The organism is Psychromonas sp. CD1, assembly GCF_002239585.1.
Lineage (GTDB): Bacteria > Pseudomonadota > Gammaproteobacteria > Enterobacterales > Psychromonadaceae > Psychromonas.
Genome location: NZ_NDFH01000003.1, coordinates 461,374 through 519,044 on the forward strand (window position 1 = coordinate 461,374; position 57,671 = coordinate 519,044).

A 57,671-nucleotide genomic window follows, 5' to 3' on the forward strand; every position below is an offset into this window, starting at 1 on the left:
GATGAAATTTTTTCGCTTGTTGCGGTGTGTCTAAAAAAATACAATGTTCACTAACACCTAGTGTATTAAAATCATTGCTCACACTGCCTAACGCCATAACTAAAATATCATAATTTAACTGACTTTCAGGCAAAATTATCTGACCGTCCTCTTCGTCAATTAATTCAGACAACTGAATTTTTTTATTCTGACGATCTATATTTTTAAGTTTTCCTAATTTAAAATTAAAATATTGATTTTTTGCATGAGCAGGATAGCTTAAAGCATCAATACCATCATCTAGAGATCCCGCTGCAACTTCATGTAATAAAGGTTTCCATAAATGTGTTCTATTCTTATCAACCAATGTGATCTTTGCTTTATTTTTTTTACCTAATTTATTACCTAACTTTGTTGCAAGTTCAAGTCCTCCTGCACCCCCACCAACTATCACAATTTTTATCATTTAACATCCTTAAATTAAATTTGCTTTCAGCAACGCGCCAAAAAAAAATTGCTGAAAACAAACTTTATAATAATACCTTAATCTAGATCATAAAATAATGGAATATAGCAGTGAAAGCAATGGTTTTTATTCGTTCAGAGCATATTAAATAACACTTATATTCAAATAATAAGTGCTTCGATTAAAACGGTATGGAAAGCGCTCAATTGAACATATATTCATCGGATTTCCGTCAGAAATATGACAATGGAAACGGAGAAAATCTAATAAAGTTGTTCAACTAAAGGCGCGTTACATCCCAAAATAACGTTATGATAAGTACCTAGTTCTCTAGACAGATCTCAAGTTCTCAAAGTACACTTTTTCAAATTCATGAGGACTTACACCATTATTAGTACCATGTTTTTAAGGGTAAAAAAATAATGTGTCGTACTTTATATGACAGACTATCAACAATCAACGAAATAGTGCGAGGCAACGGTAGAATAAACCTTTTGATGATTCATCTATATCGCCTTTTTGTAATAAATCGATACGGTGATTAATTAATGATAGCACGTCCTTAAAGTTACATTGTAAAGCATAGGGAAAAGCGTCTTCACAATGCGTAAGGGGGTAAATGTTAATTTTTTTCTGTTTAATTAGATGTAAAGTTTGCTTATCAAGTGTTAAGTTTATTTGATTTGCGCTTGGTATTAAAATAGAGACTGGAAAATCTAATAGACCTAATTCAAAAAGCCGAGTGACAGACTGTATTTTTTGATTTATTCCACCAATTGGTAGAATATTACCATGTTGATCCAATGCTCCCGTTACAAATAAATCCTGTCGGATAGGTTGTTGAGCATAACACGAGGTAACCGCAAGTAACGTGGCAAGAGATGCACTATCGCCATCACTTTCTTGATAGGATTGTTCAAATACAACATTACAGGAAAGAGGAAAATTATGCACATGTGTAAAAAAATGATTTAAATAACCTTGTACAACTAAGAAACTTTTAGCGTGAATATTACCTGCAAGCTCAACTTTACGTTCAACATCAATAATTTCTCCATCGCCAATCATTTCACTGGCAGATAGGCGAAATATTTCACCAAATTCAGTGGGATAGCCCATGAGTTCAACGACAGCCATGCCATTAACTTGTCCGATAACGCTATCGGAGAGTTGTATATGTACTTGTTTCTCAAGTAATGCTTGTTCACTGAAGTTTTGCGCTAAGGAGCGAGATTTCATTTGTATATCGAAAGCTTGCTGCAAATGCTTCGCATCTAAAACCGTATTTTTTTTGTTGAAAATTTGTGCATAACGGATCAGGTTTTCAATAAAATCAGGTGAAAACAATAATTTTTTCTGGTGCTCTGTTGCTTGAGCAAGGTAATCAAATAAAAGACAAAGAGCATCATCGGTTAAGGGCATTAATTTCAAATCTTTTAATAGTCCCTGACAATAGTGTTTTAGCGCGTGAATATTCGTAGAATTGGCCACCACCGATGAGGATAATTCGGTAAAAAGCGCGCTAACTTGATGATATTCAGGATCAAGAATTTGCAATTCATCTAGTTGATAACGTGTACAAATTAAAACTATTTTTGTATTAATTTTGTTTAAAGGAGTCTCGGGATAGCAACCTTTAAAATTATTGGCATTGACAGCTGATCTCGCAGATATGGTTCTATTTATTAAAAAAGATTTTAATAAATACCAAAGATCAGGGGATGCAAGTAGCGGGCTAATATGTAATGTTAAAACACCGTTATTCCATTTTTCTATTTCACCTGGCTGGAAATCAAAATTATGTTGTTTATTTAAATTTATACGGCCAAAAAGCTTTTCTTGGTCATAGTTTTGTAATGTGAGTGATTTTAACTCGTGCGGATAACTTGCATGGAGCACTGCTAGTGCAGCTTGCCAATGCGTTGCATTAAATAACAATAATGAATGAGGCAACTGTAAAAAATGTTTGATCGCCTGTGTCACAAGAGGAAAAAGAGATAGCCACGTCACATCTGAAGTGGGCGATTGAGAAAGCATTTCACTGAAGTCAACGCCGCACATAGACGCGTCAAGAGGTATAGATAAGGTAGCGTTTGGTTGCGTACGCTCAGAAATTAAATTTGTTGTCGGCAATGTAAGAACTCTAAAAGGCTGATTAAGTGAGTCATTATAAGGTTTGCAGGGAAGGATGCAATCAGTATGCTCTAAATACTGATCGTTATGTAGAGCGTATCGCCATTTATTGCGGGTTTTATCCGCTTATAAAAGATATTGATTCGTATGTTGTTTATTATATTTTTCAGTGCAACATTGGCAACGTTGCAGGGTTGCATCTTTTTTTAATCTTTCTAATTCAATGCTTTCTTCACAATCAGCACATAAACCAAACATTCCAATATTTAAATTACTGAGTGCAGCATCAATATTTTTTATGGTTTTTATTTTGTCTTTAAGTACTTTTATTTCAACATTTTTACTAATAATTATCAGTTCATCACAAGAAAATAAAGCCAGTTTTTTTTCTGGAGTGACACAATCTGAAGCCGGTAAGGTCTCTAACGTATCAATAATATTGATACGTTGTAAATTGAGTTGTTTTAATAAGCTATTTTGAAAATTAGCGAGTTGTTTCTCGGTAAGTAATGACATTTAATTGTCTCTATGGGAATAGTCTACTTATCATAGAGAGTCATTTGTGATGTTCTATGATTTAAGTCAAACACTAAGGACTATAACTGAGGGATAAGTAAAAAATTGACATAGATCAGAATTTATAGACGGTGCTTACCATTTTTTCTTCTCTTGAAAAATAAAATCAATATCATTTTTCTTTTCAGCTTCGCGCTCTTTGATCTCTTGTAATTTTTTATCATTTTTTTCGTGAAGTGCTTTTTTTATTTCAGATCTAAGTTTTATCAATTGAGTTTCTTTTGAGCTTAGATAACTATCTTTATCAGCCATAGAGCTCAATATAATGATTAATTTATTAATCATTTGATTGGCACTGCCATATTGATGACTATTTTTAGAATCATAAATCTTTTTTAAACTGTTTTCGATATTAATCTTTAGTTGCATCATTTCTAAACGACGATCTTCTACGACAAAATTTTGGGTAGAAACTTTACCTTTAGCATGTTCAGAGCGGAGCACTGCACGAATTTTCTTGGCAATTTGTAATAAGACTAGTGCTTCTCTATCACTTTGAGGTGTTTTAAAAATACTCTCGTCGGGAGGCGTATAACTCTTTTGTAATTCTTTAATTTGTAAATTGGTATTCGACAGATGATTTTGAATGGCCACACTAACACTACGCTCACTTGAAGTTTTTAGCATAAAGATTAATGCATTTTTGATTCGATGCTGCAAGATAAGTAATAACGATTGACTAAAAGGCATGTTGGTTGCTTGTAAGAGTAGCTCATCAACCTCTGCGATAATCGCGCGTTGTTTGCTCGTTGCAAGGCGTCGCTCGGTATCAATTTTTTGTCTATATTGTTGTATTATATTGTACCCAATTAAAACAAAAAGTAATAAACCCACTAATATAAAAATAATTGTATATAACATAAAATCTCAAAAAAAAGGGATAGAAAACTATAATAGATAACAAATCATTAAATGATATTTATCGCTCTAATATATCACGTACAATAAAACAATAGCAGTGAATATAAATCAATTGGGAAGAAATAAACTAAATATCCCGCCGGTTTCTTTTCCATTCATTAAGCTAATATACCCGCTTAATGTCTTGTTTTTATGTTTAGCCGCTATTGTTTTTGCAAACAAAAGGCCTAAACCACTATGGCCTTTACACGCATTAAAAGGCATGTTATCAAAGTTATTATGTAAAAGCATATGCTCTGGATAGCCCGGCCCATCATCTTCAACTTGAATAACAAGATAAGATTTTTTTATAAACGCGCGTAAGATAATATTACAATGACTATAACGTAATGCATTAATAAAAATATCACTGATTAAATATGTAATAAGATCGTTGTCGTAATACGCATTAAGATTCTCATCAACACTTAAAGTAACTTTTTTATGTTGGCTATTAATATACAGCTTATTTTTGTCCATGACATCTTCTAAAGTATCACGTACTGAGTGCTCTTCTATTGATATCGGCAATTGTTGTTCATTTCGATATAGTGCAAGTAATTGAATTAATGTGCTGTTAATACGCATTGTTTGATAATGTAAGCCTGCTAAATCTTGATGCTGTGTAACGGTTAGATTATTAGCTATGTTTAGATTCTCAATTGATTGTAGCAATATAAACAATGAGTTTTTCATATCATGTGCTGTTGTTGCCAAAATCATATTAAAATCAAGATCGTGTATATTATTCATTATACGGCCCATTAACATGCTTAAAGCGGTTCATAAGGATTGAATATTAAGTATATAGTTAAATATCCTTAATATTCAATAAATAATATAAAAAGAGGGGCTAGGTCACAAACTCGTCTTTTTAGGAGTTATAAAAAACAAAAGGGATAAATTACATATCGGTTAATATGGGCAATATTTTTGCCACTTTATCTAAGCATTCTTGATATTCATCAAGAGCTTGCGAATCGGCGACTAATCCTCCCCCCGCCCAACAATAAATAGATTTTTTATGACAAAGTAGGGTGCGGATAGCAATATTCATATCCATATCACCATTGGCATTAATGTAACCAATACTACCGCAATAAATATCACGTTGATTGGGCTCTAATTTTGCAATAATTTGCATTGCCCGAATTTTTGGGGCACCAGTAATGGAGCCACCAGGAAAACAGGAACGCAAAAGCTCTTCCGTACAATATTGTGCAGCAAGGGTTCCTTCAATCGTACTGACAAGATGATGCACCGCAGGAAAACTTTCAATATTGAATAATTTAGGTACATGAACGCTACCAGGTATTGCGACTTTACCGATGTCATTTCTCAGTAAGTCTACGATCATTAAATTTTCAGCGCGATCTTTACTGGCGTTTTGCAAAGCTTGGCGACTGGCTTTATCTTGAATCTCATCTTTAAAACGAGGACGTGTGCCTTTAATGGGTTTCGTTTGAATTTTATGATGATTTAAGCTTAAAAATCGTTCGGGTGATAGAGATAAAAGACAGTGGTTGGGGTAACGTAAGAACGCTGCAAAAGGGGGGGCATTTTGTATAAGTAGGGTCTCATAGGCTCGATACTCATCTCCAACATATATCGACTGGAAACGCTGAGCGAGGTTTACTTGATAACAGTCACCACTTAAAATATATTCGTGAATGGTATTAAATTTTTCAATATAAGATTTTTTGGTCATATTAGATGACCATTGCTTCGTTAATTTAAAGGGCTCGCTGAGTATTGCTTCTTGTGTTTTAGTGTTTAGCCACGCTTTTCGTAATTGCCACATTTCATCTAAAGGGAGATGACTAATATTATTATTAACCAGCAAAAAAATCTCGTTGGACTTTATGTTTTGTAAAAGGGCCCAATCATAAAAACCAAACTGCATGTCAGGAATATCTAATGTCTGCGCATTATCAACATCTATGCATGTTTCAATTTGATAACCTATCTCATAATTTATGACGCCTAATACTCCTCCTGAAAAAGGAATACTAGGGATCACTTCAGTATTTTTAAATAATTTTTTACGTAAGGATTTTAATAAATAAAAGGGATCTTTTTTGCTATATGTTTTCTCACCTGCTTGTACAATAGTACTTGTACCTCGCTTTGAACTGAGCGTTGCTACCGGATCTGTGCTGAAAATAGACCAATGACTATCGCAATGTTGTGTGTCCGCAGATTGCAAAAAAACAGTCCAAGGTAAGGCGCTTAAAGTCGCTTTTAAATTTTCAAACATCGCGCTGTTCGACGTAAGTGGTTTAATAAGTATATGTTGTGTCGTCTGGATCATAATATTCTGACTTTAGGCTCGCTTTTGCAATAAATGAGTGATACTTACTATTACAAGATTAACATTCTCTGTAGTAGATATCAGCTACATATGAGATTTTTTTAAATCTTAATTATGGGTGCCTGTATTAGGCGACAGAGGAGACAAATCAATATAAATTTTTATAACCATTGCAATCAGATAAAATTGCTACTTAATGATTGCATTATGTTTTTTAACCCTTATTTATATTTAACATAAAAAAACTGGAGTTTTTATGGCACTCATTAAAGAGCAAGATTTTGTAAATAGTATTGCCAACGCATTACAGTTTATTTCTTACTATCATCCCCTTGATTTTATTGATGCGATGAATAGCGCTTACATCAAAGAGAAAAATCCTGCAGCCAAAGATGCAATTGCCCAAATATTAATTAATTCACGTATGTCTGCAGAAGGAAAGCGTCCTCTTTGCCAAGACACCGGTATTGTTACTGTGTTTGTTAAAATTGGCATGCAAGCTTCTTTTGAGGGTGATTTAACGGTGCAGGAATTAGTGGATGCCGGAGTACGAAAAGCGTATTTAGATCCGAGCAACCCTCTTCGAGCCTCAATTGTTAGCGATCCTGCCGGAGCACGTATAAACACTAAAGATAATACACCTTCAGTTGTGCATATAGAAATGGTGCAGGGTGAATATGTTGAAATAATGATTGCAGCTAAAGGGGGCGGTTCAGAAAATAAAGCGAAAATGGTAATGTTAAACCCTTCTGATGATATTGCAGAGTGGGTTGAAAAAACAGTACCGAGTATGGGGGCTGGTTGGTGTCCCCCAGGCATGTTAGGTATTGGCATAGGGGGAACGGTAGAAAAAGCGGCAATTATGGCCAAAGAGTCGTTAATGGAGCCAGTAGATATTTATGCATTACAAGAAAAACAAAAACAAAAAGATGTAATATTAACAACGGATGAAAAATTACGTTTAGATATTTACTCAAGGGTGAATAATTTAGGTATTGGAGCGCAAGGATTAGGTGGGCTGACTACCGTATTAGATGTTAAAATCAAAAGTTGTCCAACACATGCTGCTTCTAAACCAGTGGTGATGATTCCAAATTGTGCGGCGACAAGGCACACTCATTTTATATTAGATGGACAAGGAGAGGCTCAATTTGATCCCCCTAAATTAAGTGATTGGCCGTCTGTAACACGGGAAGCAGGAGATAATGTTTTACGCGTTAATGTTAATAATTTACAAAAATCTGACATTGGAAAGTGGAAAAGTGGTGATACATTATTACTCTCAGGAAAAATTTTAACGGGTAGAGATGCAGCTCATAAACGTCTTCAAGAATTAATGGAGTCCGGTGAAGGTTTACCTGAAGGTGTTGATTTTAATGGTCGATTTATTTATTACGTCGGTCCTGTTGATGCCGTGGGAGATGAAGTTGTGGGACCTGCAGGCCCTACAACCGCAACGCGCATGGATAAATATACGGATTTCATGCTTGAAGAAATGGGGCTGTTAGGCATGATTGGAAAATCAGAGCGTGGTCAAAAGACGGTAGACTCGATTGAAAAAAACAAATCAGTTTATTTAATGGCTGTCGGTGGCGCTGCATTTTTAGTGGCTAAAGCTATTAAAAAAGCTCGTGTGGTCGCTTTTGCTGATTTAGGTATGGAAGCTATTTATGAATTTGAAATCGAAGATATGCCGGTTACAGTTGCGGTTGATAGCGACGGAAACAATGTGCATGCATTTGGACCGGCTATTTGGAAAGCTAAAATAGCCGAATTAAGTCAAAAAATGTCATAAAATGACATTTTTTATTACACACCTAAACGGTGATGATATAACAGATTTAAATCTTATCTGTTGCAGTGGAATAAGGAATTATTATGTTTGAGCAAGTAAGTATGGCACCTGCAGATCCTATTTTAGGTTTAACGGATGCGTTTAAAAAAGACAAACGTGCCAATAAAATTAATCTAGGCGTTGGTATCTATAAAAATGAAGAGGGTTTAACGCCTATTTTAAAAAGCGTAAAAGAAGCTGAAAAGCGTTTATTAGCCAATGAAACGACAAAAAGTTACTTAAGCATTGAAGGCCTTGCCGCTTATGGTGCTGCTGTGCAAAAATTATTATTCGGTAAAGATTCTGAAATTATCACATCAGGTCGAGCGCGTACTGCACAAGTGCCAGGTGGCACGGCAGCCCTTCGTACAGGGGCCGACTTTGCATTTAAAAAGTTAGGAATTAAACGTATTTGGGTTAGTAATCCAACATGGGCTAACCATGGTAATGTTTTTAAAACGGCTGGCTTACAAGTTATGCCATATGATTATTATAATGAAGAAAAGAAAGAGCTTAACTTTGATGGCATGATAGCATCATTACAAAAAGTGGATGCGGGTGATCTTGTTCTTTTTCATGCTTGTTGTCATAATCCTACAGGAATCGATCCGACTCTTGAGCAATGGGAAATTTTAGCGAAATTAATAGCCGATTTAGGTGCGATTCCTTTCTTTGACTTTGCATATCAAGGGTTTGCTAAAGGGATTCAGGAAGATGCACAAGGCTTGCGCATCTTTACTAAATATAATAAAGAATTATTGGTCGCGAATTCATTCTCTAAAAATTTCGGGTTATATAATGAGCGGGTTGGTGGTCTAACATTAGTTGCCGAAGATAAAACAATCGCAGATGCTTCTTTTAGTCAAATAAAAGCGGGAATTCGGTGTAATTATTCAAACCCACCTGCTCATGGCGGAGCCATTGTGACGACAGTTTTAGAAGATGAGAAACTTTATCAACAATGGGAGATGGAAGTAGCAGAAATGCGTGAGCGCATTAAAGAAATGCGCGAGTTATTTGTGATGACCTTAAAAGAAAAAGGTATTAAAAAAGATTATAGTTTTATTTCTCGTCAAAATGGAATGTTTTCTTTTTCTGGTTTATCAAAAGAACAGGTAAAACGTTTAAAGGATGAACTAGGCGTCTATATTGTTGGCTCTGGCCGGATTTCAGTTGCTGGAATGACAAAAAATAATATGCAACCTCTATGTGAGGCACTTGCTAAAGTACTGTAGAATGTAGTACAACTACAAACAAGGCGTATAGTCGCCTTGTTTTTTTTAATCAATAACATAATGAGATATATGAGTAGTCGTATTAAACAAAGTTTATCCTATTTAAACAACTTGAAAAAAATACCACTTGATGTGCAATCAGTCGAGTGCTTATTTTCTACTAAAGCATTTAAACATGAGCTATTAAATCAAATAGCAAAGGCTCAAACGCGTATCTATCTAGTGGCTTTATATCTTGAAGCCGATACAGCTGGTGCCGAAATATTATTGGCGCTCTATGACGCGAAACGGCGGATACCAACATTAGATATTGTTGTTTGTATTGATTATCATCGAGCACAACGTGGCTTGATTGGAGAAAAAAATGTCAAATCAACGAATGCATCTTGGTATCAAGAAGTAGAACGAATACATAATCTAGGTATTAAAATAGTAGGGATCCCCGTCAAGCGGAAAGAACTATTTGGTGTTCAACACTTGAAAGGGTTTATATTCGATGATTTCATCTTATATAGTGGTGCGAGTTTTAATGATATTTATCTTCATCAAAATGATCGCTATCGTTATGATCGTTATTGGCTTATCCAGAATAAGACATTATCCAATAGCATGGTTGCATTCTTACAAAAAGAAATATTGAGTAGTCCTGCGACGGCATTACTTAATGTGCCTCATATAAAACCCTTTTCAGAACTTAAAAAATCGCATAAGAAACTCGTACGTGATTTGCGGCGGAGTTATTTTCATTACCAAGGCGAATTACTCACACAAACGTTATCTATTGTGCCGTTATGTGGTCTCGGTGTGCGCCATAATAGTTTAAATCAAAGTATTCGAAAGCTATTACAAAGTACAGAACAAGAGTTGATTTTATTTACCCCTTATTTTAATTTCCCAGGAGCTATTTCGCGGGATATAGCGGCCCTATTAGGGCGGGGCGTTAAATTAACCATCGTAGTCGGTGATAAAAAGGCCAATGATTTTTATATTCCTGAAGATAAACCTTTCTCTACGATAGGTGGCTTACCTTATCTTTATGAGTGTAATTTAAAACGTTTTGCAAAGCGCCATCAAGCGCGTTTAAAAACACAGCAATTATCGATTAATTTATGGCGTCATGACAATAATAGTTTCCATTTGAAAGGATTATATTGTGATCAGCGTTTTATTCTGCTTACAGGACATAATTTAAACCCAAGAGCGTGGCGTCTTGACGTTGAAAATGGCTTGCTTATTGATGATCCAAAACAACAGTTAAAAAAACTAATGGATCAAGAGTTAGCACAAATAATGGCCCATACTCGACGTATTGAAGATGTTGAGGATATTGAGGGTCTGCAAGACTACCCTGAACATGTACGTAAGCTATTAGTACGTATGCGCCGTGTAAAAGCTGATAAATTGGTACAAGGTATCATCTAGTGTTGCTTTTGATAGGTTATATGTTGTTAGGCTCAGTTGCTGGTTTGATTGCAGGAATATTTGGTCTGGGCGGGGGGGTTATTATTGTACCTGCTTTGATAATGACCTTTAGTTACCTGCATTTCCCCGTTCAGGTATTAACCCATTTAGCTGTCGGCACCTCACTTGCCAGCATCGTATTTACATCGTTAAGTGCCATTTATGTACATCATAAAAAACAAGCAATAAATTGGCATCTCGCTTTAAAGTTAAGTTGTGGGATGTTTATCGGTGGTTTACTCGGTGCTTATTTTGCAGATTTCATGTCGGGGGAGTTATTACAGCGTATTTTTTCCTTATATGCACTTTGTGTGGCGCTACAAATGTGGTTTTCATGGAGACCTAAAGCGCAACTGCACTTACCTAAAGCATCTGGTTGTACTATTCTTGGCCTTGGTATCGGTTGTGTTTCCGGTTTGTTTGGCATTGCAGGGGGGTCGTTAGTCGTGCCTATTCTTGCCCTTTATGAAGTGCCTATCAAAAATGCGATTGCTACTTCAGCTGCTACCGGTTTTCCTATTGCTTTGGCGGGTGCATTAGGGTATTGCATTATGGGGATGAATAATAGTTTATTACCAGAATATAGTTTCGGTTATATTTATTGGCCTGCTGGTTTAGGTATTATATTAACCAGTACTTTTTTCGCAAAAGTAGGGGCGCGTCTTGCACATCAACTTGCACCTCAAAAAGTGCAAAAACTCTTTGCACTGGTACTCGTTCTTATTGCCTTTCTGCTGTTTTTTTGAAGTTTTGCTGTTTAATTAAGCACTTGCGAAGAAAATGTAAAATAGAAGTTGTATTCTGTATATTGATAAGTATACTGCATCACATCAAGTCGCTAACGCGAATTGATGCAGAAACAATGGTAGGCTTCTTGGTGCCTCGCATTGATAACTTATTCACCAGGTCAGGGCCGGAAGGCAGCAGCCAGAGTAAGTAAATCAAGTGCCGAGGGTTCGCTGGGGAGCCTGCCACCCAAACTACTCTTTCATTAACCTTCATTCTTAGCATTTTCAAAAGGCCTAATAATGACGACGTCTAAATCTAGTTTTGATGCCTCTTTAAAAGCAAAACATTTATTGCCTAAATATTGGGGCTCTTGGTCTTTATTGTTTTTACTCTTTATTTTTAGCTATTGGCCTGTGCGTTTGCGAGATCGTTTTGCTGGATTTATTGCCTCAAAAATTTATTCAAAAAAATTTTTAAATAAACGTAAGAAAATAGCTTTCATTAATATTGGCCTTTGTTTTCCGGATTATACGGAGCAACAAAAGGATGCATTAATGCAAAAAAATATCCGCGCATTATCTCAGATAACATTGTCCTTAGGTGAGCTTGCTTTTCGATCTCGTCAGCATATTTTAAGTCGTGTAAATATTCTGGGTGAACAACATATTAAAGATGCAGAAAAAGCGGGGAAATCGATTATTTTTTTAGGCCCTCATTGCTATGGCCTTGATTTCTCGGGTGTTGGCGCCATCAATGCGAATGGTTATTCCTTATCAAGCATGTTTAAAGATTATAACAATCCAATTTTTGATTGGTTTGTTACCGGCTATCGTACGCGTTTTATATCGATAACCGGGCAGGGTAGTTTATACCATCGCAGTGAAGGTTTTAAACAAGTCATCAAAGACCTACGTAATAAAACGCATTTTTATTACTTACCCGATGAAGATCATGGCCGAGAAAAAAGTCTTTTTGTGCCATTTTATGCCACAAAAAAAGCAACATTACCAGTATTGGGCCGGTTAACTAAATTAGGGAAAGCTGTCGTTATCCCCTTTTATACGTCATATAATGAGAAAAGCGCTAAATATGATGTTTTCTTTCATGCGCCTTTAGAGGGGCTTGCATCGGGAGATGAATTAAAAGATACGTTAATCATGAGCAAAGCAATTGAACGATTAATTGATGAAGATAGAAGCCAATATATGTGGTCTCTTAAATTATTCAAAACACGTCCAGAACACGATATAGATATTTATAACTAATTGTTTATTTGTGAGAATTAAAAGGCTTTTGGGTTAACCAAGGCCTTTAAATTCATCCGTGCTCTTATGAAAGCGTAGTTTTTGTCATGATAGTCGTTATTATTTTTAATATTTAGGTGATATTGTGGAATTTCTTTTGGATTTTGGTCTTTTTTTAGCAAAAGCGGTGACAATTGTCGTAGCTATTTTGACACTTGTGGGTATGTTGTTTGCATTAAGTAGTAAGCAAAAAAGTAAAAAAGGAGATCTAGAGATTATAGATCTCTCGGAGCAACTTGAAGACACTAAAAAATGTCTTGAGGAACAGTTATTATCGGATGCAGAGTTAAAATCTCGTCATAAAACGCAAAAAAAAGCAGCCAAATGTAAAAAGTCTGCAATGAAAAAAATGGCGAAAAATGGCGACTTTAAAGCTCCCGTTGCACAACTCTACGTGATCGATTTTAAAGGCAGTATTGATGCGAAAGAGGTTGTGTCTTTACGTGAAGAAATTAGTGCCATCTTAAGCGTTGCGACAGCGCAAGATGAAGTTTTTATGCGCCTTGAAAGTGGAGGCGGTATGGTGCATGGTTATGGACTTGCAGCTTCACAGTTACAACGTTTAAAAGATAATCAGATACCTTTAACGATTGCTGTTGATAAAGTGGCTGCGAGTGGCGGTTATATGATGGCATGTATTGCAGATAAAATAATAGCAGCCCCTTTTGCGATTCTGGGATCGATTGGTGTGATTGCACAAATACCCAATTTCAATAAATTATTAAAAAAACATGATATTGAATTTGAACAATTGACGGCGGGCCAATATAAACGCACATTAACGATGTTTGGTGAGAATGATGATTTAGGTAGAGAAAAATTTAAGCAAGAGTTACAAGAAACACATGAGCTATTTAAACAATTTGTGAGTCAACATCGTCCTAGTTTAGATATTGAAAAAATAGCAACGGGCGAACATTGGTATGGATTACAAGCAATAGAGCGCAACTTAATTGATAAGATTCAAGTCAGTGATGATTATCTTATCAGCCAACTAGGTAAACGTCATATTGTACAAATAAAGTACAGCAAGCATAAAAAGTTAACGGAACGATTGGGCCATGCCGCGAGTTTAGCGGTCGAAAATAGTTTGCTAAAATTAATGCAATTCAATATAAAAAATCTTATTAAGTAATTGATTGTTTTTTAGACGGAAGAGGAGCTAAGTAGTCTTTACTTAGCTTTTTTTATAAAAAAAAGCCTTTATCGTAAATAAAAGTTGCTATTTTAGGGTGATTTGGATTATAAAAAAGAATTGAAGTTTATATTCACGGAAGAATAAAAAATTATATGCCCTTTGTGGTATAACCCCTCCCATTATGAACATTAGGGTTACAAGAATTATGAGTAAATTTCTTGTTATTGTAGAATCACCTGCAAAAGCAAAAACCATCAATAAATATCTTGGTAATGGTTTTATTGTAAAATCAAGTGTTGGACATATTCGAGATCTGCCAACGAGTGGTAGTGCATCGAAGAAACTTGAAGCTAAGAAAAAGAAATCTTTGGCGGGAATGACACCAGCAAAGAAAGAAAAAGAAAAAGTGAAGCGGGCGCAAGAAGCGTTGGTTACGCGTATGGGTATCGATCCTAACAACAATTGGAAAGCTCATTATGAGATTTTACCCGGCAAAGAAAAAGTAGTTAGTGAATTACAAAAACTTGCTAAAGATGCTCCCGTTATCTATCTCGCAACCGATTTGGATAGAGAAGGAGAAGCGATTGCTTGGCATTTACGTGAGATTTTAGGTGGCGATCCTAGCAAATATCAGCGTGTCGTTTTTAATGAAATCACAGAAAGTGCAATTCAAGAAGCATTTAAACATCCGACTGAATTAAATATAAATGGGGTTAATGCACAACAAACCCGTCGATTTTTAGATAGACTTGTTGGTTTTATGGTGTCGCCATTACTGTGGAAAAAAGTCGCGCGAGGTCTATCTGCTGGACGTGTGCAGTCTGTTGCAGTACGTTTATTGGTTGAACGTGAACGCTTAATCAAAGCATTTGAACCCGAGGAATATTGGGATCTTCACGCACAAACTCAAACTGCAGATAAAACCGAGTTACGCTTAGAAGTTTTTAAAGAAGATGGGAAAACCTTTAAACCGACAACTCACATACAAACGATGCAAGCTTATGATGTATTAAAAGATGCACAATACAGGTTGTTATCACGTGAAGATAAACCGACTAAAAGTAAAGCCAGCGCTCCTTTTATTACTTCTACACTCCAACAAGCTGCCAGTACACGGTTAAGTTTTGGTGTTAAGAAAACAATGATGCTAGCCCAGCGTTTGTATGAAGGTGGGTATATTACCTATATGCGTACGGATTCTACAAATCTTAGCAAAGAAGCGGTTATCTCTGCCCGTGAATACATAGCAACTGAATTTGGTGAAGAGTATTTGCCTGAGAAGGCAGTCGTATTTGCTAGTAAATCTGGCGCTCAAGAGGCGCATGAAGCGATTAGGCCTTCAGATGTAATGCAACTCGCAGCATTATTAAATGGTGTTGATCGTGATGCCATGCGTTTATATGAGCTTATTTGGCGTCAGTTTCTCGCCTGTCAAATGCTTCCCGCGTTATATGATGCCTCGACATTAGTGGTTGAAGCGGGTAATTATCAGCTACGCGCTAAAGGTCGTACTTTACGCTTTGCAGGCTGGACAAAAGCGCAACCTGTTGCAAAAAGTAAAGTGGATGATGTGCATTTGCCAGATATACAATTAGGCGCTATTTTAAATCTAATTGAACTTGATCCTAAACAACATTTTACTAAGCCTGCAGCGCGCTTTACGGAAGCTGCATTAGTGAAAGAATTAGAGAAAAAAGGCATTGGACGTCCATCTACGTATGCAAGTATCATTTCTACCATACAAGACAGAGGCTATGTAAAAGTCGATAAACGTCGTTTTTATGCCGTGAAAATGGGCGAAATTGTCAGTGACCGATTAAGTGAAAATTTTGTTGAGTTAATGAGTTATGATTTTACTGCGCAAATGGAAGCGAATTTAGATGCCATTGCGGAAGGTAAAATGAACTGGAAAAAAGAGTTAGATCGTTTTTACAAAGATTTAACCTCTTTACTTGATAAGGCAACTCTACCTGAAGAAGAAGGTGGGATGCGTCTTAATGAGCCCGTTGAGATACCGGAAGTACATTGCCCTACCTGCGATCGTCCTATGGGTATTCGCACCGCTTCAACGGGTGTTTTCTTAGGGTGTTCGGGTTATACATTACCTCCTAAAGAACGTTGTAAGACAACCATTAATTTAGTTGATGGTGACGATGTCGAAGATCTAATACTCTCTGAAGATGCGGAAACGGTTGCATTAATGGCCAAAAAACGCTGTCCTAAATGTAATATGGCAATGGATAGTTACCTTATTGATGAACAACGCAAATTACATGTTTGCGGTAATAATCCCTTATGTGACGGCCATGAAGTCGAAATGGGAGAGTTTAAAATTAAAGGTTATGATGGACCTTTAGTTGAATGTGATAAGTGTGGCCATGATATGCAGCTTAAAGATGGTCGTTTTGGCAAGTACATGGGATGTACTAACGAAGAGTGTAAAAATACGCGTAAAATTTTACGTAGTGGCGAAGTCGCACCCCCGAAAGAAGATCCTGTGCACTTAAAAGAGTTAGGTTGTGAACAAAGCGATGCTTACTTTATTTTACGCGATGGTGCGTCGGGAATTTTCTTGGCTGCAAATACATTCCCTCGCTCTCGTGAAACACGCGCACCTAAAGTCGTTGAACTGGCGCGCTTTAGAGAGCGGATTTCCCCTAAGTTTTATTATTTGGCGGATGCGCCACAAAAGGATCCTGAGGGTAACCTTGCTGTTATTCGTTACAGTCGCAAAAATAAAGAGCAATATGTGATGACTGAAATTGATAAAAAAGCAACGGGCTGGACCGCTAAATATATAAAAGACCAGTGGATTGAAGAACAAACGAAAAAACGCACGTTAAAGAAAAAAAAATAAGTCTAAAAAAACAAAAAGTATAAAGGGTAATAAACAATGACTCTTTATACTTTTACTCCTCTATATTCAATCTACCATCCTACTTTTGGCACAAACTTGACGAACAAATGAAATTGTTAATGATTTCTCGAAGCATCAATAACATAAGCATCCATTTTTCAGCGCATCATTAAGCCTCAGATAGATGATAAGTTCCCATTTAATAAGCACCTGATTTTTTTATAATTAACAGGTATAAAAATGACACTAGAAGCTATATAAATGTCACCTTTAAATGATAATGTTGAATTTAACACAACAAAAAGTCATTATTATGTTAAAACTATTTTATAGGTCACATTTATCGAACTCTCAGATCGTTATAATTTATCCAATTAATAGAAATAAAATTTACTCTGCTTATAAAAACATATAGTGCGTCTATGGCTCTCATTGTGGGATCGTAGTACATGATTGAGTGATCTATCAAAGTCAATAGTTACAATTACGCACCAGTAAGATAGATAGGTTCATCTGCGAAAAATTACGTTCATCAACTTTAAATGTCTAAAAAATAAATCTGAATACATGCTCGCTTAAATATTGATGACTGTACGTTAAATATGTTATTGAGATATTTAACGCTAGCATTCTTAATTATAAAATAAAAAGATCAGTCATCGCTTTATAGAGTGGGCTAGAAACACGTTAAATCTAATCGTGTTATCACGATTAAGCTCCTTTGGTTTTTTTGTTAAAACATTTGGTACGCCAGAACTGTTTATCTTAAAAGAAAATTTTTTGAAGGGAACCCCAATTTCAGAACAGAATCGATATCGCTATTTAAAGTAATGAAATAAGCAATTGAACATTAGTTATTACACTTTGTTTAACGGCTCCGTTATCATCAAACCAATTGGAGTATTGAAATGTGGAAGAAGTTAGAACCTTATAAATCATCAATAATATTGTTATCCGCTTTGGTTATAGGAGGGGTGATAGGGATTAATTTTCCTGATTTAGCCCTTAAATTAAAACCGATAGGGAAGATATTTTTAAATCTTCTCTTCATGATCATTGTACCGTTAGTAAGTGTGAGTGTTATGTCCTCGATAGCCAGTATGACGGACCTAAATAAATTAGGAAAAATATTAGGCATAATCATGACTGTTTCAATTATTATGGCAATAATTCCTGCAGTTGGCATCATAGGTTTAGCATCAATCTTTGATCCTGCACAAGGCGTGACATTAGCATTAGCCCAAGACTTTACAACCGAAGCGGGGACCATGGATTTTGCCAACATGCTAACAACCAATGATTTTGTTGGTTTGTTATCTAAATCTAATATTTTAGCTCTTATTGTTATGTCCATTATTACTGGAATTGCGATTGGTCAGTCAGGTGAAAGTGGTAAAAAAATCACCGAACTTCTTAGCAACCTAAACGAAGTTATCATGAAAGTTGTTTCTATTATCATGATAGCTGCCCCTATTGGCCTAGGCTCATATTTCGCATCAACAATGGCAAGTCAAGATCCTGAATTGTTAGTAACTTTTGCTAGAGGGATATGAGTCCTTAGTTCTGGCAAACCAACCTGAAGAAATTGATGCAATTCGCCCAGCTGGCGGTATAGATTTTTCTGGTACGTTAATACGTTTACACATTGGCTTAGAAGATGCTGATGATTTAATTGACGACCTTATTGCTGGTTTTGAGCGTATTGCGCTTTAATATTCAGTTCTCATCTAGAGTTTTTATGATTGACTGAACGTTTTTGAAAAATCCTCAGTGAGGAAGCTCTAAATATGCTTTTTACAATGTTTGCCTAAATGAAATTGCGATTATTTAGGCTCATTTTCGTATGGACCGTGGCGGTGCCGTAGTTAAAGTTTACCGTGATACAACGTCAAGCATATCAAGTAACAATAAAGTGTAAACACAAAGGTCACGTCGCTGATAATGTAATATTTTGATATTTGCAAAGGACGGATCGGTTGCTCTATCTCGAAACGTATAAAACAACGGCTTTCATGAGTCATCTCTGTGCGGGTTTAGATAATGCGGAGGAAGAATCATTTTTAGTGGCTTAGCATGTATTTCAACCTTTATCTATGATGGGCGATTTAATGCAACTAGTTGATTGATAAATAAAGTAAAGGTTTGATTATTTTACATAGGTATAAAGCTGTTTTTAATTTATTGTTCTCTAAAAATATTTCATTGCTCTCTTTTTATCTGATATTATCCTCGGTATAATTGAGAATTTTAGGATTGTAGTAATGCGTATAGCACTTGGTATTGAATATGATGGGACTGCATATTATGGTTGGCAGCGCCAAAAAGATGTTATTTCAGTACAAGAAGAGCTTGAAAAAGCACTTTCTCTTGTGGCAAATCATCCTGTAAAATTGCATTGTGCAGGTCGCACTGATGCGGGTGTACATGGCACGGGACAAGTAATACATTTTGATACGCATGCTATTCGCCAAAATGTGGCGTGGACATTGGGCGTGAATGCCAACTTGCCAAAAGATATTAGCGTGCGTTGGTGTAAATTAGTGGATGAAAACTTTCATGCGCGTTTTAGTGCGACAGCGCGTCGCTATCGCTATATTATTTACAATAATGCATTCCGCCCGGGTATACTCAATACTGGATTGAGCCATTATCATTATGCGCTGGACGCAGATAGAATGCATCAAGCAGGGCAATTTCTTGTAGGTAAACATGATTTCACATCATTTAGAGCCTTACATTGCCAAGCAAATAATCCAATTAGAACGATTCAATATTTAAAAGTAACACGACGTGATGATTTTATTATTATTGATATTAAAGCAAATGCTTTTTTACATCATATGGTGCGCAACATTGCGGGTAGTTTAATTGAAATAGGTCGTGGCAATCAAAATATTGAGTGGCTAATGACGTTATTAGAGTATAAAAATCGTGCTCGCGCAGCCGCTACGGCAAAACCTGGAGGTTTATATTTTGTTGAAGTGGAATATCCCGCTCAATATGAATTGCCTCGTCCTGCATTAGGCCCTTTATTTTTAGAGATGTAAGTATGCAAAAAAACTTAACGCAGTGGCTTAAATATATTACGGAATTACATCCTTGTGAAATAGAATTAGGCCTTGATCGTATTACACAAGTGGGCAAACGCCTCGGCGTGATAAACTTTGATGCGCAAATCATTACCGTTGCGGGAACGAATGGTAAAGGCACTACCTGCGCTTTTTTAGAAGAGATATTAATCCAAGCGGGTTACAAGGTTGGCGTTTATAGTTCGCCACATATTTTATCTTATACGGAGCGTTTACGTATTACACAGAACGAGTTAAGTGCACAAGCGCATTGTCTTGCTTTTGAGCAGGTTGAGGCGTATCGAGGTTTAATTTCATTAAGTTATTTTGAATACATTACATTAGCGTGTTTGATTTTACTTAAAAATGCGCACTGTGATTTTATTCTTCTTGAAGTTGGTCTAGGTGGCCGTTTAGATGCGACTAATATGGTGCAATCCGATATTAGCGTTATCACTACCATTGCGCTTGATCATATCGATTTACTTGGAGATAGTCGTGAAAAGATAGGTTTTGAAAAAGCCGGTGTTTTCAGAGCGAATAAGATAGCGATTTGTGGAGAGTTAGAGCCTCCACAATCTTTACGTGCGCATGCAAAAAAAACAGGTACAAAAATTCGCTATGCAGGTAAGGACTTCTCGTACTTAGAAACACAAAATAGTTGGCAGTGGTCAGGTAAGTCAACACTGATAGATTTAGAGAAAACATTAATGCCTATACAAAATGCAAGTACGGCATTGGCCGTAATAGAAGCATTAGATATTAATATTAATGAAAATGTTTTACGTAAAGCGATAGCAAAAGCACATCTTGCGGGCCGATTACAACGCGTAGCGCGGGACTCAAAGATAGAAACGTATTTAGATGTTGCGCATAATCCTCAATCCTCTTTGTATTTAAGTACACAATTACAACGCATCGCTAATAATAAATCAACGGAATGTCGTATTTTTGCTATCATTGGTATGCTTGAAGATAAAGATATTATTGGGACCTTTGATGCACTTAATGTGCAACTCTATGAACTGAACTTAATATCATTATCTTGCCCTCGAGGTGCATCAGCGAAGACCTTATTAAATAAGTGTAAACAAAGCCAACGACAATATGCGAATGTAAATTGTTATGAAAATATTGAACTGGCCTATCAAAGCGTGTTAAAAAGAGCACGTAATACTGATATTATTATTATTTTCGGATCTTTTTATACTGTTTCCGATTTTTTAACTTATATGCAAGGATAATTTGTGGCATCTCAGTTTAAAAACAGACTCGTTGGGGTCACGATTTTGGTTGCTTTGGTTGTTATATTTTTACCTTCGATTATAGATGGTGAAAAAATAACCTATGAGGATGAATTTGTATCAACTCCAATTAAACCTCAACTTAAAATGCATCGCCAAGAGCAAACTACGTTAAATACAAATAGGCCAGAAGAGACGGCTGCGCAGAATAATAATGGTCAATGGAAAATAGAACAAATAGCGCAACCTTAGACTTTATATTAATTCCAGAGTGATGATAATTGAATTTTTCAAGGGGTTTTATCACGGGCAAGATAGACCAATGAATTACTGGAAATAGGAGAAGTAATTCGTTAAAGAATGATGCATGCAGGGCGCATCTCAATATATAAGTATTATCAACCAATTTGAACAGAAGTAGAATTGAAACATATATTAATATTATGGCGCGGAAATTTGAGCGCAATAATACCGGAAAAAATTCATTAACTATCTAAAGAAAGGCGTGTATTTATGTGTGGAATTGTTGGTATTGTCGGCTCTACTCCAGTTAATCAGAGTATATATGATGCATTAACGGTATTACAACATAGGGGCCAAGATGCAGCGGGAATCGTCACTGTTTCGGGCAATAATTTTAAACAACGTAAGGCAAATGGCTTAGTCAAAGATGTTTTCGGCTCGAAACATATGCGACGCTTACAAGGTAATATTGGCATTGGGCATGTACGTTATCCGACTGCGGGTTGTGCGAGTGCTGCAGAAGCTCAACCTTTTTATGTTAACTCTCCTTGGGGATTATGTTTAGCACACAACGGTAATTTAACCAATGCGTGTGAATTACGTGAGACTTTACGTCTTTCTCGCCGTCATCTTAATACTACCTCAGATTCTGAGATTTTATTGAATATTTTCGCTGCTGAATTAGATAACTTTCCCGATGACAGTCTTAGTCCTGAAAAAATATTCAGTGCGGTCAGTGAGCTGCATAAAAAAGTAAGAGGCGCCTATGCCGTTGTATCTTTAATGATTGGTCATGGCATGATTGCTTTTCGCGACCCACATGGGATCCGTCCTTTAGTATTAGGCTCTCGTAAAACAGAAGAAGGCGATATTGAATATATCGTTGCGTCTGAAAGTGTCGGATTAGACACTATTGGTTTTGAAGTGATTAGAGATGTTGAGCCTGGAGAAGCCATTTATATTACAGAAGATCGTCAATTATTTAGTAAAAAGTGTGCCCCACAAAGTACTCTACATCCTTGTATCTTTGAATATGTGTATTTAGCTCGTCCTGATTCTAAATTAAACGGTATTTCAGTGTATGAAGCGCGCCTTGAAATGGGTCGGAAACTCGGAGCTAAAATAAAACGTGAATGGCAAGATATTGAAATTGATGTTGTTATTCCTATTCCTGAGACGTCGAATGAAATTGCGCATCAAATCGCTAATGAGCTAGATTTACCATACCGACAAGGTTTTGTAAAAAATCGCTATATTGGGCGTACTTTTATTATGCCGGGACAAACTCAGCGTCGTAAATCAGTACGTCGTAAATTAAATGCAATTACTGCTGAGTTTAAAGGTAAGTCGGTGTTATTAGTGGACGATTCTATTGTGCGAGGTACAACCTCGGAGCAAATTGTTGAAATGGTACGTGAAGCTGGTGCTAAAAAGGTTTATTTTGCCTCTGCCGCGCCTCAGATTTGTTACCCTAATGTTTATGGTATCGATATGCCAGATGTTAATGACTTAATTGCTTATAATCGTACAGTTGAACAAATTAGTGATTGTATTGGTTCAGATAAATTGATTTATCAAGATCTAAAGGATTTAAAAGACGCTGTAAAAAAACAAAATCCAAACGTTGATGGTTTTGAATGTTCAGTTTTTGATGGGTATTATATTACCGAAGATATTGATCAAGCTTATTTTGATAGATTAGTGATATTACGCAAAGAGCAACTCGATAATGGCAGTGAAAATAAAGAAGAGACTACTTGCTTAGAAATGTATAATGGAGCTTAGTTACATTATTTGTTAGTAAAAAACCACGTAAATAACGTGGTTTTTTTGTTTTAGGACTAAAAATCTGCACTGCCTGGCGAACGAGGGAATGCAATAACATCACGAATGTTTTGTACACCTGTAACATAAGACACTAAACGTTCAAAACCTAAACCGAATCCGGCATGAGGAACGCTACCGTACTTACGTAAGTCGCGATACCAACTATAATCATCTTTATTAAGGTTCATTTCAGCAAGACGTTTATCCAACGCTTCTAGATTCTCCTCACGTTGACTTCCTCCTATTATCTCACCGATTCCAGGTGCAATAACATCCATAGCAGCCACTGTTTTACCATCGGCATTCAATTTCATATAGAAAGCTTTAATATCTTTTGGATAGTTTTGTAGAATAATTGGCGCACCGACATGTTTTTCAGCTAAATAACGTTCATGTTCGGATTGTAAATCAATTCCCCATTTTACTGGGTACTCAAAATCTTGACCGCAATTTTCTAAAATCGTAATGGCTTCACTGTAATCCATGCGTACAAATTTTGATTGGATCATACTTTCGAGTCGTGTGATAGCTTCTTTATCAACTCGTTGTGCGAAAAAGGCCATATCATCCGCCCGTTCGTTTAAGACGGCTTTAAAAATGTATTTAAGTAAATCTTCAGCAAGCTGAGCAACATCATTAAGATCAGCAAACGCAATTTCAGGCTCCACCATCCAAAATTCAGCTAGGTGGCGCGTTGTATGAGAATTTTCTGCTCGAAATGTTGGACCAAAAGTATATACATTCGTTAATGCACACGCATAGGTTTCAGCATTTAATTGGCCGGAGACTGTCATAAAGGTTTCTTTACCAAAGAAATCTTGTTTGTAATCAACTTTACCCTCTGCGGTTTTAGGCAAGTTTTCTAGATCTAGGGTACTTACTCGAAACATTTCTCCAGCGCCTTCACAGTCGCTTCCGGTAATAATGGGTGTGCTGATCCAGTTAAAACCACGTTCATAAAAGAAGTTATGAATCGCATGAGACAAACAGTTACGTACCCGTGTGACCGCACCGAACATATTGGTACGTGGTCGTAGGTGTGCATGTTCACGCATATATTCAATACTATGACGTTTTGCCGACATTGGATAAGTATCGGGATCTTGTACAAAGCCGACAACTACAACTTGTGTCGCTTGAATTTCGAAATTTTGTCCTTTACCCGGGCTTTCTACTAATTCGCCAGTGACTTCAACACTACAACCTGCCGTTAGACTTAACACATCAGAACTATAGTTTTTAAGTGTTGTTGCAACTACTGCCTGAATAGGATCAAAACAAGAGCCATCATATATAGCTAAAAAAGAGATCCCGGCTTTGGAATCGCGACGAGTACGGATCCAACCTTTTACGGTAACTTGACTACCGATAGGCAATTTTCCGTTGAAAATATCAACAATTGCTGTTTTTGACATGAGAATGAGGCTCCATAAGCACAACTTGTACTGTTTTTTATAAGAAATTATTAGAAGTATATATTACCTTGGCGCGCGTGAGATACAAGCTTATGCTTTCAGGAACTTGCATTTTTTACTGATTTTTAACCCAGTAAGGCTGATGTGGGCTTATTTAACTTTAATGCTGTTTTAAAACACTACAATAATTTGTTTATAACATAAAAGATAGCATCACATAATTTTTTTAATTGTCCTTGAGTGATAATATATGGAGGCATAATATAAATAAGTTTACCAAAGGGGCGGATCCAAACCCCTTGCTCAACAAAAAGTTTTTGTACTTTTGCCACATCAATGTTCTGTTTTAATTGAACCACGCCAATGGCACCTAATACGCGTACCGCTTCAACATTATCTAATGTTGTACAAGGCTTAAGATAAGTGTTTAATTGAAGGCTTATTTTTGCGACTTTATCAAGCCATGAGCCACTGAGTAATTTATCAATATTTGCATTGGCGATTGCACAAGCAAGTGGGTTAGCCATGAAGGTAGGCCCATGCATAAAGACTCCTGCTTTACCTTGGCTGATAGTCTTTGCAATATTATCGGTACAAAGTGTGGCAGCAAGGCTCATATATCCACCCGTTAACGCCTTTCCTAGACATAAAATGTCAGGGCTTATTTGTGCATGTTCACAAGCAAACATTTTTCCTGTACGGCCAAAACCAGTAGCAATTTCATCGGTAATCAATAATATATTATATTTATCACATAAAAGTCGTAACCCTTTTAAATATTCAGGATGGTAAAAAAACATTCCACCAGCGCCTTGAACAATGGGCTCTACAATGATTGCTGCCAAATTATCCTTATGCTTGATGACCATTTGTGTAATAGCGAAGAGATCGCGACTATCCCATGTTTCACCAAATGCAATGTTAGGTTGGGGAGCAAAAAGTTGTTCACTTAAAAAATGATGATATAACTCATGCATTGCACTATTAGGATCCGTCACACTCATCGCCCCAAAGGTATCTCCATGGTAAGCATTACGCAAACTTAAAAACTGAGAGCGTGGTGTGCCTCGTGCATGCCAATATTGTAATGCCATTTTAAGGGCGACTTCAACGCTAACACTCCCTGAATCACAGAAAAAAACTTTATTAAGTGGTTTTGCGGTAATTTGTATTAGTTTTTTACCAAGTTCAATAGCTGGTGAATGTGTTAACCCGCCAAACATGATATGCGCCATTTTATCTATTTGTTTTTTAGCCGCGTCATTTAGTTCGCGGACATTATAACCAAATAAAGATGCCCACCAAGAAGACATACCGTCGATAAGCTGTTGGTTATTTTCAAGTTGGATCATACATTTTGAGGCGCTAAGTACTCCATAGCAGGGCAAAGGACTTTGCATTGAAGTATATGGGTGCCATAGATGTTCTTTGTCAAAGGCGAGATCTAACGCTTTATTGTTCATTATATAACCACTTGTAAAGTTAAAGTCTATTAATAGGTTGACAGTGTATCTGTGAACCTTAAACTAACCTAATAAATTTATAGGCATGAAGGTAAATATGAGTAATACAAGGTCAATGCGTCACGATTGGAAGGTCTCGGAAGTAAATATGCTTTTTGAATTACCTTTTATGGATCTTTTATTTGAAGCACAAATGGTACACCGAGCTAATTTTCCTAATAATGAAATACAAGTAAGTACTTTGTTATCTATAAAAACAGGTGCTTGCCCTGAAGATTGTAAATATTGCCCTCAAAGTGCTCGCTATACAACGGGTATTGAAAAAGAGTCTTTGATGCAAGTTGAAAAAGTGCGTGTGGCGGCTCAAGATGCAAAAAAACAGGGCTCCACGCGATTTTGTATGGGGGCGGCTTGGAAAAATCCAAAAGCTCGAGATATGCCTTATTTGGTACAAATGATCCAAGAAGTTAAAGCGTTGGGTCTAGAGTCATGTATGACTCTAGGCATGCTTAATAAAAAGCAAGCCTTAGAACTTGCCGATGCAGGTCTTGATTATTACAATCATAATTTAGATACTTCACCTGAGTATTATAAAAAAATAATTACGACTCGTAGTTACCAAGACCGTTTAGATACTTTGGATAACGTTCGTCAAGCAGGGATGAAAGTATGTAGTGGAGGGATTGTCGGCTTAGGTGAAAAAAGTATTGATCGCGCAGGGCTTCTCGTGCAACTTGCAAATATGGATATTCACCCGGAGAGTGTGCCGATTAATAAATTGGTAAAAGTAACGGGTACGCCTCTTGCAAATGTACCTGATTTAGATGATTTTATTTTTATTAAAACAATTGCCATTGCACGTATTATGATGCCTAAATCGTATGTACGTTTATCTGCAGGTCGTGCAGATATGTCAGAGCAAAGCCAAGCACTTTGTTTTATGGCTGGCGCAAACTCTATATTTTATGGTTGCAAATTGCTAACGACGGCGAACCCCGATGAAAATTCAGATATGTCTTTGTTTAAAAAGTTAGGTATTAATAAAGAGAAAGTACATTTTTCACCTTTTGAAAAAGAACAAAAGATAGACGCAAGCATCATTCGTTACCGTGAAAAAGATGAATTGTTTTATGATGCGACAGCGACAGTATAAAATGGCCTTTGAATTTATACAGCACGATTTAATGCAACGTAAAGAAAATGGATTATATCGTCAATCTCAAATTAGTGAAACAGCGCAAGGTAGATATATAAAAGTCGCCGGTAAACATTATCTTAATTTCTCGAGTAATGATTATTTGGGCCTTGCATCGGATCCTCATTTAATTAAAGCTTGGCAAAAAGGAGCACAACTTTTTGGTGTAGGTAGTGGAGGCTCATATTTAGTGACTGGCTACCAACAAGCGCATGCTGATTTAACCGCACAATTAAAAGAATGGTTGGGAGTTCCTGCTCTGGCTTTATTTAATTCCGGTTACTCGGCCAATCAAGCCATTATTAAACTTCTACTCGATAAAAATGCACTCTTAGTACAAGATAAACTTAATCACGCCTCATTAATAGAAGCGGGGGTGCTTAGTCCCTGTAAAATGTTACGTTTTAAACATAATGATATGCAACATTTAAATCAATTACTTAAGCGTTCAATTAAGAGTGATACTCTCATTATCAGTGAGGGAGTGTTTAGTATGGATGGCGATAGTGCGCCAATTAAAAAATTACATACGCAAGCTAAGCTTTTTAATGCTTGGTTAATGATAGATGACGCACATGGTTTAGGGGTGCTTGGTCAACAAGGCCAAGGGAGTGTCGTACAAGCGGGTCTTAAAAATAATGCAATGCATATTTATATGGCGACCTTTGGCAAAGCCCTAGGTGTCGGGGGGGCCTTTGTTGCAGGCTCGCAAGATTTCATAGATCACCTTACTAATTTTAGTAAGCCTTATATATATACAACAGGGCTTCCTCCCGCGATGGCCTATACCATTATGATAGCCAGTGAAATGGTGGCTCAAGATAACTGGCGACGTGATAAATTACAGCATTTGATAACCAAATTTAAATATTTAGCCTCTCAAAATGGAATTTTACTGGCGCCATCTATGACCGCTATCCAGCCATTAATAATAGGCTCTACGGAGAAAAGCATACAAATGGCGACAAAACTCAAAGAAGAAGGTTTTTGGGTGACGGCTATTCGTCCACCGACAGTGCCGGTAGGGCAGTCTCGATTACGTATAACATTAACCACTCGGCATGAACTCGAAGATATTAAGGCATTGATTAAATCTATTTGTTTGGTATTACATGATGATAAATAAACAAGCGGTTGAGGCTTCTTTTTCTAAGGCAGCTGCGCAATATGATGATTTTGCACAATTACAATGCTCAATTGGAGATAAACTTTTTTCTGATATCACATTGACGGCAGCACCTTATATTTTAGATATGGGCTGTGGAACGGGGTTCTTTAGTGCAAAATTACGGAAAAAATTTACCAAAAGTAATATTAGTTGTTTTGATCTTAGTGCGAAGATGCTTCATGAAACAAAAAAAAGAGTACTGCCAAAAGTCATTTATATACAAGGAGATATAGATGCATTGCCTTTTTGTAAAGCAACATTTGATTTGATTTATAGTAATTTAGTGGTGCAGTGGAGCGCTGATTTACAGGGGTGTTTAAAACAAATACAAGTTTGCTTAAAAAAGGGAGGAACAGCTTATATTTCTACGTTATTAGACGGTTCACTCGATGAGCTTAAACAAGCTTGGAAGCACGTTGATAATTATCCTCATACCAATAATTTTATCGGCTTGGATTTACTTCGCAAACAGTTAAAATTAGCCGATTTAACAATAGTTAAAATACGTGTTGAAACGCGAATTTTAACCTATAGCAACGTGTTGCAAGTGATGCGATCATTAAAAGGAATTGGAGCCAATCATGTACATGCTTCTCGGGGATGTACCTTAGGTGCTAAATCTTTAATCAAAACACTACAAAGGGGCTATCAGCCCTTTACAAATACTCATGGGGAATTGCCCTTAACTTATCAAGTGTGTTACATGGAGCTAACGAAAAAATGAAAGCTTTTTTTATAACAGGAACAGACACGGACGTTGGGAAAACGCTTTGTAGCCGAGCGTTACTTATGGCCGCAACGAAACAAAAACTAACGACATTGGGTTACAAACCAATTGCCGCGGGTTCTGAGATAACGAGTGAGGGGTTACGTAATAAGGATGCGTTACTTCTACAAGCATCGAGTAGTGTAAAATTAGCCTATGAATATATTAATCCCATTACCTTGTATCAACCGATAGCCCCGCATATAGCGGCTCATTTAGAAAATAAATTAATCCAATTACCGGCTTTGGAAGATGCCTTTACAAGAATACAGCAACAAGCAGAAATTATTATCATTGAAGGTGCTGGTGGGTGGCGTTTACCTATAAATACGACGCAATACCTTTCTCAATGGGTACAACATGAAAAATTGCCGGTTATTTTAGTGGTGGCGATGAAATTAGGATGTTTAAATCATGCGATCTTGACCTATGAGAGTATACTTGGCGATGGTTTACAGGTTGTTGGTTGGATTGCTAATCAAGTGCAATTAACTCAGATGCCTTTTTATCAGCAAAATTTAGATTTTATTAAACGGCAAATCAATGCGCCCCTTATTGCTGAAATTCCTTATATTAAACATATAGTCACAGCGGATTTGGGACAGTATGTCAATTTTGAGTTTTAAATGGGTGCTGGAAGTATGATAAAAAATAGAAGCGTAAACCGAATGGCTCCTTATCGCTAAAGGTTTATTTTACAAGCATAATAAAAACTTAAATGAAATTATAGGATTAATTCAGTGCAAAAAAACATTATTTTATTCGCCTTATCATTATTGTTCATATCTCCTACATGGGCCAATAACGCAACGTTAGAAAAACTGACCGTTTATACTTATAATTCATTTACTTCTGACTGGGGACCTGGCCCGGCAATAGAAAAAGCTTTTGAAGCGAATTGTCATTGCGATCTTGAATTTGTTAGTTTGGAAGATGGTATTTCTGTTTTAAATCGTTTACGTTTAGAAGATAAAAATAGTGTTGCCGATATTATTTTAGGTCTTGATGATAGTTTGATGGCCGATGCCGAAAAAACAGGTTTATTAGTTAAACATAATATGGATTTAAGTTTTCTTAACATGCCAACAACGTGGGAAGATCTTACTTTTGTTCCTTATGATAAAGGTTATTTCGCTTTTGTTTATAATAAAAACAAATTAAAAAATCCCCCTAAAAGTTTAAAAGAGCTGGTGGAGCGTAAAGACGATTTAAAAATAATATATCAAGATCCACGGACTTCGACTCCAGGTTTAGGTTTGTTGCTCTGGATGAAATCGATATATGGCACATCAGTGAGCGAGGCTTGGAAAAAGCTAGATAAAAAAACCATTACGGTAACTAAAGGTTGGACCGAAAGTTATAACATGTTTCTAAATGGAGAAGCAGATATGGTGCTTTCTTATACCTCCTCGCCTGCGTACCATATTATGATGGAAGGCAAAAACCAATATGTTGCGGCTGATTTTAGTGAAGGGCATTATATGCAAACGGAAGTCGCTGCGATCGTTAAAAGTAGCCAACATAAAAAATTGGCCAGAAAATTTATGACTTTTATGCTTAGCGACGCATTTCAAAGTAAAATCGCAACGGGTAATTGGATGTATCCCGTAACTGATGTTGCCTTACCGGAACAATTTAAACAATTAACACTTCCCAAAAAAGTGTTCTCTATAAAAAGTGAAACGGTATTTTTACAGCGCAAAGCGTGGACGAGAGAATGGTTAAATGCGTTAATTGAGTAGATGTTGCTAAAAAAAATACAAATACCCGGTTTATTATTGACTGGGTTTATTAGCATTTTTGTGGCGGGAGCGGTGATCACCTTACTCTTTCATTCTCCCTCTTTAAAAATCGGTCCACTTTGGTCAGATCCTTATTATCGACATATTACTGTTTTTAGTTTTTATCAGGCTTTTTTGTCAACGTTATTAAGCGTACTTTTAGCAATTCCTCTTAGTCACGCTTTATATCGGCGTGAATTTTGGGGTAAATCTCTATTATTAAAACTTTTTGCAAGTACTTTAGTGTTACCGGTGCTGGTGGTTATTTTTGGTTTATTAGGGATTTATGGTAACAGCGGTTTACTGGCGAAATTATATTTGCAATTTCACTCTGTTTTACCTTTTTCTATATATGGCTTAAAAGGTGTCTTATTAGCGCATGTTTTTTTTAACTTGCCTTTTGCGACCCGCCTTTTTTTGCAAGCGTTGCAATCTATTCCAAAGCAGCAACATCAACTAGCCGCACACTTAGGTATGACGCATTGGATTAAATTTAAAGGGTTAGAGTGGCCACATATACGGACGCAATTAGCACACGTTTCAGGGCTGATTTTTATGCTTTGCTTTACCAGTTTTGCAACGGTTATGGCTCTTGGTGGAGGGCCCAAAGCAACGACGATTGAACTGGCTATCTATCAAGCTATAAAGTTTGATTTTGATTTGCAAACAGGGGCGTTATTAGCTTTATGGCAAATGTCACTTTGTGCACTGCTGGCTTTTTTTCTACAAAAAACAACACGTAGCGTTTTATTAAATGCATCTTATATTCCGATAAAAGTTTATTTATTTGACGACCGATTTAGGGATAAATGTTGGGATTTTTTATGTATTTCCTTGGTTGTCCTCTTTGTGGTGCCTCCTTTGATAATCGTTGTTATTTATGGGTTAAATGAAAAAATATTATTTGTCTTAAGTGATATTAATTTTTGGATGGCATTTAAAAACTCAATGATCATTGCTATTTTTTCTGGTTTTTTTGCATTGCTAATGGCCTTTTTTATCTTACTTTGTAGCCGAGTCTGGCGCATGGGTAATAAGCACTCTTATGCAGATAAAATTGAGCTTTTGGCAACGATTATATTGGTTACTCCTAGTTTAGTTATTAGTACCGGATTATTTTTGTTTCTACGTGAATTTAATCATTTTTTGATGCTTCCTCTCTTTATTGTTATTGCGGTTAATGCATTAATGGCTTTGCCTTTTGCACTAAAGAATTTAGCTCAACCCATGTTACATAATGCTCAAAAGTATGAGAAACTTTGTATCAGCTTAGGTATATTTTCATTTTCGCGTTTTTATCTTATTGAGTGGAAAGCGTTAAAAGTGCCCATCGTTCAGGCTTTTAGCCTTAGTTTTGCACTTTCAATTGGTGATTTAAGTGCCATTGCTTTATTTGGGAATCGAGACTTTAGTACATTGCCTTTATATCTTTTTCAATTAATGGGTAGTTATCAAATGCAGTCTGCAGCCGTAGTCGCTTTAATTTTATTATTATTGAGTGTCGGAATATTTATACTGACAGAAAAAATATTCCATATTAAAAGAGTGCAACATGATTAATATTTGTCTTCAAATAAAATCATAAATCGGTTTTTCTCTATAAGGATTTATATGAGCATGTTAAATAAATTTCAATTAAATAACGATGTATTAACGTTACGTGATTTTAGTATTAATACGCGTCGTGATCTGCATATGATGCCTGAATTGTCAGGAAAAGAAGTTGAAACATCAAAATACTGTAAAGCGTTGATGCATCAATATGGTTTTAAAATTAAATCTTATGTGGGACATACAGGGTTTATTGCGGATCTTATTATTGATGACACATTGACAATGCTCGCATTTCGAACCGATATGGATGGTCTTGAAATGGAAGATCTAACGAATAATCAATATACATCAAAAAATAAAGGCTGTGCACATAATTGTGGGCATGATACACATATGAGTATTGCCTTAACTACTGCCAATTATCTTGCTAATCACCCTCAAAGATTACGATATAATGTGCGTTTTATTTTTCAAATGGCAGAAGAAGATATGCGTATTGATGGTGCTAATAAGATGGTTGAATTGGGTTGTATGCACGGAGTTAGTGAAGTTTATGCTTTACACAATGATGCATCTCAAGAATGTGGGAAATTGTCAATTAACGACCATATTATGTCTTCATACGGAAGTATGTGGACGTTAGATATTCAAGGTAAATCAGCTCATAGTGCCATGCCAAATAAGGGACTCGATGCAATTCGAGAAGGAGCGCGTATTATTGCAGATATGGACTACATTGTTGCAAAAAAAACAGATCCGTTCTCTCCCGCGGTTTTTGTCTGTGGAATGTTTAATGCTGGCACTATGCCTAATGTTATCGCGGGCAATGCGCAAGCAAAAGGCACTATCCGTGCAATGGATAATGCAACAAATCAAATTCTAATCAATAGCTTTGTATCTATTGTTGCGCAAAGTGAATTACGTGGTTATACAACATCGTTTAGCCATTGTGGTTATCCTGCGGTTGTAAATCATACGATTGCTTATCAACGCGTTGTACAAGCCGCACAAAAAATAATTCCGGTTGAACTTTTAGATGTTAATTGTCGCTCTACAACAGGAAGTGAAGATTTTAGTTATATGATAGAGGCGACAAAAAACAAATGTGGGGCGATGTTTTTTCTTGGCTCTGGTAATAAAGAAAAAGGTATTGAGAATTATTTGCATGCAACGCCTTACTTTGTAGAAGATGATTTTTTACTTGTTGGCGCGCAAATTTTTATTAATTTAGCTACTGATGCTTAAATTAAGCGGCAGATTCAACCTTGAAGTGCATAACCGCTAAGCCGCAAGTGCGGTTATGTGTTCTGCCATAATTTGAAGTGGCGTTTTAAAAAAAAGTTTCTTTCTCGGTCTATTATTTAGCTGTATTAAATTCACCCTTACATCCTCATCACTGACCAATCACATATTCAAGGGCTGATCGCGATACAAGTTATGCACTTATTATTTGAATCTAAGTATCATAGGCTAAATAAAACGTAGATATAATAAGTAAAAAGCAATGACTACAAATAAAATGCCAATAATTTTATTTGTATATGCTCCCTGCATAAACGACATCTTAATTTTAGATGATAGTAAGGCTAAAAAACTGAGATAAAAGAAGCCGATTACATTTAAAATGAAACCTAATATTAAAGCTTGCTGTAACATTCCGATAGGCGTTGATGTAGTGACAAATTGTGGGATCAAAAAGAGAAAAAAAGTCAAAGCTTTAGGATTAGACAAGTTACTCATAATAGACGTTGTGATAATTTTTGTTTTCTTAATACTAAGACTTCCTTTTTGCATGTTGGGCTCTGTATTAAAAATTTGCCATCCCATTCTTAAAAGGTAGAGTGAACTTGCAACTTGAATGGCGGTATTGAGCGTTTCATTCAGACTTAAAAATCCTGCAATCAATAGGGCACTGGTAATGGTTAAACTTACCCCTGCTATTAAATTACCAGTTGCAACGAGTAGCCCAGCTTTCCAATTGAGTGTTTTAGTCATTGTAATGGTTAATAAACTATCGACCCCCGGCATAATAACGAGGATGGTTACGGCGCTGATATAGCCAAATAAAAGCTCTGCTGGAAACATAAATGTACTCTTTTTAAATAATTTTTTAGGTTTGTATTATTATCTTATTCTAATAAGATGAATCGCTATTTTTTAAACATGACCAAATGTGTTGATCATCAATTAAACACATTGAGTGGTTGTTTTTATGGTTAATATACTTAAACATAAAAATGTGAATAGGGTGGTTTTAAATACTTATTGATAACTTACAATGCACTTAGCCGAATAAACAATATAGAGAAATAATATGAGAAAAATCATTCTAACGTCAACTCTCACCTGTCCGGAATGCGGAGGCAAGAAAAAAGAAATTATGCCGACAAATGCTTGCTTATATTTTTATGAATGTACATATTGTCATAAAACATTTAAACATTTAAACCTTTAACGGGTGATTGTTGTGTGTTTTGTTCTTTTGGTAACGTTAAATGTCCGCCTATACAAGAAAATATAGCGTGTACCCATTAGTTTTAACCTAATACATTTAAAATAAGGAATTATATATGCAGCCGGCTCCTATTAAAAAACTAATAACCTTCGATGATTTTGAAAAGTTAGATATTCGTATCGGCACAATAATTTCTGTTTTGGACGTTGCAAAATCAAATAAATTAATGAAACTTATCGTGGATTTTGGCGATCATACTCGTTCCATTCTTTCTGGTATTAAGCAGGAACGGGGGAATCCTCAAGAATTAGAAGGTAAGCAAGCATTATTTGTCGTCAATATTGCAGAACGTAAAATGGCAGGGGAACTATCACAAGGAATGTTATTTGACATCGGCTATGCAGATAAACAAGGAATGTTATTTGACATCGGCTATGCAGATAAACAATGTCCTTGTTTAGCGATGCCGGAAGTTCCGGTTGCAAATGGAAGTAGAGCTGGATAGTAGTAGAGATTTGATTTTATATTTAAGATAGTTAACCTTATTTTTCAGAGCATATCAATATCTGGCGATAACTGTAACAAGAATGGTTACAGCTTGTTTTAACTTCATCTTTAAATCCTAAATGTATAAAACACCTAAAGGATAATAGTATATTATACATTTTATGTTAAATACAATTATGTTCAATAGCAGGTAAAAAAACAGTAATAACTTCTTTTTATTATCTTTACATTCAAGCTATTTAACATAATATGCATTATGCGCAGTATGTGGTTTTGATAAATAGTTGGTTTATCTTTCAATTGCTTATAGATTTATATCTGGAACTCATCTTTAAGCCGTTACAGAATACAATTAACTAGCCAAAAGTGAAATACATTTAATAAAAGGAATAAAAAACACCCTATCATTTTACCTGCGTTTATATACAGTTATTTTGAGATCGTCGCAAAAATGTGACTTTTTCTTAGATTAATAATTAGTATTCATACTTTTAAATATTTTATCTATGACACTTAAAATATCACGAATACATTGAATTGAGGTATTTAACCGCTAATACTTCGACCATGCACAGCATGTACCCGCCAAACCAAAGGTGAATATTAAGAGTATCTAGCGCAGCTGCATTCGCACCACTTTTATCAATGACAACTTTACGGGGTAAGCCACTGCTCTTTATCGCTTTATCAAAGAATGCCCGTGCATCCTGCTCATTACGGTTTTCACTTAAATAGAAATCAATAATGGCGCCATATTTATCGACAGCTCTATAGTAATAGACCCACTTACCTTTCACCTTTATGTAAGTTTCATCCATTCGCCATGAGTCAGCTACTTTACGTTTGCTTTTTCTGAAACTGGCTTCGAGTAATGGAGCATATTTGGTCACCCAACGGTTTAACGTTGAGTGACCAAAATGAATATTACGCTCAGCGAATATCTCTTCTATGTCACGATAGCTAAGTTTGTAAGCAAGATAATAACGCAGTGCCATTATGATGATATCTGGTGGGTAATGTCGTCCTGAAAAGTTGATTGCCATGTTATTGATACTCCGAAAATATCGAAATAGTATTAACACTTTGATTTACGGAGTCAACTTTGCGACAGAACCCTCAATATACGAGTGGGCAATTTAGCCGTTTACTGAACAAATATAAAATAATAGCTTCAATGAGTAGTGTTGGTGCTTGTTTAGATAATGCCGTTGTAGAACGATTTTTTGGCAGTTTAAAGAATGAATGGTTATTAAATATTGTTCACTTAACACGTGAAACAATGAAGATGGATGTTGAGGAATATATCCGTTATTACAACCATGAACGACTTCATACAACACTGGGAAATTTAACGCCGATTAGCTATGAAAATTTACAAAGTCAGGTGTCCGGTTGGACTTGACCAAAATACTCTCTCGCTTATCACAGCACTCTGTCATTGTGATCTTTTAAAATTAAATATCAATGCTTTTTTATATTACGAAGTATTATCAAAGATCATGGGTATATCAGTCAATATGTTTTAGAAGTAGGGAGCAAAGGCTTTGATAGATTGAAATTCATTAATGATATTTTTCTGAATATAGTTAAAATCAATCACTTAGAGTCTGCCTTTGTGAAGGGGGAAAAGTGTTAGATTTGGCTGTGGAACGGGTTCACTGATGAATGATATAGCAAAAACCATGTGAAAGTGGTCATCTTTTAGCGGTTGATGCAAGATATAAGGTGGAGCAAGAAGGGATAATTAATTTGTAATTCGATGAGTAAAAGACTTACTTGGTGTAATGTTAAAAAGAGGCTTATTGTAAAAAAAAGCTATCGGTGAAACAACTAACCCCTTATTGAGTGGTGAAGATATCTCAATAAGGGGTTAGTTACTTAGATTTTAGATTGAGTTAAACAAGTTGATGTTTATTTTCGGTTGCTACTTCATCATTATCCGTCTGATTTTCAGGATGGATATGAGAGCAACTTCCATCTTCACTTTGATGCATCCAACGAATTAGAGTATTAGAGAAAGCAAGTAAGACGACACCCGCAATAATAGAAGAGATGGCAATGCCAGCAAAAATATCAAGAGCGCCTAATGTTTCTACATGAGCGCCAACCACTCCGGCAATATAGTTTGATAGAGCATTAAAGGCAAACCAACTACCCATCATTAAGGATGCTAAACGGAGTGGAGCAAGTTTGGTTATCATTGCCATTCCGATAGGAGATAAGCAAAGTTCTCCGAGCGTATGGAAAAAGTAAGCTCCCACAAGCCACATCATGGATGTTTTTACGGTAAGATCTCCGCCTTGTTCCATTACGGCTCCAATCATACAAAGAAAGCCAAGAGCAAGAAAGAAAAGAGCTAATGCAAACTTAACGGGTGTATTCGGTTCTTTAGGTCCCATTTTTCCCCATATGATAGCGAGAATAGGAGCTAAAATAATAATAAAGAAAGGATTAAGTGATTGAAACCATGAAGATGGGACTTCAAAGTTTGCGATGACTCTATCTGTATAGTCATGAGAATATAAATTCATTAAACCACCGGCTTGCTCAAAACCCGCCCAGAATACGACTACGAATAAGCCCATGATCATGATAACTTTTAAACGATCAATTTCAATTTTAGTTAAAGGCTCTTTTTTAGATTTATTATTCTCTAATGCCAATTTAGCCCCTGGTATTTTACCAATATCTCCAAGATAGCGTTGTGCAAAGAGCATCTGAATAACTAAACTGATTAGCATACCAATACCGGCGGCGAAAAATCCTGATTTCCAACCCATGATGCCTGTGACAACACCGACAACAATCCCAGCAAGAAGAGAGCCAACGTTTATACCCATATAAAAAATAGTAAATGCACCATCTCGACGCTTATCGTTAGCTGGGTAAAGATCGCCTAGCATGCTGGAAACATTAGGTTTAAAAAGACCATTACCAACGATGATAAAAGCCAGGCCCAAATAAAAGCTATGCAGGGGAAGAATAGGTAGAAAACCATCGGGTAAAGCAAGTACAAATTGACCCATTGCCATTAACGAGCCACCTAGAATCAGGGAGCGACGTTTGCTAATGTAATTGTCAGATAACCATCCACCGATAAGGGGGGTAAAATAAACGAGACCCGTATAAATACCATAAAGATTAAGTGCTTCTGCCGTCGTCCAACCCATACCTCCGTTGACTGTTTTATCGGTAAGGTAGATAACTAAAATTGCGCGCATTGCGTAATAAGAAAATCGTTCCCATAGTTCTGTACTAAAAAGTAAGAAAAGTCCTTTTGGGTGACCTAAAAGTGTATCTTTATCATTTAACATATATATCTCTTTTGTTGCACATTAGTATTATTTAATGTGGAGATTTTCTAAACATATCTCTTTCATGGATAAGTACAATTAACGATTAAAGTGTTGCTATATTTTTATTGGTTTTAAAGCGTGCTTTCGTAATATGTAATATATCTAAAGTATCAGTTATGTTTTTTGTACTTTTTATTTTTAATAAACATTTGTATTTAGCACGACTAGATAAAGATAACGCTTACGAAATAAATAAGGTATTATAATTTCAATCAAAGTAAGTTATATAATAATCTTATTATGATTATTTTATATTAACTTATCTTTTGGTCAAGATTATATATTCCTATAGGCTGTTACTCTATTTATTTTAGATAATGTGACGAGTTATTAAAGGGAAATAACTAAATGACACATAAACAACAAAAAGGAATAGGATAATATGAATCAAAAATTATCAACATTCGATATTATCGGATTAGGTTTTATGAGTTTTGCTTTTTTTTTAGGTGCGGGAAACCTTATTTTCCCACCACTTGCTGGCTCTCTTGCAGGTGAAAACACTTTACTTGCTATATTAGGATTTTTAGTTACGGCAGTCGGTTTACCGTTACTAACTCTTATCGCTGTAGCTAAAGCCGGTGGTGGGCTAACAGTCATGGCAAAATACTTACCGGGAAAAATAGCGACATTATTTGCTCTCATTATTTTTGTTATTATTGGTCCAAGCTTTGCAACACCTAGAACTGCACTGGTTGCTTTTGAAATTGGGATCCGTCCTTTTATAATGAATGAAACTTCAATGCATTTAGCTATCTTTTCAGTTTTATTTTTTACTATTGTTGCTGGACTCTCTATCTCAACGGGGAAATTATTAGATATGATTGGTAAAGTGATAACACCTTTGCTTATTGTATTATTAATTATTTTAGCTACGGCGGTTGTTCTTCATCCACTTGCAGATATAGGTGCCGCATCTGCAGGTTATGTCGATACTCCTTTTATAACCGGTATTCTTGAAGGCTATAATACAATGGATACGTTAGGTGCACTTGTTTTTGGAATGCTCATCATCAATGTCATCAAATCGAAAGGGATAACATCGCGCGCAGTTCAATATAAATACCTTATCATTTCAGGATTGATGACGGCAGTAGGTTTAACTTTTGTTTATGCTTCACTTTTCTATCTTGGAGCGACTAGCCATAGTGTCGCGATAAATATTAACAATGGAGGTGAAATAATATCTCTTTATGTGCAAGCTCTTTTTGGTATCTCTGGTCAATATTTACTTTCGTTAGTTGTTGGCTTAGCTTGTTTAACGACAGCGGTAGGTTTAGTGAGTGCACTGTCAGATTTTTTGGTCGAGTTAAAACCTAACTGGAATAGAAAATTTTTAGTAATACTAAATTGTATCTTGTGTGCTTTTGTTACAAACGTTGGACTCAGCCAATTGATTCAACTCTCTATTCCCGTTTTATATACTGTTTATCCGGTGGCAATAGCATTAGTTGCTTTAACTTATGCTAAAGATAAATTAGCGAATAAACCGCTATCTTACTCTTTTGTATTAGGTACTTCTCTTGTATTTGGTCTATTAGATGGAATTAAAGTAACTGGAATAAACATCGATATTTTATCATTCATACCTTTATTTGATGAAAATATGGAATGGTTCTTACCCTCAATATTAGCCTTGCTAATTTCTATTTTTATGTTTAAAAATAAAACAAAAAATTCTTCTTAAACAAGTGCTATATATGCCAGATAAAGTCTGCGATTGCAGACTTTATCTTTTATATTGCCATGATAAGCCATCTATTATCTGTTATTATTCGCGCTGAACTTTGTAGTATATTTGAAAATAACCTATAGGATGTTTTTATGCGTTTTACCGACCAAGTTTTAGCTGTTAATAATGATCTGCCCATTCGTACAGAACAGCCCGTTCATAATGGGAAAGTACGGTCCGTATACTGGTTAACCCCTTCCGATAGCAAACGCCTCATTAAAGAAAAAAATTATGATGTTGCCAGCGATGCTCCTTTAGCAATAATGGTTATCAGTGACCGCATTTCTGCTTTTGATTGTATTTGGCATGCTGAAGACGGCCTGCAAGGCGTCCCAGGTAAAGGGGCCGCTTTAAATGCTATCTCAAGTCATTGGTTTAATTTATTCAAAGAAAAAGGATTAGCAGATAGTCATATTCTTGATATTCCCCATCCATTAGTTTGGATTGTTCAAAAAGCAAAACCCATTATGATTGAAGCAATTGCAAGACAATATATAACGGGATCAATGTGGAGAGCTTATTCTAAAGGGGAGCGTGATTTTTGTGGTATAAAAATCAAAGAAGACTTACAAAAAAACCAAAAGCTGGATTCATTATTGATAACACCTTCAACAAAAGGTATTTTAAAAGGTATACCTGACGTCCCTGCTAGCGATGATGTTAATATTACAAGAAAAAACATTGAAGATAATTTTGCTGCATTTAATTTTTCAAAAATTGAACATATTGCGTATTATGAAAAACTTCTAAATGATGGTTTTAATGTAATTAGTACAGCGCTTGCAGAAATAAAACAAATATTTGTAGATACCAAATTTGAATTTGGTTATGTAACGGATAAAGCGGGTAATGAAAAAATCATTTATATGGATGAAGTGGGCACACCCGATTCATCTAGAATATGGGATCAAGATGCATTTGGAAAAGGCAATATTGTTGAGAATTCAAAAGAAGATTTTCGACAATTTTTGTTAAATCATTTTTCTGATGCCGATGTTTTATTAAATAAAGAGCGTATGGTAGAACGTTTGGCTCTTGCTAAAAATAATGCACTACCTGTTTCTGCTTTATTAAAAATATCTGAAACCTATTGTCTCATTGCAGAAAAAATAATTGGCAAAAAAATAATTATATCTAAAAACCCCAAAGCTGAAATCATTGCTATTTTAAAAGAGAAATATCAACTAATCGATGATGTGTAAGCCTTTATAAGTTAACAACAAAAAGCCAACAAAACTTATTGTTGGCTTTTTGTTGTTATAAATGGTTACTCTGTACTTCCTTTAACAATAAGACTTGTCGAACTTTATCTGTGATACTTAAATAAATTTCAGAAACTAATGCATCGCTTAATGGTGCTTTATCTGCATCTAACCAAATGATTGCACTGCTACTCTTAGTCAACTCCCCTAATTGAATAAAATATTGTGCACTGTCTAACTTAAATGGTTGTAAGTTATTTGTTTTCCAATAATCATTACTCGGCGCACTATATGATAACAACATACTTCCCAACTCTTTGTCTTCATTTATGATTTCAAAGTTAAGTAATTTGAATAAAGAAGGAAGCTCTTGCCATGTTTTTGTAAAACTCTCATCAATTAACCAAGCCATTTGATGATTCTCATCAAATCCAAGTTTAATTGGTAAAGGTTGAGATTCCAGACTAATAGATGTCTTTTTTTCTTTTTCTTGATAAGCAAATAACAAAAGATCGTTAATGAAGCTTGTCTCTATGTTTTGTTTGTTTTTATTGGTTAATTTAAACGGCAAAAGTGTACCGTCATTTGTTTCTGAATGTTTGAGTAATCGCACACTTAAACTGACTTGATGTTGGTCTTGAAGAGTACTTACTTTTATCTCTAACGATGACTTCTTCATAATTACATTTTCATTCAAAAAGTTACCAAAAATAATTTCTTCCGTTACTTCTGCAAGTTCTACAAGTCCCCTTTGAGTTGCATTAACTCTAAATTGTGCATTTTTAGATGCTAAATAGTCCGAGACTAACGTCCTTATTTTTAAATTTAAATCGTTTTCTTGCAGAAAAGTATTAAAAATAATCGTTGTGCCTGATATATTACCTTTATCTTCTCTCACACCATCAATGATTTTTATTAATTGAGTAGGAGGACGGATATCAACATTTTTAGCTTTAAGCCCAATTTCTTTTTGGGTTTGATTGAGCAAAGGAATATCAAATGCATCCCTACTTTCTTCGCGACTATAGCCATTGGAAACATATTCAGGATTAAGTGTTGATTGTTGATAATCAAAAGGACCATTCGCTTGCATCCTAGTATCAAATCGAGCGCAACCCGTTAAAGAGATAACGATTGCGATGCATAATGATATTTCTTTTCTTTTAAATTGTTGGCTCATGAAATTAATTTAGCTTCCGTTAAAGCATTTGCTAATATTACTCGATATTGAGGATCGAGTATCGTTAAAGGTAATCGACAGTCAGCAGTTGAAATTAGACCGAGTTGCGCACACGCCCATTTCACAGGTATCGGATTAGCTTCTAGAAAGAGCGTTTTATATAGAGGAGATAATTGTGCATTTATTTTCTCAGCGCTTTGCTTGTCACCTGAAAGTGCCGCTTTACACATTTCGTTCATTAATACAGGCGCAATATTAGAACTTACAGAAATAACGCCATCTCCTCCTTTTAGAAGAAATTCACAACATGTTAAGTCATCACCACTATAGAGAAGGAAGTTTGCAGGAACTAATTTTTTTATTTCTAGAAATCGGGAGATATCACCGGTAGCTTCTTTAATTCCAATAATATTGTCTAGTTTGGCAAGTCTTGCAATGGTCTCAGGAAGTAAATCAACCCCTGTTCGTGCGGGTACATTATATAATATCTGAGGTAATTTAGACGCTTGTGCAATTTGTTTAAAATGTTGATAAAGCCCTTCTTGCGTAGGTTTATTATAATACGGTGTTACATTTAACCCCGCCACAATACCACTATTTTCTAAGCGTTTACTCAATGACACGGCAACAGCTGTCGAATTTGCACCATTTCCGGCAATAATATCAATACGCCCGGCTGCATATTCAAGTGTTTTTAATACAACCTCCACATGCTCATCGGTCGTTAATGTTGCAGACTCCCCCGTCGTACCCATGGAAACAATTGCATCTGTACCTGATTCAATATGAAATTCGACAAGTTTTTTTATAGTAATGAAATCTATTTCACCATTTTCATTCATTGGTGTCACAAGTGCGACAATACAGCCTGTTAACATATTTATCTCCTCTTTAATATCCTTTCAATACTACTTTTGCCACGCGTGAAAGACAAGGGTTAATATAAATAGAATTTGCGATAACAGGTAGGTATAAAAAACAGATAAAAAGATAATATATTAGCCAATATTTATCTTGTATTTTTTCGGTTAGATGCGCACATCAATTAAACTGCCGACTGCCTCGTCTGCGCTAATCGCTTTATTTGTTTGTAAAGCTTGATGTTCGATGACTCGTATCTTAATTTTTTCCGCACTTAAACTAGTGGGTACTGAAGCTGACGATTCTATATTGGACGTTCCTTTATTGTGTTCATTATTAGACGTAGTGATACTTTGTATATTGATACAATCAGGTGTTGTTACGGAGATAGGTAAATTGAGTTGCGTAGAAACTTCCATAATGACTCCTTTGTAAAGATAATACATTTATATATTAGCTTAAATAGAGCAGAAAACCAGCAGTTGGTATCCGGTAAGTTTTACATATGACCTCACACTTTCTTATATCAAAGCATTTCTGGGCAAATAAATTAGTCTCGTAATGTTTAGAGCCCTGCGATAGGTTTTGGAGAAAGCATAAACAATAGCACTTAATACTTGAATTGAAGAGTCCCCAAAAAAAGAAGAAAGACAATAAATATCACATCATAAGTAAAGCAATACATAAAAAAGATAAAATCAAGAATTTTAAAATAGACCTGCAATCCAAGCTCATTCACTATATACTCTCGCTCCTAATTAGATTTTGAATAAAGTGGTGAAGGTATGAGTGTTGATGCGGCAGGTTTTTCTACAGAATTATTAAAAGCGGTTAAAGCATGTGGTTATACAAATTTAACCCCTATTCAGCAACAAGCAATACCGCTGATCCGCTCGGGCTGTGACCTTCTTGCGAGCGCACAAACAGGTACGGGTAAAACCGCTGCATTTTGTTTGCCCCTGTTAGATTTATTAATGAAATCAGCCTCACAAAAAAAAGCGAATAATCGTGCTATCCGCGCGTTAATATTAAGCCCTACTCGTGAACTTGCGGCTCAAATATTAGAAAATATTAAACAATATTCTCAGTTTATGGATTTGTCTTGTGCGGTGATCTGTGGTGGTAAAAATATGGGTCCACAAATTAAAGTTCTTAAAAGTGGCGTAGATATTTTAGTAGCAACCCCAGGGCGTTTAATCGAGCATATCAATGCGCGTAGTGTCGACTTATCTCATGTAAAACATTTAGTATTAGATGAAGCAGATCGAATGTTAGATATGGGGTTTTTAACTGATATTCAATTACTTATGCAGAATGTTAAACAAAAACATCAAACACTTATGTTTTCAGCGACTTTCTCAAACAAAGTAAAAACACTTGCGAAACAGTTACTACATACCCCAAAAACGATTGAAGTATCCGCTCAAAATTCAACTGCGGGAAAAATTAAGCAACAAGTCTATTGGGTGTCTGAAACACGTAAGCATGAATTATTATCTGAGTTAATAGGTGTTAAAAATTGGCAACAAGTCTTAGTTTTTGCTGGTACCAAAGAAAGCGCCGATTTACTCGCTAAAGAATTAAAATTAGATGGTATTAAGTGTGCAGTTTGTCATGGTGATAAAAACCAAGGCGCTCGTAATAAAGCCATTGAAAAATTTACAAAAGGCGAAGTTCGTGTATTAGTGGCTACCGATGTTGCTGCGCGTGGTCTTGATATTCCCAACCTTCCTTACGTGGTTAACTTTCATCTGCCTTTCTTAGCTGAAGATTACATACATCGGATCGGTCGGACAGGACGTGCAGGAAAAAAAGGCATGGCAATCTCGTTAGTGAGCCCCAAAGATGAACAATTTCTAGATAATATAGAAGAGCTTATCGGTCGCAAATTTGAACGTATCATTTATCCAGGTTACGCGATGGATTCATCGTTACCTGAAATATATGAAGGAACGAACACCCCAAAATTAAAGAAAAGTCGTTATAAAGCAACACAAGAGCATAATCAGATGCTCGCTCGTAAACAAGAAAAAAATAAACCTTCCAATATTCGCCGTGAAAAGGCTAAACGCAGAAAAAAACGTTAATAATATTGTAAATGGGCCTATATATTTTTTTCTGAGTTTATGGGTCCCAATAAAATTCATAATAAGCATCAATGGCTTGATATAAGCCACTTGATGCTTCGATATAAAATCGATTAAAAACCTCGTAGCGTAACGCTAATATTGAGAAACTTTCAAATACACCAATACCATAACTTATTTCTACTCCGGGGGCTATTTCAGCGCGAATGCCAATCGATTGTTGATCACCACTGCCCTGTGCGGACAACGATAAATCTTTAATCCCTAATTTATCTCCAATATTACTAAATAAAGTATCTGATTGAGCGGTTCCAAATTCAATTAACCAAGCAGCAAGTTGACTATTTGATCCCTTATTAATATCATTATTTAAAGATTGCCCCCTCGTTAAATAGGACAAAGCTTCTTGTTGCTCCATTTTTGGTTCTGAAAAAACCGATAATTTTAAGGCATCAGGGACTCCACTTAAGCGCACTCCTGCAATAACATTATCTTGTATTTTTTTAGGATCCCTAATAGCTTCTATATTAAGATAAGGGGCCTCCGGTATACCTTGAAAAAGTAAACTACTGTTTTGTAATTTTAAATATTGCCCAAAAGATCGGTAGCTCCCTCTTTTAAAAGCAAGTTTTCCATGCACTGAAAAGTTACTGTTTACTTCTTTTTTAAGTAAGATATTACCGTTAATAAAACTATCTAGTCCAAAAGCTATCATATGGAAATTAGGACCAAGATCGAGATCTAAATTTAATTTTAATGGATACTTAGTTTGTTTTTTTATTGTTTTTTTATCAACGAGTACAATATCCTTAGACAGCAAAATTGCCCCCTGAGATAATTCTTTAATCCATATTTTTGCTTTATTGATAAAGATATTTCCATCGATTTTTAACTAGAAGCAAACATAATAAACATGCATTATTGCAATTTTAATTAACGCTTTCTAATCCTGCTATCTTATGCCAAAAACCGTTACATTCATAATGTGCGTGCGGATATTGTGTATGCTCACCTTGTAGTTCTTTTCTAAAATTCTCTAATATTTTAAAAGCTTGTACTGATGACGGGCTGATACGTAAAATATCCACCAACCCTTGCATAGAAGGCAGATCATTGATTAAATTATAACAATATCCAGACTGTGTTTGAATGCCATTGAGTATAAAAACTTGCTGATCTTCTTGTGTGGTCGTGGCGCGACCTTGTGGATATTTAATACAGCAAAGTTCACAATCATCTTTGGCTTTATTCTCTGAACGTGCAGTAAAGCACCGAGCAGAATAGGCAAGTGGCATAAAACCATGTGCAAAAACTTCAATTTCAAATTGGTCTCGAATACCTAATGCCTGACAATCGAATACAATTTGCTGTAACCAATCTCGAGAAAGCTCAACGGGCATGACCCAACGTTGCATTCCTTTATTCATGAATAGCTTGAGCACTGATGCATTATAACAATTAATGGCAGGACCACAGGTAAAGGGGACTTTTTTCTCATGTAGTAATTGAATTGCTCCCACATCATTAGCTTCTACGCTAAGTTCACCATTATCACACAGTTGTTGTAAAATTTTTATTTCAGACGGCGCCTCAAGTAATGCGAGGCTTGATAACACAACTTCTTTTCCTTGTTGGCTTAATGATTTAGCAAGCTCTATCCAATCACGTGTTTTAAGCTCTCGACGTTTACTACAGACGGTTTCACCTAAATATATAATATCGGCGGTGCTACTCAGCGCTTGATCATAAAAATCCATGATACTTTTTTCGGGCCAGTAATATAGAACTGGGCCTAATGATAATTTCATATTTACTCCTTTTACTGCCATTTTCGGTGATATGCACCCAGCGTAGTTTGATTTCCTTCGGACACATTATCGAGCATGCTTGTCCAAGCATCTAGCACTTTATACTGAGCAGGAGAGGCTTGGTATGCATCAATAGCCGCTCGCCATACTTGTGTTATCTGCTCAACATAAGCCACACTGCGTTGGCGTCCTTCTATTTTTACAGAGCAAATATTTGCCTGCATCAATTCAGGTAGAATGGATAACGTATTTAAACTAGTGGGCTCTTCAATGACATGATATAGCTTACCACCTACATTATATCGACCTTTACATAAGGTTGGGTAACCTGTTTTCTCATGCGATTGATAGCTATCTATTAAAATATTATTTAATCGAGATTCTAGACCGTTGTCTGTTTCTAGCCAGCGAACGAATTTTGCGGGTGAGCAGGCTCCGACTGTATTGGGCGATTCTCCCGTAAAATAAGAGGAAAGATAACAGCGTCCTTCTGCCATAATACATAAACTGCCAAAAGCAAAAACTTCTAAGGCGATATTTGTATTACGAGAGAGTTGTTTAACTTGTTGTATGGATAATACGCGTGGTAAAACAACGCGTTTAATATTAAAGTTTTTTTGATAAAAATCTATAGCAGCGCTATTTGTCGCCGAAGCTTGCACGCTTAAATGTAATTCCAGTTCAGGGTATTTATTGGCTGCATAATCCAGTGTTGCAATATCAGCAATAATTGCAACATCAGCCCCTAAATCGACACATTTATCGACTGCATTTCGCCAACGAATTTCATGGCCAGGGTGAGCAAAAGTATTGATGGCAATATGCAATTTTTTGTAATGATCTTTGACATATTGTGCACCTTTTACTATTTTTTTATCATTGAAGTTTAAACCAGCAAAATGACGTGCATTGGTATCATCTTTTAAACCGATATATACGGCATCAGCACCACAATCAATCGCCATTTTTAAAGCCGGTAAACTTCCGGCGGGGCAAAGAAGTTCCATAATTACTCTCATTGCGAATAAAGTAATCTGATTGTAAAAAAAATGGAAAAACTTTTATTGATGTAGGGCAGGGTTGTGTGATTATTTCCTTTTATAATAGTGTTTTTTACGTACAGGTATACATAATGTTGAAAAAAGTTTTATTTAAATTACATAAAAATATTGTACAAAAAAGTCCGGAATTATTAGTTCTGCCTTGTGCCTTTATTCCTTTTTTTATACAAAGGAAATTATTAACAGAATTATTAGCGCGTCTTTTTAAAGAGGCAATGGAAGATGATGAATTATCTTTTTTAGAAAATAAATGGTTAAAAGTAGAAATAAAAGATCTGCCGTTAACTTGGTTTTTGAGTCTTGTACAGGGACAGTTAGTGATTCAGGAAAATAGTCCTCGAGTAGATGTTTTTTTTAGCGCTAAAGTAAACGATCTTATTTTAATCGCTGGACGTAAAGAGGATCCGGACACACTTTTTTTTCAACGGCGATTATCGATTCAAGGAGATACAGAGTTAGGCTTGGAGGTAAAGAATCTGTTAGATAATATTGATCATGATAGTTTGCCACTATTTATCAAAAATTCTATACAATTATTTTCAACGTTTGTGCAACGAGGCTTACAAATAGATGTTAAATAGCTTAATTCTTTAAGAGTAACAATGCACCTTTATTCAAGCTCGGTGCATTGTTAACATCATACCTTTCTTGCATATGTTTTTCTCTTCTATCTATTTTAAAGAGAAACAGATGTGTATTTCTCTTCGTTATTTTAATTGCCGAGATGGGGTATAAAGTTACAAGGTTTATGTGTTGCATCCATTTGTTCTTTAATTATTTTTGTCCATGCGGTTTTGCATGCACCCGTTGAACCCGGCATACAATATATTACGGTTTTATTTGCAAAACCTGCCAGCGCACGACTTTGAATCGTTGACGAGCCAATTTCTAAATATGATACATGGCGGAAAAGCTCTCCAAATCCTTCTATTTTTTTATCAAATAGTACACTAACCGCTTCGGGAGTCGTATCACGACAAGTAAAACCGGTTCCACCTGTAATTAATATACATTCAATCTCAGCATCGGCTATCCAAGTCGAAACAATAGCTCTTATTTTATACGGACAATCAATGACAATTTTTTTAATGCATAGCTGATGACCAGCAGCCTGTAAAGATTCAACTAAATATCGCCCAGAGGTATCTGTTTCTTCATTACGAGTATCGGAGACCGTTAAAACGGCCATTTTAGCGCTTTTAAATTTATTACTGCTCTGGTGACTCATTTCTTTTCCTTTGATTTTTTAATAAAGAATAAAGTGTTAAACAACGCTGCCATTGCTCAGGTGTATTACTATTTTGTAAATAGAAATTTTCCTCCTGACTAGCTTTAAGCGCATGTGATTTTAAGGTTTTTAATAATCCATATAATGAACGCTGACAAGATAAATCGCTATTGAATATCCGTGTTAACGCTTTTTTTAAGTGACTATTTAACGGTATAATAAGTGGGAATAAGGCGTTTTCATAATAAATGCCTTCTTTATGATGCTTCGATTGCTGTAATAAAGACTGGCAAACAGATAAATTTAAAAGAGGCATATCAACGGGAATAATAAACATTGCATCATAATCATCACAAAGTGTCTGCTCACAAGAATATAAAGCACCAATAGGTCCCATTCCTTTTTCAAGGTCGATAATACATCTATACCCATCATAAAAGCCACTTATAAATACATCTTTTAAAGGCAGCGATAGTAACAATTCTTGTGCCTTTTTTAATAACGTTTTTTGCGCTAATAAAAGTGACGCTTTATCGCTACCCATACGACTTGATAAACCCCCTGCTAATACAACGCCTGCTATTCTCACTAATTCCTCTCTTTTAAAAAAAGGGCAGAAGCCCCTTTAACTGTTTGTTTTTTAATAGTATCTTTTACCAGCCTTCAATTCCACTCATATCTGGTAATCGATGCGCAATGCCTTTATGACAATCCACACACGTTTTATCACCCGAGGCTAAAGCAGTGGAATGTTGTTTCACACTACGTCTACCTTGTTCACTAAAGTCCATATATTTAAATTGATGGCAATTACGACATTCTTGAGAATCATTTTTCTTCATCCGTAACCATTCGCGATTAGCCAGATGACTACGACGAGCTTCAAATTTTTCTTGGGTATTAATAGTGCCTAAGGCAAAGGCCACTAATTCTTTTGATGCCTGCACTTTACGTATTATTTTATCTGTCCAATTATGTGGAACATGACAGTCACTACAAATAGCTCGCACTCCTGAACGATTTGAATAATGAATGGTTTCTTGGATTTCTGCAACAATAGGCGCATGACAACCGCCACAAAATTCTTCTGAGTTAGTTAGCTCCATCCCTATGTTAAATCCACCCCAGAATATAATTCCTCCACTAAACCCCAATAATAAAATGAAGCCCATTGCCGCACTCGATGGCGTGCGCATAATAAGCCATAAACGCTTTAGTAAATTAATAAGCATTAAAATTGCTCCTTTATTGTAACGATTTAACCGGTTGGAAAGTGTTTTTTACTAACGGTTTGGCCGCGACTTGAGTGACATGACACTGTAAGCAAAAATATCTTCGAGGCGATACATCAGATAACATCATCCCATCACGCGCTTCAAAATGCGTCACACTAATTTTAGGGGCGTCCATTTCTCCGGCATTTTTAAAACTATGACAAGATAAGCATTTATTTACATTTAAATTAATATAATACCCACGTGTACTATGTGGAATAATGGGCGGTTGCTGTACATAATTTCGGTCAATGAGTGTTTGTTCACGAGGAACACGTTTTAGCATCTCCGACTTATTAGTCGTTGATATTTCAACAAGTCCTCGCAAAGATCTTACGCCCCCATTATTGGAAGTTAAATCTTGCGTCACACTCATCGCAGGCAATGCGGTAAAGGTAATTAGTGTCGCGATACATAATGCTATTAATCGTTTTTTCATTTTAATCTCCGCCTTATTTAGACTTCAACATTTACATTAAATAAACGTAAATGTTGAAGCATAAAATCAAGATCGTGTTTATGATAATTTTTTCGTTATTTTAACTGCACACTTTTTATAATCCGTCTGTTTTGATAACGGATCTGTTGCATCTAGCGTGATTTTATTCACTAATTGCTTTGCATCAAACCAGGGCATAAACACTAATCCAATGGGGGGACGATTACGCCCTCGCGTTTCAATACGTGATGTTAATTCACCACGCCGAGAAGCTAAAATAATTTCATCACCTCGGCGTAAACCGCGTTTTTTAGCATCTTCGGGATGCATAAATACAACGGCATCCGGAAATGCTTTGTACAATTCAGGAACTCGACGGGTTAACGATCCGGAATGCCAATGTTCTAAAACACGACCCGTACATAACCATAAATTATATTCTTCATCCGGTGATTCTGCAGGAGGCTCATAAGGCAGTGCAAAGATGATGGCACGTTTATCTTTATGCCCATAGAACTGTACTTCAGAGCCTTTTTCAACGTAGGGATCAGAGCCTTCACGAAAACGCCATAATGTTTCTTTACCATTGACAACAGGCCAACGTAAACCTCGTGCTTTATGATAATTATCAAAGGGGGCTAAATCATGGCCATGACCACGACCAAACGTTGCATACTCTTCAAAGAGACCTTTTTGTACATAAAATCCAAAATAATTAGATTCATCATTAAGTTTATCTTTGGGTACTTCATCTAGATCAAATGCATTTACATTTCCGTTTTCAAATAGAATTTGATACATACTTTTGCCTTTTACAGAAGGCATTTTTGCGATTAAATCAGCTGGCCAAACTTCCTCTATTTTAAATCGTTTTGCAAATTCCATTAATTGCCACAGATCAGATTGAGCACCTTTAGGCGCTTTTACTTGTTGATACCAAAATTGTGTACGCCGCTCTGCATTGCCATAAGCCCCCTCTTTTTCAACCCACATTGCCGTTGGTAATATCAAGTCAGCTAATTGTGCGGTAACAGTTGGATAAGCATCCGATACCACGATAAAGTTATCCGGATTACGATATCCGGGCACCACTTCTTCATTAATATTAGCCGCTGCTTGTACATTATTATTACACATCACCCAATATGCATTTAATTTGCCATCTTTAAGCATCCGGCTTTGCTCTACCGCATGATATCCCGCTTTAGATGCAATGGTACCTTCGGGTAATTTCCATATTTTTTCAGCAATAGCGCGATGTTTAGGGTTGGTTACAACAAGATCTGCGGGCAGACGATGCGAAAAAGTACCGACCTCACGTGCCGTACCACAAGCTGATGGCTGACCGGTTAATGAAAAAGGCCCACAACCAGGTTTTGATATTTTACCTGTTAATAAATGTATATTATAAACTAAGTTATTGGCCCATACACCACGTGTATGTTGATTAAATCCCATGGTCCAATAAGATGTAACCTTAAGCTTTGGATCCGCATAAACTTTTGCTAATTCAATAAGTTTAGTCTTTGATACACCCGACATTTTTTGTGCATATTCAACATCAAAAGGTTCAACATATTTTTTAAATTCATCAAACGTCATCGGTGTCGATGCCCCACTATTCGGATTCTTTGCCTTTTTTTGTAGTGGATCTGTATCGCGTAAACCATAACCTATATCAGTGACACCTTTACGGAAATTAATATGCTTTTTAACAAAGTCTTGGTCTACTCCATTATTCTGAATAATATAATTTGCAATAAAGTTTAAAATTGCAAGATCAGATTGTGGTGTAAAAATCATGCCATTATCGGCTAATTCAAAAGAACGATGCGTATAAGTAGATAATACATGCACGCGAACACTTGGATGACTCAGACGACGATCGGTTAAACGCGACCAAAGAATAGGATGCATTTCAGCCATGTTAGAGCCCCACAAGACAAAGACATCCGCATTTTCAAGATCATCATAGCAACCCATAGGCTCATCAATGCCAAACGTACGCATGAAGCCACCAACGGCAGATGCCATACAGTGCCTAGCATTTGGATCTAAGTTATTACTACGAAAACCAGCTTTCATTAATTTTAACGCTGCGTAACCTTCCCAAACAGTCCATTGTCCAGAGCCAAACATACCCACAGCCGTCGGTCCTTTATCACGTAATGTTTTTTTAAATTTATCAGCCATTACATCAAAAGCGGTATCCCAAGAAACAGATTTAAAGTCTCCGTTTTTATCATAAACACCATTTGTCATACGTAGTAATGGAGTGGTTAAACGATCTTCTCCATACATTATTTTTGACAAAAAATACCCTTTAATACAGTTTAAGCCTTTATTTACAGGCGATTCAGGGTCACCTTGTGTCGCAACTACTTTACCATTTTGGGTGCCAACAAGCACACTACAACCCGTGCCACAAAATCTACAAGGGGCTTTGTCCCATTTTATTTTACTGGCATCTCGGCTCGCAATTAAATTACTTGCAGAAGCCGGTAAAGCAATTCCGGCCACTACAGATGCAGAGGCTATTGCCTGTATTTTCATAAATTCACGTCTGCTAAATTTCATATTATTTCCTTGCTGTATTGGTCTTTGCAGAGGCTATTGCCTGTATTTTCATAAATTCACGTCTGCTAAATTTCATATTATTTCCTTGCTGTATTGGTCTTGCTATTTTTTCTAAGATTCGATTGTTTCAAATTCGTGGTAAACCAATCCGGTATTAAGTACGCCATCCAACGCATTAATGCTATCTATTATTTCCATTATCTGGCGCTGATGGGGAGCCTCTAATACAACAATTGCTTTACCCTCTGGAGATATAGTAATAACTTCCGCACCACTTAATGCATTAATGCTTTTTTTGATAGGCGTGGCCTTATGAGCTCGCATCTGTACAATTAAACTTGATATATGTAACTCTTTTTTTTGCATCTTTATTCCTTAATTTCAATCGCATGAGTAGGACAAAGTGCAACACATGCGCCACAACCATTACACAATTCATTATTAATCGTAGGTAACGCACTTATTCCAAGTTGAAAAGTTAATGCTTGTGCGGTGCAACTCTCCGCACAACTACGGCAGTAAATATTTTCATAAGCTAAACAGGCATGACTTATCTGCGCTTTTTTCAGCCACGCAGGTTGAGTGGTGTCTAAAAAAATAGGTTGCGTACATATATCGGCACATTTAGCACAAAAATCACATTCGCCTAAATTAAAGTCTATTTTTGGATAACCGCCATCCCCTTTTACAATTATTTTTGTTGGACAGACAATTAAACACTCTGCACATTGTGTGCATTGATCAAAAAAAATATCCGCACTTTTTAACCAAGGTAATAAATGCTCTGCATTTGTTTTTTTGTTAAAACGCCATAAATTGCGTTTTGCAGAATTTACTTTTAACATTAAGGCCTCTTTATTATAGGTAATGTTAACGCGTTGTATGCTTTGTTAATAAGTATGCGCTAAGAATACAATCCAACAAGGGTATAAAACAGCTTAAATTGATGCAGATCAAAAGCTATTTTAATATGAATTATATGAAGTGTAGTCTTTGCGCTTAAATTTGGGATTGAGATGTGGGTTATTGATGATATTAAAAAAAGGCTTGCATCAAAACCTCTTTATTAACCACCAATCGAAGCAAGATGTTGTGTTCCCCCCGTCTTACCTTGCTGCAAATAATGTGTACTTTTTTTATCTTGTAGTGCATCTAATATACGTTTCTTTAAGGCTAATTTATCCTTACTATTTTGTAAAAGATCTCGTAAATCAATCCCTTCTTCTCCAAAAAGACAAAGGTGTAATCGACCAGTCGAAGAAATACGTAAACGATTACAACTTTTACAAAAATCTTTGCTATAAGGCATTATTAATCCAATTTCACCTTTATATGCGGAGTGTTGAAATACTTGGGCCGGGCCATCATGGCTTAAGGGCTTTTTTTGTTGCCATCCATGTTCCAACAACCGTTTTTTTATCCATTGTGCAGAAAGATGATGTTTTTTAAAAAAAGGCTGATTATCTTCTGTTTGCATTAATTCAATAAAACGTAATTGAATTTTTTCTGTTTTTATCCACTGCAAAAATAAAGCAAGATCGTTGTCATTAACACCTTTCATTAATACACAATTCACTTTGACTTGTTTATAACCTGCATCAATACAGGCAGAGACACCCTGCATCACTTTTTGAAATACATTTTTTCCGGTAATTAAATGAAAGGTGTTCGCATCTAAGCTATCAACACTAATATTAATAGCCGATAAGCCCGCCTCAAACCAATGTTGTACTTTTTTCTCCAATTGAAAACCGTTGGTAGTGGTTGCAACTTTCTGAATTCCCGGAATACTTGCCACTGTAGCGATGATCTGTGTGAAATCTTTACGTAAACTGGGCTCTCCTCCTGTAATACGTACTTTCTTAGTACCTAATTCAGCAAAAGCAACCACTAAATTGTAGATCTCTTGAGAGCTTAAAAACGATTTAGAATGCGTGCGGTGATATCCATCAGGTAAACAATAATTGCATTTGAAATTACATTCATCTGTAATAGATAAACGTAAATATTCAAACTTACGTTCAAAATTATCAATAAGTTGTTGTTGCATTTAAGTTCCTTTAAACAGAGAAAGAAAATATTATATTCTTTCCCTCATCCTCTCTATAAACAAATACAGGCGCCTTCATTTCAGGAATACAAACCTCACTAAAAAGAACATAATTTTTTTTATTAAAGCGATTAATAAGGTTAGAAAACAATATAAAGTACTCGCAGAGCAAAAAATGACACTGATACATATTTCCGAGTTCATTGCTTTTATTTTTATTGTCTGCACCGGAATGTTTCTTTATTTTTATTCTAAATATTATATTTCTAATCCTATTACTAAACTTACCGAAAATATGAGGCACATTGAAAAGCATCGGTTTGATGTTGACTTTCCACATTGTAAGAATGAGATTGGCATTTTATCTATCGGTATGAAAAACATGTCTGTTGAAATACAAAAACTAATTTTAAATATGCAGACACAAGTACAACAAAAAAATAATGAATTAGAAAATGCCAATCAAACCATCGCGTTTTTATTTTCGATTTCACAACAATTCGGTTCAGTTAAATTAACCTCACCGGTTTTATTTGACGCCCTCAATGCGCTCGTAAAACAGGCGAATTTAAAATACGTATGTATTGAATTAAATGATGGTACTTTTATCCAGAGTAAGGAGACTTGCACGGAATCCCATATTGTAAACACACGTTTCCCCATCATGATTAATGGTAAACCCTATGGTTTTTTAAACTGTTTTAGTGACGCTGAAAATCCCAAACAACGAGCGCTTATTGAAAGTTTTAGTACTCTCATTGCACGAGCCCTCTGCCAAGAAGAAAATATATTACAAACACAAAAAATTCTTATTATGGAAGAGCGTAATATTATTGCTCGAGAATTACATGACTCCATTGCACAATCACTTTCTTTTTTGAAAATACAATGCACGGTACTACAGCAACAAATCAGCCATCAAAATCAAAAGAAAGCATTACAAAGTATCAATCAAATTCAAGATGCTATCAGCGATGCATACGTGCAACTACGCTCTCTACTTTCTACGTTTCGTTTGCCTATTAGTCATTCTGATTTTAAAAAAGCGCTACAAATATTAATCGCAACATTACAAAAACAAACGGAAGTGCGTATTACTCTCAAGGAATTTTCTTGCCAGCTTTATGCTCAGGCCAATCAACAAAATAATCTATTACAAATAGTACGTGAAGCCATTACAAATGCAATTAAACATGCTGACTGTGAA

The 57,671-nt window shown here is 36.0% G+C and carries 49 protein-coding genes, 1 other RNA gene and 4 pseudogenes (2 of these 54 only partly in view); 29 read left to right on the plus strand and 25 right to left on the minus strand.

Going from position 1 to position 57,671, the window contains the following annotated elements; all coding sequences use genetic code 11:
• The 6 genes from B8W84_RS03555 to pabB all read right to left on the minus strand — a co-directional run.
• Positions 1–445: the 5' portion of an NAD(P)/FAD-dependent oxidoreductase gene (locus B8W84_RS03555; RefSeq protein ID WP_094751943.1), read on the minus strand. Its footprint begins 845 nt before the window's first position; 445 of the gene's 1,290 nt are visible here — the first part of the coding sequence; the start codon lies at positions 443–445; its stop codon lies off the left edge, out of view.
• 456 nt (positions 446–901) lie between these two features.
• Positions 902–2,578 carry an AAA family ATPase gene (locus B8W84_RS03560; protein WP_094751944.1) on the minus strand — a complete coding sequence of 559 codons (1,677 nt, stop codon included), beginning with the start codon at positions 2,576–2,578 and terminating at the stop codon, positions 902–904.
• 126 nt (positions 2,579–2,704) lie between these two features.
• Entirely contained in the window at positions 2,705–3,094 is a 390-nt protein-coding gene (locus tag B8W84_RS03565) for a TraR/DksA family transcriptional regulator (protein ID WP_094751945.1), read from the minus strand.
• A 135-nt stretch (positions 3,095–3,229) separates the two neighbouring features.
• The gene (locus tag B8W84_RS03570; RefSeq protein ID WP_094751946.1) at positions 3,230–4,015 is read right to left on the minus strand and encodes a DNA repair ATPase; all 786 of its coding nucleotides are present in this window, start codon (positions 4,013–4,015) and stop codon (positions 3,230–3,232) included.
• Positions 4,016–4,123: 108 nt separating this feature from the next.
• Positions 4,124–4,807 (minus strand): sensor histidine kinase, encoded by a 684-nt coding sequence (locus B8W84_RS03575; protein ID WP_094752730.1) that lies wholly within the window; start codon positions 4,805–4,807, stop codon positions 4,124–4,126.
• 151 nt (positions 4,808–4,958) lie between these two features.
• Positions 4,959–6,365 carry an aminodeoxychorismate synthase component I gene (pabB, locus tag B8W84_RS03580; RefSeq protein WP_094751947.1) on the minus strand — a complete coding sequence of 469 codons (1,407 nt, stop codon included), beginning with the start codon at positions 6,363–6,365 and terminating at the stop codon, positions 4,959–4,961.
• A 256-nt stretch (positions 6,366–6,621) separates the two neighbouring features.
• On the opposite strand from pabB, the gene B8W84_RS03585 reads away from it, so the two are divergent.
• From B8W84_RS03585 to purF, 14 genes and pseudogenes are all read left to right on the plus strand, one after another.
• A complete protein-coding gene (locus B8W84_RS03585; RefSeq protein ID WP_094751948.1) occupies positions 6,622–8,160 on the plus strand; it encodes a fumarate hydratase in 1,539 nt (512 codons plus the stop codon).
• An 83-nt stretch (positions 8,161–8,243) separates the two neighbouring features.
• Positions 8,244–9,434, plus strand: a complete 1,191-nt coding sequence (locus B8W84_RS03590; protein ID WP_094751949.1) for an amino acid aminotransferase — start codon at positions 8,244–8,246, stop codon at positions 9,432–9,434.
• Between the two features lie 69 nt (positions 9,435–9,503).
• The gene (pssA, locus tag B8W84_RS03595; protein ID WP_094751950.1) at positions 9,504–10,856 is read left to right on the plus strand and encodes a CDP-diacylglycerol--serine O-phosphatidyltransferase; all 1,353 of its coding nucleotides are present in this window, start codon (positions 9,504–9,506) and stop codon (positions 10,854–10,856) included.
• Positions 10,856–11,641 carry a sulfite exporter TauE/SafE family protein gene (locus B8W84_RS03600; protein WP_219349761.1) on the plus strand — a complete coding sequence of 262 codons (786 nt, stop codon included), beginning with the start codon at positions 10,856–10,858 and terminating at the stop codon, positions 11,639–11,641. Before pssA ends, B8W84_RS03600 begins: the two co-directional genes overlap by 1 nt.
• 126 nt (positions 11,642–11,767) lie before the next feature.
• Positions 11,768–11,863: signal recognition particle sRNA small type (ffs, locus tag B8W84_RS03605), an RNA gene on the plus strand.
• Between the two features lie 60 nt (positions 11,864–11,923).
• The gene (locus B8W84_RS03610; RefSeq protein ID WP_094751951.1) at positions 11,924–12,889 is read left to right on the plus strand and encodes an LpxL/LpxP family acyltransferase; all 966 of its coding nucleotides are present in this window, start codon (positions 11,924–11,926) and stop codon (positions 12,887–12,889) included.
• A 124-nt stretch (positions 12,890–13,013) separates the two neighbouring features.
• The gene (sohB, locus tag B8W84_RS03615; protein ID WP_094751952.1) at positions 13,014–14,063 is read left to right on the plus strand and encodes a protease SohB; all 1,050 of its coding nucleotides are present in this window, start codon (positions 13,014–13,016) and stop codon (positions 14,061–14,063) included.
• 208 nt (positions 14,064–14,271) lie between these two features.
• On the plus strand, positions 14,272–16,923 hold the full coding sequence (gene topA, locus B8W84_RS03620; RefSeq protein ID WP_094751953.1) for a type I DNA topoisomerase: 2,652 nt from the start codon (positions 14,272–14,274) through the stop codon (positions 16,921–16,923).
• 908 nt (positions 16,924–17,831) lie between these two features.
• Positions 17,832–18,473: pseudogene (locus B8W84_RS03625) on the plus strand (dicarboxylate/amino acid:cation symporter); the annotation flags it as partial.
• Positions 18,469–18,636, plus strand: a pseudogene (locus tag B8W84_RS03630) (PLP-dependent transferase); the annotation flags it as partial. The pseudogenes B8W84_RS03625 and B8W84_RS03630, both read left to right, overlap by 5 nt.
• A 548-nt stretch (positions 18,637–19,184) precedes the next feature.
• Positions 19,185–19,970, plus strand: coding sequence for a tRNA pseudouridine(38-40) synthase TruA (gene truA, locus B8W84_RS03635; protein WP_094751954.1), 786 nt, complete (start codon positions 19,185–19,187; stop codon positions 19,968–19,970).
• Between the two features lie 2 nt (positions 19,971–19,972).
• Positions 19,973–21,235, plus strand: a complete 1,263-nt coding sequence (folC, locus tag B8W84_RS03640) for a bifunctional tetrahydrofolate synthase/dihydrofolate synthase (RefSeq protein WP_094751955.1) — start codon at positions 19,973–19,975, stop codon at positions 21,233–21,235.
• A gap of 3 nt (positions 21,236–21,238) precedes the next feature.
• Positions 21,239–21,487, plus strand: a complete 249-nt coding sequence (locus B8W84_RS03645; RefSeq protein ID WP_094751956.1) for a hypothetical protein — start codon at positions 21,239–21,241, stop codon at positions 21,485–21,487.
• Positions 21,488–21,748: 261 nt separating this feature from the next.
• On the plus strand, positions 21,749–23,263 hold the full coding sequence (gene purF, locus B8W84_RS03650) for an amidophosphoribosyltransferase (protein WP_094751957.1): 1,515 nt from the start codon (positions 21,749–21,751) through the stop codon (positions 23,261–23,263).
• A gap of 56 nt (positions 23,264–23,319) precedes the next feature.
• Here purF and asnS read toward each other — a convergent pair whose 3' ends face one another.
• A complete protein-coding gene (gene asnS, locus B8W84_RS03655) occupies positions 23,320–24,720 on the minus strand; it encodes an asparagine--tRNA ligase (RefSeq protein ID WP_094751958.1) in 1,401 nt (466 codons plus the stop codon).
• A gap of 179 nt (positions 24,721–24,899) precedes the next feature.
• Positions 24,900–26,183 (minus strand): adenosylmethionine--8-amino-7-oxononanoate transaminase, encoded by a 1,284-nt coding sequence (bioA, locus tag B8W84_RS03660; RefSeq protein ID WP_094751959.1) that lies wholly within the window; start codon positions 26,181–26,183, stop codon positions 24,900–24,902.
• A gap of 97 nt (positions 26,184–26,280) precedes the next feature.
• On the opposite strand from bioA, the gene bioB reads away from it, so the two are divergent.
• The 7 genes from bioB (at position 26,281) to B8W84_RS03695 (ending at position 33,892) form a co-directional block, all read left to right on the plus strand.
• Positions 26,281–27,336: a biotin synthase BioB gene (gene bioB / locus B8W84_RS03665; protein ID WP_094751960.1), complete on the plus strand. Its 1,056-nt coding sequence runs from the start codon at positions 26,281–26,283 to the stop codon at positions 27,334–27,336.
• A complete protein-coding gene (bioF, locus tag B8W84_RS03670; RefSeq protein ID WP_257797901.1) occupies positions 27,314–28,504 on the plus strand; it encodes an 8-amino-7-oxononanoate synthase in 1,191 nt (396 codons plus the stop codon). The genes bioB and bioF overlap by 23 nt, the downstream gene beginning before the upstream one ends.
• Positions 28,491–29,270, plus strand: a complete 780-nt coding sequence (gene bioC / locus B8W84_RS03675) for a malonyl-ACP O-methyltransferase BioC (protein WP_094751961.1) — start codon at positions 28,491–28,493, stop codon at positions 29,268–29,270. Before bioF ends, bioC begins: the two co-directional genes overlap by 14 nt.
• Entirely contained in the window at positions 29,267–29,938 is a 672-nt protein-coding gene (gene bioD, locus B8W84_RS03680; protein ID WP_094751962.1) for a dethiobiotin synthase, read from the plus strand. Before bioC ends, bioD begins: the two co-directional genes overlap by 4 nt.
• 114 nt (positions 29,939–30,052) lie before the next feature.
• Entirely contained in the window at positions 30,053–31,054 is a 1,002-nt protein-coding gene (gene thiB / locus B8W84_RS03685) for a thiamine ABC transporter substrate binding subunit (protein WP_094751963.1), read from the plus strand.
• Positions 31,055–32,653 (plus strand): thiamine/thiamine pyrophosphate ABC transporter permease, encoded by a 1,599-nt coding sequence (gene thiP / locus B8W84_RS03690; protein ID WP_094751964.1) that lies wholly within the window; start codon positions 31,055–31,057, stop codon positions 32,651–32,653.
• A 57-nt stretch (positions 32,654–32,710) separates the two neighbouring features.
• On the plus strand, positions 32,711–33,892 hold the full coding sequence (locus B8W84_RS03695) for a M20 metallopeptidase family protein (protein WP_094752733.1): 1,182 nt from the start codon (positions 32,711–32,713) through the stop codon (positions 33,890–33,892).
• 225 nt (positions 33,893–34,117) lie between these two features.
• Here B8W84_RS03695 and B8W84_RS03700 read toward each other — a convergent pair whose 3' ends face one another.
• Positions 34,118–34,732: a LysE family translocator gene (locus B8W84_RS03700; protein WP_094751965.1), complete on the minus strand. Its 615-nt coding sequence runs from the start codon at positions 34,730–34,732 to the stop codon at positions 34,118–34,120.
• 229 nt (positions 34,733–34,961) lie between these two features.
• Here B8W84_RS03700 and B8W84_RS08105 point away from each other — a divergent pair.
• Both B8W84_RS08105 and B8W84_RS03710 read left to right on the plus strand, forming a co-directional pair.
• A pseudogene (locus B8W84_RS08105) lies at positions 34,962–35,182 on the plus strand (GDCCVxC domain-containing (seleno)protein).
• Between the two features lie 35 nt (positions 35,183–35,217).
• Entirely contained in the window at positions 35,218–35,607 is a 390-nt protein-coding gene (locus B8W84_RS03710; RefSeq protein ID WP_094751966.1) for a tRNA-binding protein, read from the plus strand.
• Positions 35,608–36,130: 523 nt separating this feature from the next.
• On the opposite strand, the gene B8W84_RS03715 is transcribed toward B8W84_RS03710, so the two are convergent.
• Entirely contained in the window at positions 36,131–36,652 is a 522-nt protein-coding gene (locus tag B8W84_RS03715; RefSeq protein WP_094751967.1) for an IS6 family transposase, read from the minus strand.
• 74 nt (positions 36,653–36,726) lie between these two features.
• Between B8W84_RS03715 and B8W84_RS03720 the strand changes: the two are divergent.
• Positions 36,727–37,011: pseudogene (locus B8W84_RS03720) on the plus strand (IS3 family transposase); the annotation flags it as partial.
• Positions 37,012–37,504: 493 nt separating this feature from the next.
• Here the strand turns inward: B8W84_RS03720 and B8W84_RS03725 are convergent.
• Positions 37,505–38,929 carry a peptide MFS transporter gene (locus tag B8W84_RS03725; RefSeq protein WP_374220147.1) on the minus strand — a complete coding sequence of 475 codons (1,425 nt, stop codon included), beginning with the start codon at positions 38,927–38,929 and terminating at the stop codon, positions 37,505–37,507.
• Between the two features lie 418 nt (positions 38,930–39,347).
• On the opposite strand from B8W84_RS03725, the gene brnQ reads away from it, so the two are divergent.
• Entirely contained in the window at positions 39,348–40,652 is a 1,305-nt protein-coding gene (brnQ, locus tag B8W84_RS03730) for a branched-chain amino acid transport system II carrier protein (protein ID WP_094751970.1), read from the plus strand.
• Between the two features lie 137 nt (positions 40,653–40,789).
• On the plus strand, positions 40,790–41,899 hold the full coding sequence (locus tag B8W84_RS03735) for a phosphoribosylaminoimidazolesuccinocarboxamide synthase (protein ID WP_094751971.1): 1,110 nt from the start codon (positions 40,790–40,792) through the stop codon (positions 41,897–41,899).
• A 55-nt stretch (positions 41,900–41,954) separates the two neighbouring features.
• Here the strand turns inward: B8W84_RS03735 and bamC are convergent, their stop codons facing one another.
• The 3 genes from bamC to B8W84_RS03750 all read right to left on the minus strand — a co-directional run bounded on the left by bamC (position 41,955) and on the right by B8W84_RS03750 (position 44,359).
• Positions 41,955–43,079 carry an outer membrane protein assembly factor BamC gene (gene bamC / locus B8W84_RS03740; protein WP_094751972.1) on the minus strand — a complete coding sequence of 375 codons (1,125 nt, stop codon included), beginning with the start codon at positions 43,077–43,079 and terminating at the stop codon, positions 41,955–41,957.
• Positions 43,076–43,957: a 4-hydroxy-tetrahydrodipicolinate synthase gene (dapA, locus tag B8W84_RS03745; protein WP_094751973.1), complete on the minus strand. Its 882-nt coding sequence runs from the start codon at positions 43,955–43,957 to the stop codon at positions 43,076–43,078. Before dapA ends, bamC begins: the two co-directional genes overlap by 4 nt.
• A gap of 150 nt (positions 43,958–44,107) precedes the next feature.
• Positions 44,108–44,359 (minus strand): hypothetical protein, encoded by a 252-nt coding sequence (locus B8W84_RS03750; protein ID WP_094751974.1) that lies wholly within the window; start codon positions 44,357–44,359, stop codon positions 44,108–44,110.
• A gap of 366 nt (positions 44,360–44,725) precedes the next feature.
• On the opposite strand from B8W84_RS03750, the gene B8W84_RS03755 reads away from it, so the two are divergent.
• Complete coding sequence (locus B8W84_RS03755; RefSeq protein ID WP_094751975.1) at positions 44,726–46,027, plus strand: DEAD/DEAH box helicase; 1,302 nt, start codon at positions 44,726–44,728, stop codon at positions 46,025–46,027.
• A 37-nt stretch (positions 46,028–46,064) separates the two neighbouring features.
• Here B8W84_RS03755 and B8W84_RS03760 read toward each other — a convergent pair whose 3' ends face one another.
• The 3 genes from B8W84_RS03760 to ubiU are packed head-to-tail and all read right to left on the minus strand — an operon-like array spanning position 46,065 to position 48,842.
• The gene (locus tag B8W84_RS03760; protein ID WP_094751976.1) at positions 46,065–46,913 is read right to left on the minus strand and encodes a translocation/assembly module TamB domain-containing protein; all 849 of its coding nucleotides are present in this window, start codon (positions 46,911–46,913) and stop codon (positions 46,065–46,067) included.
• Between the two features lie 43 nt (positions 46,914–46,956).
• Positions 46,957–47,835 carry a U32 family peptidase gene (locus B8W84_RS03765; RefSeq protein ID WP_219349762.1) on the minus strand — a complete coding sequence of 293 codons (879 nt, stop codon included), beginning with the start codon at positions 47,833–47,835 and terminating at the stop codon, positions 46,957–46,959.
• Between the two features lie 11 nt (positions 47,836–47,846).
• Positions 47,847–48,842: a ubiquinone anaerobic biosynthesis protein UbiU gene (gene ubiU / locus B8W84_RS03770; protein ID WP_094751978.1), complete on the minus strand. Its 996-nt coding sequence runs from the start codon at positions 48,840–48,842 to the stop codon at positions 47,847–47,849.
• A 125-nt stretch (positions 48,843–48,967) separates the two neighbouring features.
• On the opposite strand from ubiU, the gene ubiT reads away from it, so the two are divergent.
• The gene (gene ubiT, locus B8W84_RS03775) at positions 48,968–49,477 is read left to right on the plus strand and encodes a ubiquinone anaerobic biosynthesis accessory factor UbiT (protein ID WP_094751979.1); all 510 of its coding nucleotides are present in this window, start codon (positions 48,968–48,970) and stop codon (positions 49,475–49,477) included.
• A gap of 131 nt (positions 49,478–49,608) precedes the next feature.
• Here ubiT and moaB read toward each other — a convergent pair whose 3' ends face one another.
• The 8 genes from moaB to moaA all read right to left on the minus strand — a co-directional run bounded on the left by moaB (position 49,609) and on the right by moaA (position 56,464).
• Positions 49,609–50,124 (minus strand): molybdenum cofactor biosynthesis protein B, encoded by a 516-nt coding sequence (gene moaB / locus B8W84_RS03780; RefSeq protein WP_094751980.1) that lies wholly within the window; start codon positions 50,122–50,124, stop codon positions 49,609–49,611.
• Positions 50,105–50,713 (minus strand): molybdenum cofactor guanylyltransferase, encoded by a 609-nt coding sequence (locus B8W84_RS03785; RefSeq protein WP_094751981.1) that lies wholly within the window; start codon positions 50,711–50,713, stop codon positions 50,105–50,107. The genes moaB and B8W84_RS03785 overlap by 20 nt, the downstream gene beginning before the upstream one ends.
• Before the next feature lie 64 nt (positions 50,714–50,777).
• Positions 50,778–51,356: a NapC/NirT family cytochrome c gene (locus B8W84_RS03790; RefSeq protein ID WP_219349763.1), complete on the minus strand. Its 579-nt coding sequence runs from the start codon at positions 51,354–51,356 to the stop codon at positions 50,778–50,780.
• 13 nt (positions 51,357–51,369) lie between these two features.
• Positions 51,370–51,837: a nitrate reductase cytochrome c-type subunit gene (locus B8W84_RS03795; RefSeq protein WP_094751982.1), complete on the minus strand. Its 468-nt coding sequence runs from the start codon at positions 51,835–51,837 to the stop codon at positions 51,370–51,372.
• Positions 51,838–51,915: 78 nt separating this feature from the next.
• A complete protein-coding gene (napA, locus tag B8W84_RS03800; protein ID WP_094751983.1) occupies positions 51,916–54,414 on the minus strand; it encodes a nitrate reductase catalytic subunit NapA in 2,499 nt (832 codons plus the stop codon).
• 111 nt (positions 54,415–54,525) lie between these two features.
• Entirely contained in the window at positions 54,526–54,780 is a 255-nt protein-coding gene (locus tag B8W84_RS03805; RefSeq protein ID WP_094751984.1) for a chaperone NapD, read from the minus strand.
• 2 nt (positions 54,781–54,782) lie between these two features.
• Positions 54,783–55,259, minus strand: coding sequence for a ferredoxin-type protein NapF (gene napF, locus B8W84_RS03810; RefSeq protein WP_094751985.1), 477 nt, complete (start codon positions 55,257–55,259; stop codon positions 54,783–54,785).
• A 221-nt stretch (positions 55,260–55,480) separates the two neighbouring features.
• Positions 55,481–56,464, minus strand: a complete 984-nt coding sequence (gene moaA / locus B8W84_RS03815; protein ID WP_094751986.1) for a GTP 3',8-cyclase MoaA — start codon at positions 56,462–56,464, stop codon at positions 55,481–55,483.
• 175 nt (positions 56,465–56,639) lie between these two features.
• Between moaA and B8W84_RS03820 the strand changes: the two genes are divergently transcribed.
• Positions 56,640–57,671, plus strand: partial view of a histidine kinase gene (locus B8W84_RS03820; RefSeq protein WP_094751987.1) — the 5' portion only. 231 nt of this gene lie beyond the right edge of the window; the window shows 1,032 of its 1,263 coding nt (coding positions 1–1,032); the start codon lies at positions 56,640–56,642; its stop codon lies beyond the right edge, outside the window.

Excerpts from the sequence above, each read along its gene's own strand:
- B8W84_RS03565 (WP_094751945.1), bottom strand. The coding sequence starts at position 3,094 with ATGTCATTACTTACCGAGAAACAACTCGCTAATTTTCAAAATAGCTTA.
- B8W84_RS03570 (WP_094751946.1), bottom strand. The coding sequence starts at position 4,015 with ATGTTATATACAATTATTTTTATATTAGTGGGTTTATTACTTTTTGTT.
- B8W84_RS03575 (WP_094752730.1), bottom strand. The coding sequence starts at position 4,807 with ATGAATAATATACACGATCTTGATTTTAATATGATTTTGGCAACAACA.
- pabB (WP_094751947.1), bottom strand. The coding sequence starts at position 6,365 with ATGATCCAGACGACACAACATATACTTATTAAACCACTTACGTCGAAC.
- B8W84_RS03585 (WP_094751948.1), top strand. The coding sequence starts at position 6,622 with ATGGCACTCATTAAAGAGCAAGATTTTGTAAATAGTATTGCCAACGCA.
- B8W84_RS03590 (WP_094751949.1), top strand. The coding sequence starts at position 8,244 with ATGTTTGAGCAAGTAAGTATGGCACCTGCAGATCCTATTTTAGGTTTA.
- pssA (WP_094751950.1), top strand. The coding sequence starts at position 9,504 with ATGAGTAGTCGTATTAAACAAAGTTTATCCTATTTAAACAACTTGAAA.
- B8W84_RS03610 (WP_094751951.1), top strand. The coding sequence starts at position 11,924 with ATGACGACGTCTAAATCTAGTTTTGATGCCTCTTTAAAAGCAAAACAT.
- topA (WP_094751953.1), top strand. The coding sequence starts at position 14,272 with ATGAGTAAATTTCTTGTTATTGTAGAATCACCTGCAAAAGCAAAAACC.
- truA (WP_094751954.1), top strand. The coding sequence starts at position 19,185 with ATGCGTATAGCACTTGGTATTGAATATGATGGGACTGCATATTATGGT.
- folC (WP_094751955.1), top strand. The coding sequence starts at position 19,973 with ATGCAAAAAAACTTAACGCAGTGGCTTAAATATATTACGGAATTACAT.
- purF (WP_094751957.1), top strand. The coding sequence starts at position 21,749 with ATGTGTGGAATTGTTGGTATTGTCGGCTCTACTCCAGTTAATCAGAGT.
- asnS (WP_094751958.1), bottom strand. The coding sequence starts at position 24,720 with ATGTCAAAAACAGCAATTGTTGATATTTTCAACGGAAAATTGCCTATC.
- bioA (WP_094751959.1), bottom strand. The coding sequence starts at position 26,183 with ATGAACAATAAAGCGTTAGATCTCGCCTTTGACAAAGAACATCTATGG.
- bioB (WP_094751960.1), top strand. The coding sequence starts at position 26,281 with ATGAGTAATACAAGGTCAATGCGTCACGATTGGAAGGTCTCGGAAGTA.
- bioF (WP_257797901.1), top strand. The coding sequence starts at position 27,314 with ATGATGCGACAGCGACAGTATAAAATGGCCTTTGAATTTATACAGCAC.
- bioC (WP_094751961.1), top strand. The coding sequence starts at position 28,491 with ATGATGATAAATAAACAAGCGGTTGAGGCTTCTTTTTCTAAGGCAGCT.
- bioD (WP_094751962.1), top strand. The coding sequence starts at position 29,267 with ATGAAAGCTTTTTTTATAACAGGAACAGACACGGACGTTGGGAAAACG.
- thiP (WP_094751964.1), top strand. The coding sequence starts at position 31,055 with ATGTTGCTAAAAAAAATACAAATACCCGGTTTATTATTGACTGGGTTT.
- B8W84_RS03695 (WP_094752733.1), top strand. The coding sequence starts at position 32,711 with ATGTTAAATAAATTTCAATTAAATAACGATGTATTAACGTTACGTGAT.
- B8W84_RS03700 (WP_094751965.1), bottom strand. The coding sequence starts at position 34,732 with ATGTTTCCAGCAGAGCTTTTATTTGGCTATATCAGCGCCGTAACCATC.
- B8W84_RS03710 (WP_094751966.1), top strand. The coding sequence starts at position 35,218 with ATGCAGCCGGCTCCTATTAAAAAACTAATAACCTTCGATGATTTTGAA.
- B8W84_RS03715 (WP_094751967.1), bottom strand. The coding sequence starts at position 36,652 with ATGGCAATCAACTTTTCAGGACGACATTACCCACCAGATATCATCATA.
- brnQ (WP_094751970.1), top strand. The coding sequence starts at position 39,348 with ATGAATCAAAAATTATCAACATTCGATATTATCGGATTAGGTTTTATG.
- B8W84_RS03735 (WP_094751971.1), top strand. The coding sequence starts at position 40,790 with ATGCGTTTTACCGACCAAGTTTTAGCTGTTAATAATGATCTGCCCATT.
- bamC (WP_094751972.1), bottom strand. The coding sequence starts at position 43,079 with ATGAGCCAACAATTTAAAAGAAAAGAAATATCATTATGCATCGCAATC.
- dapA (WP_094751973.1), bottom strand. The coding sequence starts at position 43,957 with ATGTTAACAGGCTGTATTGTCGCACTTGTGACACCAATGAATGAAAAT.
- B8W84_RS03750 (WP_094751974.1), bottom strand. The coding sequence starts at position 44,359 with ATGGAAGTTTCTACGCAACTCAATTTACCTATCTCCGTAACAACACCT.
- B8W84_RS03755 (WP_094751975.1), top strand. The coding sequence starts at position 44,726 with ATGAGTGTTGATGCGGCAGGTTTTTCTACAGAATTATTAAAAGCGGTT.
- B8W84_RS03765 (WP_219349762.1), bottom strand. The coding sequence starts at position 47,835 with ATGAAATTATCATTAGGCCCAGTTCTATATTACTGGCCCGAAAAAAGT.
- ubiU (WP_094751978.1), bottom strand. The coding sequence starts at position 48,842 with ATGGAACTTCTTTGCCCCGCCGGAAGTTTACCGGCTTTAAAAATGGCG.
- ubiT (WP_094751979.1), top strand. The coding sequence starts at position 48,968 with ATGTTGAAAAAAGTTTTATTTAAATTACATAAAAATATTGTACAAAAA.
- moaB (WP_094751980.1), bottom strand. The coding sequence starts at position 50,124 with ATGAGTCACCAGAGCAGTAATAAATTTAAAAGCGCTAAAATGGCCGTT.
- B8W84_RS03790 (WP_219349763.1), bottom strand. The coding sequence starts at position 51,356 with ATGCTTATTAATTTACTAAAGCGTTTATGGCTTATTATGCGCACGCCA.
- B8W84_RS03795 (WP_094751982.1), bottom strand. The coding sequence starts at position 51,837 with ATGAAAAAACGATTAATAGCATTATGTATCGCGACACTAATTACCTTT.
- napA (WP_094751983.1), bottom strand. The coding sequence starts at position 54,414 with ATGAAATTTAGCAGACGTGAATTTATGAAAATACAGGCAATAGCCTCT.
- B8W84_RS03805 (WP_094751984.1), bottom strand. The coding sequence starts at position 54,780 with ATGCAAAAAAAAGAGTTACATATATCAAGTTTAATTGTACAGATGCGA.
- napF (WP_094751985.1), bottom strand. The coding sequence starts at position 55,259 with ATGTTAAAAGTAAATTCTGCAAAACGCAATTTATGGCGTTTTAACAAA.
- moaA (WP_094751986.1), bottom strand. The coding sequence starts at position 56,464 with ATGCAACAACAACTTATTGATAATTTTGAACGTAAGTTTGAATATTTA.